This is a genomic window from Streptomyces xanthophaeus, assembly GCF_000725805.1.
In the GTDB taxonomy this organism is placed as follows: domain Bacteria; phylum Actinomycetota; class Actinomycetes; order Streptomycetales; family Streptomycetaceae; genus Streptomyces; species Streptomyces xanthophaeus.
Genome location: NZ_KL647137.1, coordinates 114,144 through 170,522 on the forward strand (window position 1 = coordinate 114,144; position 56,379 = coordinate 170,522).

At 74.1% G+C, this 56,379-nt stretch carries 50 protein-coding genes (2 of these 50 running past the window's edge); 24 read left to right on the forward strand and 26 right to left on the reverse strand.

Annotated features, from left to right (window positions below):
- Both IO30_RS0138405 and IO30_RS0138410 read left to right on the forward strand, forming a co-directional pair.
- A protein-coding gene (locus IO30_RS0138405) for a bifunctional glycosyltransferase/CDP-glycerol:glycerophosphate glycerophosphotransferase (RefSeq protein ID WP_031151104.1) crosses the window boundary here: on the forward strand, window positions 1-448 show its end. Its footprint begins 3,131 nt before the window's first position; 448 of the gene's 3,579 nt are visible here — the last part of the coding sequence; the start codon falls outside the window, past its left edge; it ends in the stop codon at window positions 446-448.
- 137 nt (window positions 449-585) lie between these two features.
- Complete coding sequence (locus IO30_RS0138410) at window positions 586-1,068, forward strand: VOC family protein (RefSeq protein WP_031151106.1); 483 nt, start codon at window positions 586-588, stop codon at window positions 1,066-1,068.
- Window positions 1,069-1,080: 12 nt separating this feature from the next.
- Here the strand turns inward: IO30_RS0138410 and IO30_RS0138415 are convergent, their stop codons facing one another.
- Complete coding sequence (locus IO30_RS0138415) at window positions 1,081-1,806, reverse strand: SIR2 family NAD-dependent protein deacylase (protein ID WP_031151108.1); 726 nt, start codon at window positions 1,804-1,806, stop codon at window positions 1,081-1,083.
- A 168-nt stretch (window positions 1,807-1,974) separates the two neighbouring features.
- On the opposite strand from IO30_RS0138415, the gene IO30_RS0138420 reads away from it, so the two are divergent.
- Together IO30_RS0138420 and IO30_RS0138425 are read left to right on the forward strand one after the other, a co-directional pair.
- A complete protein-coding gene (locus IO30_RS0138420; protein ID WP_031151110.1) occupies window positions 1,975-2,421 on the forward strand; it encodes a hypothetical protein in 447 nt (148 codons plus the stop codon).
- Between the two features lie 73 nt (window positions 2,422-2,494).
- On the forward strand, window positions 2,495-3,373 hold the full coding sequence (locus IO30_RS0138425) for a GNAT family N-acetyltransferase (RefSeq protein WP_031151112.1): 879 nt from the start codon (window positions 2,495-2,497) through the stop codon (window positions 3,371-3,373).
- A gap of 107 nt (window positions 3,374-3,480) precedes the next feature.
- On the opposite strand, the gene IO30_RS0138430 is transcribed toward IO30_RS0138425, so the two are convergent.
- The 3 genes from IO30_RS0138430 to IO30_RS0138440 all read right to left on the reverse strand — a co-directional run bounded on the left by IO30_RS0138430 (window position 3,481) and on the right by IO30_RS0138440 (window position 5,059).
- Entirely contained in the window at window positions 3,481-3,924 is a 444-nt protein-coding gene (locus IO30_RS0138430) for a subtilase-type protease inhibitor (RefSeq protein WP_031151115.1), read from the reverse strand.
- 251 nt (window positions 3,925-4,175) lie between these two features.
- Window positions 4,176-4,634, reverse strand: coding sequence for a Crp/Fnr family transcriptional regulator (locus IO30_RS0138435; RefSeq protein ID WP_031151117.1), 459 nt, complete (start codon window positions 4,632-4,634; stop codon window positions 4,176-4,178).
- Between the two features lie 140 nt (window positions 4,635-4,774).
- A complete protein-coding gene (locus tag IO30_RS0138440) occupies window positions 4,775-5,059 on the reverse strand; it encodes a hypothetical protein (protein WP_245234268.1) in 285 nt (94 codons plus the stop codon).
- 316 nt (window positions 5,060-5,375) lie between these two features.
- Here IO30_RS0138440 and IO30_RS0138445 point away from each other — a divergent pair, with 316 nt between their 5' ends.
- Window positions 5,376-7,319 (forward strand): glycoside hydrolase family 5 protein, encoded by a 1,944-nt coding sequence (locus IO30_RS0138445; protein WP_031151121.1) that lies wholly within the window; start codon window positions 5,376-5,378, stop codon window positions 7,317-7,319.
- Between the two features lie 29 nt (window positions 7,320-7,348).
- Here IO30_RS0138445 and IO30_RS0138450 read toward each other — a convergent pair whose 3' ends face one another.
- Entirely contained in the window at window positions 7,349-7,774 is a 426-nt protein-coding gene (locus tag IO30_RS0138450) for a hypothetical protein (protein ID WP_051902851.1), read from the reverse strand.
- A 240-nt stretch (window positions 7,775-8,014) separates the two neighbouring features.
- Between IO30_RS0138450 and IO30_RS0138455 the strand changes: the two genes are divergently transcribed.
- Complete coding sequence (locus IO30_RS0138455) at window positions 8,015-10,747, forward strand: DNRLRE domain-containing protein (RefSeq protein WP_202205030.1); 2,733 nt, start codon at window positions 8,015-8,017, stop codon at window positions 10,745-10,747.
- Window positions 10,748-10,842: 95 nt separating this feature from the next.
- On the opposite strand, the gene IO30_RS0138460 is transcribed toward IO30_RS0138455, so the two are convergent.
- On the reverse strand, window positions 10,843-11,271 hold the full coding sequence (locus tag IO30_RS0138460) for a DUF3224 domain-containing protein (protein ID WP_031151126.1): 429 nt from the start codon (window positions 11,269-11,271) through the stop codon (window positions 10,843-10,845).
- Window positions 11,272-11,383: 112 nt separating this feature from the next.
- Here IO30_RS0138460 and IO30_RS0138465 point away from each other — a divergent pair, with 112 nt between their 5' ends.
- Window positions 11,384-12,433, forward strand: coding sequence for a helix-turn-helix transcriptional regulator (locus tag IO30_RS0138465; protein WP_202205029.1), 1,050 nt, complete (start codon window positions 11,384-11,386; stop codon window positions 12,431-12,433).
- Here the strand turns inward: IO30_RS0138465 and IO30_RS46560 are convergent.
- A complete protein-coding gene (locus tag IO30_RS46560; RefSeq protein ID WP_051902863.1) occupies window positions 12,343-12,915 on the reverse strand; it encodes a GNAT family N-acetyltransferase in 573 nt (190 codons plus the stop codon). The genes IO30_RS0138465 and IO30_RS46560 overlap by 91 nt on opposite strands.
- 430 nt (window positions 12,916-13,345) lie before the next feature.
- Window positions 13,346-13,807, reverse strand: coding sequence for a hypothetical protein (locus IO30_RS0138475; RefSeq protein WP_031151132.1), 462 nt, complete (start codon window positions 13,805-13,807; stop codon window positions 13,346-13,348).
- A 112-nt stretch (window positions 13,808-13,919) separates the two neighbouring features.
- On the opposite strand from IO30_RS0138475, the gene IO30_RS0138480 reads away from it, so the two are divergent.
- Window positions 13,920-14,213: a hypothetical protein gene (locus IO30_RS0138480; RefSeq protein ID WP_037896395.1), complete on the forward strand. Its 294-nt coding sequence runs from the start codon at window positions 13,920-13,922 to the stop codon at window positions 14,211-14,213.
- Here the strand turns inward: IO30_RS0138480 and IO30_RS0138485 are convergent.
- The 3 genes from IO30_RS0138485 to IO30_RS0138495 form a co-directional block, all read right to left on the reverse strand.
- Window positions 14,189-14,746 (reverse strand): AAA family ATPase, encoded by a 558-nt coding sequence (locus IO30_RS0138485; RefSeq protein WP_037896397.1) that lies wholly within the window; start codon window positions 14,744-14,746, stop codon window positions 14,189-14,191. The two genes, IO30_RS0138480 and IO30_RS0138485, sit on opposite strands and share 25 nt — an antisense overlap.
- A gap of 3 nt (window positions 14,747-14,749) precedes the next feature.
- On the reverse strand, window positions 14,750-15,595 hold the full coding sequence (locus IO30_RS0138490; RefSeq protein WP_031151138.1) for a MerR family transcriptional regulator: 846 nt from the start codon (window positions 15,593-15,595) through the stop codon (window positions 14,750-14,752).
- A gap of 76 nt (window positions 15,596-15,671) precedes the next feature.
- Complete coding sequence (locus tag IO30_RS0138495) at window positions 15,672-16,136, reverse strand: hypothetical protein (protein ID WP_031151140.1); 465 nt, start codon at window positions 16,134-16,136, stop codon at window positions 15,672-15,674.
- A gap of 288 nt (window positions 16,137-16,424) precedes the next feature.
- Here IO30_RS0138495 and IO30_RS42505 point away from each other — a divergent pair, with 288 nt between their 5' ends.
- A complete protein-coding gene (locus IO30_RS42505) occupies window positions 16,425-17,258 on the forward strand; it encodes a peptidoglycan-binding domain-containing protein (protein ID WP_051858831.1) in 834 nt (277 codons plus the stop codon).
- A gap of 41 nt (window positions 17,259-17,299) precedes the next feature.
- On the opposite strand, the gene IO30_RS0138505 is transcribed toward IO30_RS42505, so the two are convergent.
- Window positions 17,300-18,043: an SDR family NAD(P)-dependent oxidoreductase gene (locus IO30_RS0138505; RefSeq protein ID WP_031151144.1), complete on the reverse strand. Its 744-nt coding sequence runs from the start codon at window positions 18,041-18,043 to the stop codon at window positions 17,300-17,302.
- A gap of 170 nt (window positions 18,044-18,213) precedes the next feature.
- Here IO30_RS0138505 and IO30_RS0138510 point away from each other — a divergent pair, with 170 nt between their 5' ends.
- From IO30_RS0138510 to IO30_RS0138525, 4 genes are all read left to right on the forward strand, one after another.
- Window positions 18,214-19,290, forward strand: a complete 1,077-nt coding sequence (locus IO30_RS0138510; protein WP_031151145.1) for an RNA ligase (ATP) — start codon at window positions 18,214-18,216, stop codon at window positions 19,288-19,290.
- A 59-nt stretch (window positions 19,291-19,349) separates the two neighbouring features.
- A complete protein-coding gene (locus tag IO30_RS0138515) occupies window positions 19,350-19,949 on the forward strand; it encodes an HD domain-containing protein (RefSeq protein WP_031151147.1) in 600 nt (199 codons plus the stop codon).
- A 141-nt stretch (window positions 19,950-20,090) separates the two neighbouring features.
- Window positions 20,091-22,640, forward strand: a complete 2,550-nt coding sequence (locus IO30_RS0138520) for a glycoside hydrolase family 3 C-terminal domain-containing protein (RefSeq protein ID WP_031151149.1) — start codon at window positions 20,091-20,093, stop codon at window positions 22,638-22,640.
- A gap of 17 nt (window positions 22,641-22,657) precedes the next feature.
- Entirely contained in the window at window positions 22,658-23,728 is a 1,071-nt protein-coding gene (locus IO30_RS0138525; protein ID WP_051902852.1) for a LacI family DNA-binding transcriptional regulator, read from the forward strand.
- Between the two features lie 434 nt (window positions 23,729-24,162).
- On the opposite strand, the gene IO30_RS0138530 is transcribed toward IO30_RS0138525, so the two are convergent.
- Complete coding sequence (locus tag IO30_RS0138530; protein ID WP_031151153.1) at window positions 24,163-25,473, reverse strand: ROK family transcriptional regulator; 1,311 nt, start codon at window positions 25,471-25,473, stop codon at window positions 24,163-24,165.
- Window positions 25,474-25,667: 194 nt separating this feature from the next.
- Here IO30_RS0138530 and IO30_RS0138535 point away from each other — a divergent pair, with 194 nt between their 5' ends.
- The 5 genes from IO30_RS0138535 (at window position 25,668) to IO30_RS0138555 (ending at window position 31,288) form a co-directional block, all read left to right on the forward strand.
- Entirely contained in the window at window positions 25,668-26,987 is a 1,320-nt protein-coding gene (locus IO30_RS0138535) for an ABC transporter substrate-binding protein (protein ID WP_031151155.1), read from the forward strand.
- Window positions 26,988-26,997: 10 nt separating this feature from the next.
- Window positions 26,998-27,999: a carbohydrate ABC transporter permease gene (locus IO30_RS0138540; RefSeq protein ID WP_031151157.1), complete on the forward strand. Its 1,002-nt coding sequence runs from the start codon at window positions 26,998-27,000 to the stop codon at window positions 27,997-27,999.
- Window positions 27,989-28,852 (forward strand): carbohydrate ABC transporter permease, encoded by an 864-nt coding sequence (locus IO30_RS0138545; RefSeq protein ID WP_031151159.1) that lies wholly within the window; start codon window positions 27,989-27,991, stop codon window positions 28,850-28,852. Before IO30_RS0138540 ends, IO30_RS0138545 begins: the two co-directional genes overlap by 11 nt.
- A 20-nt stretch (window positions 28,853-28,872) precedes the next feature.
- Window positions 28,873-30,240, forward strand: a complete 1,368-nt coding sequence (locus tag IO30_RS0138550) for a GH1 family beta-glucosidase (protein WP_031151161.1) — start codon at window positions 28,873-28,875, stop codon at window positions 30,238-30,240.
- A gap of 130 nt (window positions 30,241-30,370) precedes the next feature.
- A complete protein-coding gene (locus IO30_RS0138555) occupies window positions 30,371-31,288 on the forward strand; it encodes an NADP-dependent oxidoreductase (RefSeq protein WP_078903674.1) in 918 nt (305 codons plus the stop codon).
- An 82-nt stretch (window positions 31,289-31,370) separates the two neighbouring features.
- On the opposite strand, the gene IO30_RS0138560 is transcribed toward IO30_RS0138555, so the two are convergent.
- From IO30_RS0138560 to IO30_RS41515, 8 genes are all read right to left on the reverse strand, one after another.
- Window positions 31,371-33,089: a discoidin domain-containing protein gene (locus tag IO30_RS0138560; RefSeq protein WP_031151164.1), complete on the reverse strand. Its 1,719-nt coding sequence runs from the start codon at window positions 33,087-33,089 to the stop codon at window positions 31,371-31,373.
- A 50-nt stretch (window positions 33,090-33,139) separates the two neighbouring features.
- Window positions 33,140-34,222, reverse strand: coding sequence for a DUF1996 domain-containing protein (locus IO30_RS0138565; RefSeq protein ID WP_031151166.1), 1,083 nt, complete (start codon window positions 34,220-34,222; stop codon window positions 33,140-33,142).
- A 121-nt stretch (window positions 34,223-34,343) separates the two neighbouring features.
- Window positions 34,344-36,500, reverse strand: a complete 2,157-nt coding sequence (locus IO30_RS0138570) for a discoidin domain-containing protein (protein ID WP_031151168.1) — start codon at window positions 36,498-36,500, stop codon at window positions 34,344-34,346.
- 342 nt (window positions 36,501-36,842) lie between these two features.
- Window positions 36,843-39,764, reverse strand: a complete 2,922-nt coding sequence (locus IO30_RS0138575; RefSeq protein ID WP_031151169.1) for a poly(A) polymerase — start codon at window positions 39,762-39,764, stop codon at window positions 36,843-36,845.
- A complete protein-coding gene (locus IO30_RS0138580) occupies window positions 39,764-41,539 on the reverse strand; it encodes an RNA ligase family protein (RefSeq protein ID WP_031151171.1) in 1,776 nt (591 codons plus the stop codon). The genes IO30_RS0138575 and IO30_RS0138580 overlap by 1 nt, the downstream gene beginning before the upstream one ends.
- Before the next feature lie 126 nt (window positions 41,540-41,665).
- Window positions 41,666-42,322, reverse strand: a complete 657-nt coding sequence (locus IO30_RS0138585; protein ID WP_031151173.1) for an NAD(P)-dependent oxidoreductase — start codon at window positions 42,320-42,322, stop codon at window positions 41,666-41,668.
- A gap of 818 nt (window positions 42,323-43,140) precedes the next feature.
- Window positions 43,141-44,646 carry a hypothetical protein gene (locus IO30_RS0138590; protein WP_031151175.1) on the reverse strand — a complete coding sequence of 502 codons (1,506 nt, stop codon included), beginning with the start codon at window positions 44,644-44,646 and terminating at the stop codon, window positions 43,141-43,143.
- 58 nt (window positions 44,647-44,704) lie between these two features.
- Window positions 44,705-45,235, reverse strand: a complete 531-nt coding sequence (locus IO30_RS41515; protein WP_031151177.1) for a hypothetical protein — start codon at window positions 45,233-45,235, stop codon at window positions 44,705-44,707.
- A 273-nt stretch (window positions 45,236-45,508) separates the two neighbouring features.
- Between IO30_RS41515 and IO30_RS0138600 the strand changes: the two genes are divergently transcribed.
- Window positions 45,509-46,816, forward strand: coding sequence for a phytase (locus IO30_RS0138600; protein WP_037896399.1), 1,308 nt, complete (start codon window positions 45,509-45,511; stop codon window positions 46,814-46,816).
- Between the two features lie 4 nt (window positions 46,817-46,820).
- On the opposite strand, the gene IO30_RS0138605 is transcribed toward IO30_RS0138600, so the two are convergent.
- Both IO30_RS0138605 and IO30_RS0138610 read right to left on the reverse strand, forming a co-directional pair.
- The gene (locus IO30_RS0138605; protein WP_157853461.1) at window positions 46,821-48,089 is read right to left on the reverse strand and encodes a DUF418 domain-containing protein; all 1,269 of its coding nucleotides are present in this window, start codon (window positions 48,087-48,089) and stop codon (window positions 46,821-46,823) included.
- The gene (locus IO30_RS0138610) at window positions 48,086-49,834 is read right to left on the reverse strand and encodes a VanW family protein (protein ID WP_031152069.1); all 1,749 of its coding nucleotides are present in this window, start codon (window positions 49,832-49,834) and stop codon (window positions 48,086-48,088) included. The genes IO30_RS0138605 and IO30_RS0138610 overlap by 4 nt, the downstream gene beginning before the upstream one ends.
- 222 nt (window positions 49,835-50,056) lie before the next feature.
- On the opposite strand from IO30_RS0138610, the gene IO30_RS0138615 reads away from it, so the two are divergent.
- The 4 genes from IO30_RS0138615 (at window position 50,057) to IO30_RS0138630 (ending at window position 53,600) form a co-directional block, all read left to right on the forward strand.
- Entirely contained in the window at window positions 50,057-51,205 is a 1,149-nt protein-coding gene (locus IO30_RS0138615; protein WP_245234269.1) for an NUDIX domain-containing protein, read from the forward strand.
- A gap of 94 nt (window positions 51,206-51,299) precedes the next feature.
- A complete protein-coding gene (locus IO30_RS0138620) occupies window positions 51,300-51,806 on the forward strand; it encodes an SRPBCC family protein (protein WP_037896400.1) in 507 nt (168 codons plus the stop codon).
- A 226-nt stretch (window positions 51,807-52,032) separates the two neighbouring features.
- The gene (locus IO30_RS0138625) at window positions 52,033-52,482 is read left to right on the forward strand and encodes a hypothetical protein (protein WP_237403298.1); all 450 of its coding nucleotides are present in this window, start codon (window positions 52,033-52,035) and stop codon (window positions 52,480-52,482) included.
- Between the two features lie 179 nt (window positions 52,483-52,661).
- Complete coding sequence (locus tag IO30_RS0138630) at window positions 52,662-53,600, forward strand: class I SAM-dependent methyltransferase (protein WP_031151190.1); 939 nt, start codon at window positions 52,662-52,664, stop codon at window positions 53,598-53,600.
- A 46-nt stretch (window positions 53,601-53,646) separates the two neighbouring features.
- Here the strand turns inward: IO30_RS0138630 and IO30_RS0138635 are convergent, their stop codons facing one another.
- On the reverse strand, window positions 53,647-55,125 hold the full coding sequence (locus IO30_RS0138635) for a DEAD/DEAH box helicase (protein ID WP_078904939.1): 1,479 nt from the start codon (window positions 55,123-55,125) through the stop codon (window positions 53,647-53,649).
- Between the two features lie 261 nt (window positions 55,126-55,386).
- Between IO30_RS0138635 and IO30_RS0138640 the strand changes: the two genes are divergently transcribed.
- A complete protein-coding gene (locus IO30_RS0138640; RefSeq protein WP_031151194.1) occupies window positions 55,387-55,593 on the forward strand; it encodes a cold-shock protein in 207 nt (68 codons plus the stop codon).
- 63 nt (window positions 55,594-55,656) lie between these two features.
- Here the strand turns inward: IO30_RS0138640 and IO30_RS0138645 are convergent, their stop codons facing one another.
- The gene (locus IO30_RS0138645; RefSeq protein ID WP_031151195.1) at window positions 55,657-56,244 is read right to left on the reverse strand and encodes a TetR/AcrR family transcriptional regulator; all 588 of its coding nucleotides are present in this window, start codon (window positions 56,242-56,244) and stop codon (window positions 55,657-55,659) included.
- Window positions 56,241-56,379 carry the end of a DUF1304 domain-containing protein gene (locus IO30_RS0138650; protein WP_031151197.1) on the reverse strand. It continues 215 nt past the right edge of the window, so the window shows 139 of its 354 coding nt (coding positions 216-354); its start codon lies beyond the right edge, outside the window; its stop codon occupies window positions 56,241-56,243. The genes IO30_RS0138645 and IO30_RS0138650 overlap by 4 nt, the downstream gene beginning before the upstream one ends.

Genomic DNA, 56,379 nt, shown 5'->3' on the forward strand with positions numbered 1-56,379 from the left:
GGACCACGTCCTGCTGGTCCGCGGCCACCACAACGTGGGCGAGCAGGTCCGCGACAACGTCCGCGACGGCTTCGTCGTCGACGTCTCGCGCTGGCCCGACGCCACGGACCTGCTGCTCGTCGCCGACGTGCTGATCTCGGACTACTCCTCCGCGATCTTCGACTTCGCGCTGACCGACCGGCCGATCCTGCTCTTCACGTACGACCTCCAGCACTACCGCGGCACGCTGCGCGGCTTCAACTTCGACCTGGAGGAGAAGGCGCCCGGCCCGCTGCTCGCGGACTCGGCGAGCCTGGTCGAGGCCGTCCGCAACGCGGACGCGGTCGGGGAGCAGTACGCCGAGGCGCGGGCGGCGTTCCGCGCGGAGTTCTGCGACCTGGACGACGGCGAAGCCACGAAGCGGGTCGTCGACCGGATGCTCGGCGTGACCGGGTCCTCCGCCAAGTGACCCGTACGAGGTAATTCCAGGCTGGACACGGACCGGCCCCGGGCCCACCGATGAATTTCGGGCCCGGGGCCGGTCTGTATGTGAGGGACGGGGTCCACCACCGCGGATCCGTCCGTCGCACTCGCCTGGAGGCAGCCATGACCAGCAAGGGTTTCACCACGTGCCTGTGGTTCGACGGGGACGCGGAGGCCGCCGCGGACTACTACCTGTCGGTGTTCAAGGACGGCAGGCTGGGCCGGATCGGCCGTTACACCGAGGCGGGTCCGGGCCCGGCCGGTGAGGTCATGGTCGTCGAGTTCGAGATCAACGGGCAGCAGTTCATCGGACTCAACGGCGGCCCCCAGTTCCCCTTCACCGAGGCCGTCTCCTTCCAGATCCGCTGCGCCGACGACGCGGAGGCCGACTACTACTACGAGGCGCTCACCCGCGACGGCGGCCAGGAGTCCGCCTGCGGCTGGGTCAAGGACAAGTTCGGGGTGTCCTGGCAGGTCACCCCGGAAGAGGCCATCGAGCTGATCGCCGACCCCGACCCGGAGCGGGCCGCCCGGGCCGCCGCGGCCATGCTGAAGATGAAGAAGCTGGACGTGGCCGAGATGCGGCGCGCGGCCGACGGCCGGTAGGGCCGCCCCGCGTCACCCGGCGAGGCTGGCCAGCAGTGCGGGCAGGGCGGTCCCGATCGGCTCGCGCACGACCTCGTCGGCGAGCGCGTCGTACGGGGTCTCCTCCGCGTTCACGATGATCAGGCGGGCCCCGGCCTCCGCGGCCATCCCGGCCAGCGAGGCCGCGGGCTGCACCTGGAGCGTCGAGCCGACGGCGACGAACACCTGGCAGCCCTTGGCCACGGCCATCGCCTGTCCCAGCACGACCGGGTCGAGCCGCTCGCCGAACATCACGGTCGCCGGCTTGAGGATCCCGCCGCAGCGCAGGCAGGCGGGATCCGGCTCCCCGGCCGCGACCCGGGCCAGGGCCCCGGCCATCTCCGACCGGTCGTGGCAGGCGGTGCACACCACCGAATGGGCGGTGCCGTGCAGCTCGAAGACCTTGCGCGCGGGCATTCCGGCCATCTGGTGCAGCCCGTCCACGTTCTGCGTGATCACCCGCACCGGGGTCCCGCCGCGCTCCAGCCCGGCCACCGCCAGGTGCGCCGCGTTGGGCTGCGCCCCGAGCGCCCCGACCTCGGCCCGCATCAGCCAGGACCGGCGCCGGATCTCGGGATCGGCCATGTAGTACGCGTAGGTCACGAGCTTTTCGGCGTCCGGCTCCCGCCGCCACAGTCCTTGCGGACCCCGATAGTCCGGAATCCCGGAATCCGTGGACATTCCGGCCCCACTGAACACTGCTACGAGCGGCTTCCCCATGTCGCGAGCCTACGAAAGCGCCCCCGTCGGCCGCGACCGTATTACCCGCCGGTCACGGCACGTCCGGCGCGGCCGGAGGGGCGTTCCTGCGGTGAATCGGGCCTCCAGTGGAGTGAGATCCGCGCGGGGTCCCTCCCGTGGGCCGGGCAGGCGGGTACAAACCGGTGCATGAAGCTCATGCCGTACAGCCTCGGTGTCCTGTCGCTGGCCCTGCTCGCGCTGCTCGCTCCGCCTTCCGCGGCCGTCCCGGGAGCGGATCCCACGACCGCCGCGGCACCCGGAGCGGCCACGCGCCAGCACACGGCCTCCCAGATCGGCACCTTCCTGACCACCTTCTACGGTGATCACGGCCCCTCCGCCTTCGACCGCCGGTACCGGATCTCCTCGGTGCTCCAGGAGCGGCAGGTGCTGAGCCCGGACGGTGACGTCCTGCTGTGTGCGCAGAACCAGCCGAAGGACATCGGCATCGGGCCGGTGACGGTGGCCCAGCTGGCGGGCGTCGGCTGGGCCACCGTCACCACGCACTGGGAGGCGGGCGTCACCGACACCTTCACCGCGTACGTGCGCCTGGACTCCCGGCCCATCCGGCTCGACGACGTGATCTGCGCGGGCTGACCGGCCCCACCGTCCCCCGCCGGCCGGACAGGGCTTCCTGTGCGCCCGGTGGGCATCTGGTACAACACCGGACATGAGGGGATTCGAGATCACCGGTGCCGGCGGCGCCGACATGGAGACGATCCGCGCGTGGGCCGAGGAGGAGGGCTGGAACCCGGGGGACTCGGACCGCTTCGCCTTCGCGGTCGCCGACCCGGCGGGCTTCCTCGTCGGCCGGCTCGGCGGTGAACCGGTGGGCTGCATCTCCGCCGTGCGCTACGGGGCCGGGTTCGGTTTCATCGGTTTGTACATCACCCGTCCCGAGGTCCGCGGCCAGGGGTACGGGATCCAGCTGTGGCGCGCCGGGATGGAACGGCTCGGCGGGCGGCTGGCCGGGCTCGACGGGGTGGTCGCCCAGCAGGACAACTACCGAAAGTCCGGGTTCCGTCCGGCCTGGAACAACGTCCGCCACGAAGGCGTCCCCGAAGGCGTCCCCGAAGGCGCCGGACCCGGCGGCCGCGCCGGCGGCGGGCCGGGCGGGGTGGAGGTGGTGGACGCGGCCTCGCTGCCCTTCGGCCGGCTCGCCGCCTACGACCGGCGGTTCTTCCCCGCGGAGCGCGACGCCTTCCTCTCCGCCTGGACGGGCCTGCCCGGGCGGACGGCGCTGGCCGCGGTCCGCGACGGGGTCGTCGAGGGGCTCGGCGTGGTCCGCCCGTGCAGCGGAGCCTCCCGGATCGGTCCGCTGTACGCCTCCGGCCCCGAGATCGCGGCCGCCCTGCTGCGGGCGCTGGCGGCCCGCGCGCCCGGCGGCCTGATCGCCCTGGACGTGCCCGACGCCAACCCGCGGGCCACCGCCCTGGTCACCGGCCTGGGCCTGGAGCCGACCTTCGAGACCGCCCGGATGTACACCGGCCCGGCTCCGGCGACGGACCTGGCCGGGCTGTACGGGGTCACCAGCCTCGAACTGGGCTGACGGCAGGTCAAGGAGGAGCCGGGACAGGGGCGGAGCCGGGCGACCGGAAGGGCCGGCCGGCGGCTGCGTGCCGTCGGCCGGCCCCGGGTGAGGCAGGTGACTTCAGGTCAGAAGTCGAACAGTATGCCGGAGCTGCTGCGCAGGCCGCACGGATTGCCGAAGGTGTGGGCGTAGCTCAGCCGCCGCCCCTCCCACACCCCGTCGGCCGTCACGGTCATCGGATTCCACTCCCTGGTGCACGCGACGTCGGGGGCGGGTTCGGTGAGCACGTCCAGCCGGTCGGCGCTGGCCCGCAGCTCGGTACACGCGGCGACGGGGTCCGGGTGAGTGCCGCCGGGCGTCGGTGCGCAGACGAGGGTCACTGCGCGCAGCACCGTACCCGCCTCGGCGTCGTCCCCGGCCGTCACGGCGAGCACGAGGGCGGACGGCGCGTACAGGCTCGCCGTGCCCGAGGGTGCCGCTCCGGCCGTTCCGGGCCAGGCCAGCGCGGTGAGCGCGGTGAGCGCCATGGCGGCGGAACCGAGCCCGAGACCCCTTGCGATGGACCGCATTTCGAACACTCCCTTGGGTGGATGTTTCGGATAGCGGACAGAGTCTTGCCCACGCGGCCCGCGAACGCCCGTTCCCACCCCCATTTCACGTCACTCATCGTGTCCGCATGAGTGCAGACCGCAGCGGTGCGGGAGCGCTGACCTGTGGGGGAGCGGAGGGGCGAATCGGCCGAACACCACCCTGGAAACCGGTTTGAGACGCGCCGGAAACCCCTCAGAAACGGCAGCGAGGGGCCTCCGGGGCCTCCCCGCTAGCGAGCGGCGAGGCGCGGGGCGTACAGGTCCAGCAGCCGGGTGCGGGTCTGCTGCAGCCGCAGGGCCAGGACGCGCCCCACCCAGTGCCCCACCGCGGAACCGAAGGCCGGGTCGGCGTCCATGAGCATCCGGATGCCCGTCGCGTCGAACTCGTAGGCCCGCACCGGTGTCATCGCCTCGGCGCTCAGCTGCCACACGTACGGAGGGAACAACCAGGACCAGCCGACCAGCTCACCGGAGCCGAGGTTCTCGACGGACGCGGGCCGCCGGCCCGGCACCGGTATCTGCAGGGTCACGGTGCCGGAGCGCACGATCCAGAAGGATTCGGCTGCGGAGCCCTCGTCGAAGATCCGCGCGTTCTCCGGGAAGTTGACCTCGCGGGCCTGGGACATGAGCCGTCCACGATGCTCCGTGGACAGGACGGCGGCGATCCGGACGGGAGAAGGTGTGCTCACGACGGCCTCCGATCACGACCCCCCACGAAGCTCCTGCTCCCCCCAGTGTCGCCGACGACCGCCCGAACGAGGGCGGACGGGAGCCGCCGGTTTCCGCTTGACAACTCCGGGGGGTGCCGAGCGGATCATGACCGGGCCCGCTACTCCTCGGCGTTCGCCTCCAGACAGGCCAGCTCCATCGCGTCCAGCACCGCCTCGTGGCTGCGCCGGCTCAGCTCGGCCACGTTCTCGATCTGCGCCGTCGTCCACGAGGCCAGGGTCATGACCAGCACCCGCAGCCCGTCGGTGCCGTGCTCGGCCAGGATCGCGTCGGCCACGAGCATGGCGTCCTCCGGCACCTGCTCGGGCGGCTCCAGGCCGACCAGACCGCGCAGCATGGTGAGGGTGCGGCGGGATATCTCCGGCGTCATCCTCGCCAGTCGCATGTCCTCTTCCTCGTCCATCCGCCCCGCCCTCCGGTGCCCTCGACGATCCCCCCCAGGGCACGGTAGAGGGGCGCGGGCGCGCGCGGGGCGCTTTCGCCGGTTCGCCGGGTGCCACGCGATGTGCTCCCCACGTCGGCGCCGTGCCCGTGGGACGGGGTCCGTGCACATGCCCGTGGACGGGCCTGCGGACGGGTCCGCGGACGGGCCCGCCGACGGGCGGGAAAGTGCCCCGGCACATCGCTTCCGCCGCCACGGACCGCCCGGTAACTTGTGCGCGGCACGGCCGCCGGGCCGGCCTGAGCCCGGCAGGAGTGGGATGAAGAACCTCTTACGTACGGTCCTGGCAGCCCTGCTGTTCCTGGCAGGCGCCCTGCCCGCGCAGGCAGCAGCTCAGACGGCTCAGACAGCTCAGGCCGTCCCGGCGGCCCCTGCGGACGCCGTCGCTGCCACCGGGCAGGAGCAGTGGACCCCGCCGCTGTCCACCCGCGGCCGGTACATCGTGGACGCCCGGGGCAACCGCTTCCGCCTGCGCTCGGGGAACTGGGACGGCGCCCAGGGCTCCTGGAACGGCTCCGGCGACCGCAACGACCCCGCCGCCCACCACAGCGGCCAGAACTCCCACGGCATCCCCATCGGCCTGGACCGGGTGCCCCTGCCCGCCCTGCTCGCCGACTTCCGGGCCCTCGGCCTCAACAGCATCCGGCTGCCCTTCTCCAACGAGATGCTCCGCACCACCACCCCGGTCCCGGACGCAGCCGTGGCCGCCAACCCGGCCCTGCGCGGCCGCACCCCGATCCAGGTCTACGACGCCGTGGTCACCGCCCTCACCGAAGGCGGCTTCGCCGTCATCCTCAACAACCACACGGTCACCACCCGGTGGTGCTGCGGCCTCGACGGCAACGAACGCTGGAACAGCTCCGGCCGCTCCACCGCACAGTGGGCCGACGACTGGGTCTTCCTCGCCCGCCGCTACCGGGACAACCCGCGCGTCGTGGGCGCCGACCTCTACAACGAGGTCCGCCGCGACGTCCTCGACGACCCCAACTGGGGCCTCGGCGACCAGCACGACTGGCACGCGGCCGCCCAGGAGGCGGGCGACCGCATCCTCACCGAGGCCAATCCGAACCTGCTCATCGTGATCGAGGGCATCAACTGGACCGGCCTGCCCGTGGACGGCTTCCCGCACGGCCGCCCCACCCTCACCCCGGTACGCGCCCTCTCCCACACCCTCACCGTCTCCGGCAAGCTCGTCTACTCCGCCCACTTCTACGGCTACACCGGCCCGCGCCACAGCGGAGCCACCGGCATCGGCGAGACCAGCGACCTGCGTTACCAGGACATGCCCCGGACCCAGCTCGAACAGACCCTGTACGACCAGGCCTTCTTCGTCTCCGCCGAAACCGGCGCGCACTTCACCGCCCCCGTCTGGATCAGCGAGTTCGGCATCGGCGCCGACGAGAACGGCACCCTGCCACGGGCCTGGTTCGGCAACCTCACCGGCCATCTGACCGCCGCCGACGCGGACTTCGCGTACTGGCCGCTGGTCGGCTGGAGCACCACCGCTCAGGGCGCGCCCGGCGGCGACAGCTGGGCCCTGCTGCGTTACGGCGCCACCGGGCTGCGCTCGGGCGTACTCGATCCGGGCGACTGGCGCACCGGGCCCTGGACCGGGCTCGCCGCCACCCCCGGCCGCACCGGACCCGTACCCGCCGCCCCCGCCTGGCACCAGCTGACCACGGACCACCGCGACCACAACGCCTCGCTGCTCACCCGGGCCGCCGGTGACTGGGACAGCGGGGCCCGCAAGGCCGTCTGCCCCGACGGCTCCGGCCTGGCCGGACTCAGCCACACCGGGGGCCGCGGCCTGTGCGCCACCTCCGGCCTGCGCGCCGCCACGGGCGGGAACACCGTCGTGCGCGACGAGGCGTACGTGCCGCCCGGCGGGGACTGGGCGGGCGGCTACACGAAGTTCCAGTGCCCGGCGGGCCAGTTCCTGACCGGCTACAGCCTGCGGGGGCAGCGGGTCTCGGCCGCGCTGTGCGCACCGGCCCGCAGCGCCCTCCCGGCGGGCGGGCGCACCGTCTGGTTCGACCGCGGGGACAACCGCCCGCCGGGAGGCCCGGGCGCGGACTTCGCCTCCGGGCACTACAAGGGCCAGTGCCTGCCCACCGAGTACGCGGCGGGCATCGCCTTCACCACCCGCGCCGCTGCCCGGCCCTCCCCGGCGGCCCTGCTCTGCCGGCCCCTCCCGGGGGCGTGACGGGAGCGGTGCCCCCGCCGTCCGCGGCGCTACGCCGGGAGTTCGCCCCAGGCTCCCGGCGGGCTCGGCCGGGCGTCCGGGAACCAGCGGCGGACCTCGTCCAGGACCCACGGGTCGACGCTCCTTACGTCCCAGCTCGTGCCGTCGAACTCCTGGAGTTCCAGCACGAGCCGGCCGTCCGCGTCGTAGCCGTCGTAGTTGCCGTCGACGAACTGCACCTCGGGCGTGACCAGGGCCAGCAGCCGCAGGGTCCCGATGCCGTGGCGGGCCGTCGCCCATTCGTGCGACGGGATCCAGCCGTGGGGCGCGTCCGGGAGGTCGACCTTCCAGGTGAGCCCCAGCCCGAAGGAGCCCAGGCGGACGAGGAGCTCCGCCAGGGGCACGTACCGCGGGGGCGGTCCGGGACGCCAGGCGGCGAAGGTCAGGGACGGGACGGGGGACGGGGCGGCCGTCACCGGGGTACGGCCGGTGCGCCGTGCGGGTACTTCATGCTTCCCATGCCCCCCGGGATCTGCGTACGGACCGGATCAATTTGGTATCCGATACGTCAAGTGTGATGAACGCAACGAAGAACCACTCTAAGGTGCGCCCGTATGCATGGATGCAGACGATTGTCCGTCTGATTTCAGCCATGCCCGACAGCGGTCGCGAACCAGCAGGCGACACGGCCGCCCGCACACCGAACTGGGGGGTTCATGCGTAGATCCAGAGGGCTGGCGACCGCTCTCGCCCTGTCCCTGGCCGGAACCGGCACCGTCATCGGCGTCGGCCTCGTCCCGCAGGCCGCGGCCGTCACCCCGCCCGTCGCCTTCACCGCCGACCCGCTCCCGACCTGGCAGCCCAACGGCGTCGTCTGGGCCCTCGCGGAAGCCGGCGGCCAGGTCTTCGCCGGCGGCACCTTCTCCGCGGTACGGCCCCCCGCGGGCGGCGGCGGCAGCGAGCAGCCGGCCGTGAACTTCGTGGCGCTCGACGCCGCGACCGGTGCGCCGACCTCCTGCAAGCTGTCCTTCACCGTCGGCAGCGGCACCGCGACGGTCCGCGCGCTCACCCTCTCCCCGGACAAGGAGACCCTCTACGCGGGCGGCTACTTCGGCGCCGTGAACGGCACCCCCGTCTCCAGCCTCGCCGCCGTGGACGTGGCCACCTGCACGGTGAAGACCGGATTCCGGCCCGCCTTCGCCGCCACCGTCCGCGCCCTCGCCGTCACCGGCGACACCGTCTACGCCGGCGGTGACTTCCTCACCGTCGCGGGCCAGCAGCGCGAGCGCTTCGCCGCGGTGGACGCCACCGACGGGACGCTGAAGCCCTTCACCGCGAACGCCGACGAACCCGGCCGCGCCGTCGAGGTCACCCCGGACGGCAGCAAGGTGGTGCTCGGCGGAGACTTCTTCACCGTCAACGGCACGAACACGCACGCCCTGGCCGTCGTCGACGCCACGAGCGGCTCCCTCACCAGGTCCTACGCCGGCTTCATCGAGACCAACTCGGTCGTCAAGGACATCGCCACCGACGCCACCGGCTTCTACACCGCCAACGAGGGCACGGGCGGCGGCGTCTTCGACGGCCGGATCGCCCTGAACCTCAGCGACTTCGGCCAGCGCTGGCGCGACACCTGCCTCGGTGCCACCCAGGCCGTCCTGCCGTACCAGAGCGTCCTCTACAGCGCCTCGCACGCGCACGACTGCTCCAGCGTCGGCGAGTTCCCCGACGGCCAGCGCCACCACCTGCTCGCCCAGCCGACCACCGGAACCGGCAAGCTGGGATGGGCCCCCGACACCAACGACGGCATCGGTGAGGGCATCGGCCCGCGCGTGATGAGCATCGGCTCCAAGGCCGGCGTCCAGTACCTGTGGGTGGGCGGAGAGTTCACCACCGTCAACGGCGCGGCCCAGCAGAGCCTGACCCGCTTCGCCTCCACCGGGGACACGGGCGCACCCACCGTGCCCGTCGCGAGCGCGGTCAGCTTCAAGCCTGGAGAGGTCCAGGTGCGCTGGCGCACCAGCCTCGACCTGGACGACAGCGCGCTGACGTACAAGATCTACCGCAACGGCGCGGCCACACCGATCGGCACGGTCACGGCCGACTCCCTGTTCTTCCGGCGCCCGCAGGCCTCCTGGACCGACACCACCGTCGCACCGGGCCAGTCGTACACCTACCGGGTCACCGCGACCGACGCCGCGGGCAACGTCAGCGCCCAGTCGGGGACGGCGAGCGTGACCGTCCCGACCTCGGTGGACGCCTACCCGAACGCGGTCCGCACCGACGGCGCCCAGCAGTACTGGCGCTACGACGAGTCCGCACTGCCCTTCGTCGCCGACTCCTCCACGGGCGGCACCTCCAGCGGTGTCCACCACAACGCCCCCGCCCTGCGCCAGACGCCCGGCGCCGTCACCGGAGCGAGCACCGCGATCGGCCTCAACGGCACGGACACCCAGGTGTACGGGGACCGCCGCCAGACGGTGGGCAGCAGCTACAGCGTCGAGACCTGGTTCAAGACCAACACCACCCGCGGCGGGAAGCTCATCGGCTTCGGGAACAACCAGGCGCGCGGCAGCAGCAACTACGACAAGCACGTCTACATGACCAACAACGGCAGGCTGGTCTTCGGCGTCTACACCGGAGCCACCCGCACCATCACCACCGCCGCCGCCTACAACGACAACCAGTGGCACCACGTCGTCGCGACCCAGGGCCCCGGAGGGATGACCCTCTACGTGGACGGCGTCCAGCGCGGCACGCTCAACGTCACCACCCACGAGAACTTCGCGGGCTACTGGCACGTGGGCGGCGACAGCCTCGGCGGCTGGCCGGCCCGCCCGACCAGCGAGTACTGGGCGGGCCAGCTCGACGAGAGCGCCGTCTACCCGACCGTCCTGGGCGCCGCCCAGGTGCAGAACCACTACGCCCTCGCCTCCGCCCCGGCCGACTCGGTCGTCCAGGTCACCGCGGCCGAGGACACCTACGCCAACGCCGGTGCTCCCGGCACCAACTACGGCACCTCCGGCTCCCTCGCCGTACGGGGCACCTCGTTCTACGCGAGCTACCTCCGCTTCGACCTGCCCGCCGCACCCGCGGGCACCGTGCTGAAGTCGGCGACGCTCGGGGTCAAGACGAGCACCATGGCCGGCGCCGGAACCGCGGACACCGTCTCCGTGGTCCCCGTCACCGGACCGTGGACGGAGGGCACCACCACCTACGCCAACCGTCCCGGCCTCGGCTCCCCGGCACTCGGCACCTTCGCCGGCATCCCGGACGGCTCGGCCGTGCACACCACCGGGCTGACCACAGCGACCGTCGCCGCGGCCCTCGGCGGCAGCTACGCGCTCGCCCTGAGCAGCACCGGTACGGACGCCCTGTGGCTGTGGTCCTCGGAGGCCCAGGCGGCCGAAGGGACCCCGCAGCTGACGCTGACCTTCGGCGCGCCGTGACCTGCGGCTGAGGCCGGTACGGCAGGAGGGGCGCGGGCCTTCGGGCTCCGCGCCCCTTCGCGTCTGCGCGTGCGCCGCCGCGCCCCTGGGGCCCGTCAGCTCACCGCGTACGTGAATTCGTACGCGACCGAAGGGTCGCCGTGACGGCTGGTGAACCCTCCGGTGCCCGTCAGGCCCGCCAGTTCGCCGGTGGCGGAGCCGGGCACCACCTCGAACCGGCAGCGCGTACCGGTCCCGTCGAAGCTGCCGCGCTCCTCCAGCAGGAAGCTGCCGTGACGCCCGTCGACGCTCCCGGACACCAGCTCCATGCCGGCGAAGCTGCCGGTGCTCTCCCCGGTGTAGGCGACCGTGTACGCGCAGAGCGTGCCGGAGGCCTCGATCCCGCCGGTGAAGGCGTTGGTGACGCGGGCGTGCGCGAGCCGGGGAGCGGCCCCGGACGGCCCGATCGGCTTCTCCTCCCAGTCGGCGAAGGTGAAACGGCCCCCGGTGCGTACGGATCCGGGTGCTGGAGTGGATGTGGGCACGGTTGTCCTCCCGGCAGGCCGGACGGTCGCGTCCGGCGGTTCATCAGGCTGTGCCCCCAGGCTGGCAGCCGTACCTGACACCTGCTGTCAGGTACGCGGGATCATGGGTGCCATGCGCGCCGACCGGCTCCTCTCCCTGCTCCTGCTGCTCCAGAACCGTGGCCGGATGACCGCGCCCGAACTGGCCGAGGCCCTGGAGGTGTCCGTGCGCACCGTCTACCGGGACGTCGAAGCCCTGGGCGCCGCCGGGGTCCCCGTCCACGCCGACCGCGGCCCGGCCGGCGGGTACCGGCTCCCCGACGGCTACCGCACCCGCCTCACGGGCCTCACCGACGACCAGGCGGCCTCCCTCTTCCTCACCGGGGTGCCGGGTCCCGCACAGGACCTCGGCCTCGGTGCGGACCTGGTCGCCGCCCAGCTGAAGTTGCAGGCCGCGCTCCCCGCGGCGCTGGCCGGACGGGCCCGCCGGATCCAGGACCGCTTCCACCTGGACGCACCCGCCTGGTTCCGGGACGCGGACCCGGTCCCGTACCTCGGGCAGATCGCCCGGGCGGTCTGGGACCAGCGCGTCCTGCGCACCTGCTACGGGCGCCCGCGCGGCGAGGTGCACCGCGAACTGCATCCCCTCGGCCTGGTCCTCAAGGGCGGCATCTGGTACCTCGTGGCCCGGTCCGGGGACGCCGTGCGCACCTACCGGGTCGGCCGCTTCCTGACGGTGGACACCACGGAGGAGGGCTTCGAGCGGCCCGCGGACTTCGCCCTCGCCGCCCACTGGCAGGGATCGGTCGGCCGCCTGGACGTGGCGCGCCGTCAGCAGAGCGCCGAACTGAGCCTCTCGCCGCGGGGACAGCGGCTGCTGCCGATGCAGTTCGGCGCCGCGGGCGTACGGGCCCTGGCCGAGGCGGACCCCGACGGCGCGGATCCCGGGGGCTGGGTGCGGGTCCGGCTGGACGTCGAGTCCACGGCCCTCGCCGTCGGGGACCTGCTCCGGCTCGGCACCGAGGCGGAGGTGCTGGGCCCGCCCGAACTGCGCAGTGCGGTCGCCGCTACGGCGGCAGCCCTCGCCGCCCGCTACGGATGCGGGGCGGACCCGTCCGCGGATCCGCCCACGGAATCGTTCGCGGATCCGCCCACGGACTCCCAGCGGACCTCGCCGTCCTGACGGTGCGGGGTCGGCCGGAGCCCGCAGGCCTCGGCCACGGCCGCCGAAGCAACGTGCCCGGGGTGGACGTGCGCGAGGATCCGGCCGACCGGGAGCTCCCGCAGCCAGCCCGTCAGCGCCCCCGCCGCCTCGGCGGCGAAGCCCCGGCCCTGCCACGCGGTCCCGACGACCCAGGCCACCTCGGCGTGTTCGAGGTCCGCGGCGACGGTGGCCTGGACGGTACCCACCAGCTGCCCGCCGTCGCGCAGCCGCAGCACCCAGTTGCACCAGACGGTCGCCGGGTCCGGCGAACCCGCGGCCAGCCGTGCGTACCGGACGCGCAGCGCCCCGGCGGTCGGCGGGGCGCCGCCGATGAAGGTGTGGAGGCCGGGGTCGGCCAGGACGACGGCCATCTCGTCGGCGTGCTCCACGCCCAGCGGGAGCAGGTCGAGCCGGTGCGAGGTGAGGGGGACGGGCCGCACCGCGGAGGCCGCCCCCGACAGCGGCGGGCGGACCTTGGCGGCCGCGCCCGCGCGGGGCACGCCGTCCACGCCCAGGCAGATGCCGAACACCCGGTCGTTGCCGGTCCAGCCGTTGACGCCGCCCCGGTTGTTGCCGATCTGCACGCGCCGCCGTGCGGCGTCCACCGCCAGCACCAGGTGCAGGTACACGGTGCCGTGGACGCGGGCCAGGACGATGTCACCGGCCTCGATCCGGCGAGGGTCGGCCGGACCGACCCGCACCCGCTGCCCGGACCGGATCAGCGGCACCATGGAACCGCCGGTCGGACGGAACTCCACCGTCTCCCCCCGGCCGGTACGTTCCGCCATCGCGTCGAGCATGCCCATGCGCCGAGTCTGCCGCCGCCAGGCGCCCGTGGCCAGCGAATATGTCGGGGCGGTGCGGTCCCGGGGCCGGCTGTCCGCCCCCGGCTCAGCGGCGGGGTTCCACCTCCAGGAAGCGGCGGTGGCGTGGGCCCCGGTAGAGCAGGCAGTCCCAGCCCAGGGGCTCCAGTACCGCCGCGCAGGCCGTCAGCCGTTCCTGTTCCTCCTCGGCCGCGCCGCTGCCAGGCGCACCGAGCCAGGTGACCTCCGTCCGGCCCGGCCCGCCCCCGGCGGCCGCGGCCACCCGGTATCCCGTCCGGGTGCGCCGCCCCTGCGCGTCCACCGCCGACGCCGGGATCCCCGAGGCCTCCAGCGCCAGCGCCACCGCTCGCTCCGGCTGCCGTACCTCCCACGCCGCGGGAACCCCCGCGCCCCCGGCGCCGTTCACCAGACGGCGGATCTGCAGCAGCCCCTCGTACGCCGTCCGCAGCACGGCCTCGCGCCCGAGCCCCGGCGGTACGGCAGGGCCGTCGCCGGTCGCCGGTTCGAAGCCCTGACCGGGCACCGTCATCCCCTCACCATCCCCTCACCCCGCACGTCCGGGCCCGTCTGAGTACCTCATGCCCAACGGCCTGAGTATCCGCCCCGATTCCCCGCCGCGCCGCCGCTGGTCGAATGGGGGCATGACGTACGAAGCCCCGCGCAGCGAGCCCCGCCCGCGCATGCAGCACGTGACCACCGCCGGTACCGCCCTGGCCGTGGCCCTGGTCCCGCTCGTGGTCGGGGTGCTGCTGGCGAAGGGGCTCGCGGCCGACCCGATGACCCCGGTCAACGCCCTGATCACCGGCGGCGGTCAGCGGGCCGGTCTGCCGCGGGCGGAGTGGCGCCGCCGCGGCCAGGCCACCGTCCGCCGCCTGCGCACCGCCCGGCGCGGCACGGCCCGCCGGTGTGCTCAGGCCTGCGGCCGCCGCCCCTGAGCCCCGGGAGGGCCCCCCTGCGCACGCAGCCACGCCTCGGCCTGCCGCGGCGTCCGCAGGTGCACCACGCGCAGCGGTGCGAACCGCGGGTCCCGGGCGCGCCGGGCGATCTCCTCGCGCCGCGGCCCGTACTGCGCCCATGCCCACCAGGCGGGATGGTCGGCGCGCAGCCACTCCCGCCACGCCTCGCGGTTCCCGCCGAACAGCCGCTCCCGCAGCAGGCTCCGGCGCAGCGAGCGCAGCAGCACCCGGCGCATCACAACGTGCCGCGGGTGGTCCAGCCACACCACGGTGTCGGCCCGCTCCCACAGCAGGTCGCGGACCTCCGGGTAGCCGAGCGAGTCGAACACCCACCGCTCGGTCCCGGCGAGGCGGGCCGTCTCCCGGACGAAGTCCGGGTCGACGGCCCACCCCGGACCGGAGAACCGCAGCGCGTCCAGCTCGTGGAAGGGCAGCCCGAGCCGCCGCTCCAGGGCGCGGGCCGCCGTGGACTTGCCGGCCCCGCTGATCCCGACGACCAGGACGCGCCGCACCCGTTACGCCCGCGGTCCGTCGGCGAGGGGCTCCTGGAACTCGACGACCCACTGCTCGGGGTCGTCCGGGCAGGCCAGGCTCAGCTCACGGGCGTACCCGGCCGAGTGCTCCCCGCTCGTGTCGATCCACCGGGCCAGCGCCTGGACCGTCGGCAGGATGGCGTCCATCGCGCCCCGGTGCACCACGGTCGCGGCCCGCTCGACCGCGGGCAGCGTGACGATCCGCACCCCGCCGCCGAGGTCCTCGGCCCGGACCGAGGCCGCCACCGGAAGCCCGGCGTGCACCCGGACCGCCCCGGCGCCCGCCTCCGGCGCGTCCTCGTAGCAGGAGGTGGCGGGGCCGCTCGCGGCCACCCCGGCGGTCTCGAACCGGCGGCACAGCTCCTCGTAGAGCGGACCGATGACCGGCCCGATGTGCTGCGGCTCGAAGCTGGCCGCGATCTCCGTCAACTCGGCGATCCGGACGGCCGGGAGGCTCTTGACGACGATGTCTTCAGCAGGCATGGAACCCTCACTTTCGATGGTCCGGAGCCTCGCCTCGACCTGCCGCAGCCCCGCTCGCGCGGCGGCCATGGCGCTCTCCAGCTCGGCCTGCCGCAGTCGCAGCATGCCGCGCAGCTCCTCCGGGCCCACGCGCTCGTCGAGGATGGTTCCGACCTGGTCCAGGCTGAAGCCGAGTTCCTTGAGCGCGATGACACGGTTGAGGCGGGCGAGTTGCCCTGCCTCGTAGAAGCGGTAGCCGGTGAAGGGGTCGACACGTGCCGGGCGCAGCAGACCGAGCGCGTCGTAGTGACGCAGCATGCGGACCGACACCCGGCCGTGCTTGGCGAAGTCTCCGATGGTGAACATGACGTCTTCCAGTGCAGGGTCTGACACAGGGGGAGGGTCAAGACTCGCACTCGTACGTGTTCACCCGGCGGCGGGGTCAACGGCCGTACTGCCTCAGGCACAGGTCGACGATCGACGGCGGTACGGCGTCCCCCGCGGCCGCGCACAGCTCGTCCATCCGGGCGGGCAGGGCCGGGTGGCGGTGCGGGTGGGCGGCCGTGGGCTTCGGCGGGCGCACCCGCCGGGGCGGCACCTTCGGCTTCGCCTGACGTCCGGTGGGCGGCCGGGCGGCCTTGCCGGGGGAGCGTGCCGGACCCGGGGTGCTGCCGTCGGCACCGGAGTGCACTCCTCGTTCCGGATCGGCTTCCGGATCGGGTCCGGGCGCGGGCAGCTGCCCCAGCGGCAGCGGTGAGGAGGCGGGGACGGGCGGCGGCGCATCGGGCACGCCGACGGGCGGTACGGGACCCCGTACCGGCACCGGAGCCTCCGGCCCCACGGACACGCAGCCGGCGCTCGCGAGGAGCGCGAGGAGGGAGAGGGGCACGGCCCGGCGTAACTGCATCGGGCCAGCTTGCCGCACCCTCCGGCCGGCCCGGTCCTCCACCTCACGCGTCCGGGTGACGCGGGTCCGCCACGGCCGCACGGATTGCGGACCGATAAGGGCAGTTCGGACATCAGGCTTGACCGGGCATGTGCAAAGGGGACAGAGTGCGCCCGATCGAGAACCACCGCATGAGCCGCACTCGGAGACCCCAAGATGTCCATATCGGTCCGCTCTTCGCTCGCCCCGGCCCCGGCCGGTGGTTCTCCCGAGTCCTGCCTCATCCGCTTCGCGGCCTGACCGGTCGCCGTGTCCCACCACTCCGAAGAGGACGGCGTCGTCCCCGACGACCTGCTCGTGCGCCCGTACGTCGTACCCGTGGACCGGGCGTCCCCGCCGACCGTCACGCCCTGGCCGCAGTCCGGACCCGTTCCCGTGTCCTTCCGCGTCCCCGAACGGGCTCCGGCGTACCCGGCCCCGGAGCCGGACCGGGATCCCGACCGGGGCCCGGGCCGTGGCTCCGGAGCGGAACCGGGCCCGGCGCCCCTCAGGACGACCGGCTCCCGCGCACACCGAAGGACCGACGCCCGGGAAGGCGGCCGCCGGTCCCCGGTCGCCGCCCTTGCCCTGCTCGGCCTCGGCGCGGCCGGTGTCCTGGCGTATCTGTTCAGCACCCCCGGGGCGGCGGACCCCTCGCCCTCCGATCCCTCGCCAGGGCTCACGCTGGCCGTGCCCGCGCTCCCCGACGGCAGCGCCGACGGGGGCGCCCCCTCGCCCGAAGGCTCCGCCTCCGGCGCCCCCTCGGCGTCGTCCGCCTCTGCTTCCGCTTCGCCTTCCGCTTCTGCTTCGGCCGCAGCCTCCCCTTCGGCTCCGTCCGCGTCCGCTTCGCCCAAGGCCGGCGCCGCCGCGAGCGCGTCGGCCGGACAGTCCGCCTCCGGGACGCTGCGGATGGGGGACAGCGGCGAGGCGGTGCGTGACCTCCAGGAGCGGCTCTACGGGCAGGGGTTCACCTACGTGTCCACGACCGGCGTCTTCGACAGCCAGACCAAGCGCGGGGTCGCCCAGCTCCAGCGCGACCGGGGGATCAAGGGCGATCAGCCCGGGGTCTACGGCCCGGCCACCCAGGCGGCCTTCGGCGGCTGACCCGCGCCGGGCCGGCCCCCGGCCGGGTCCCCGTCCGCGCGTCAGCGGCCGCCGGACACCCGGAGCACGGCCCCCGTCGTGTAGGAGGCGTCCGCGGAGAGCAGCCAGGCGATGGCCCCGGAGACCTCCTCCGGCCGGCCGGGCCGCCGCAGCGGGATCCCGGCGGCCGCCCGGGCCGGACGGTCGGGGTCGCCCATCGCCGTGTGCATGTCCGTCTCGATGATGCCGGGAGCCACCGCGTTGACCCGGATCCCGTCCGGGCCGAGTTCCTTGGCGAGCCCCACGGTCAGGGCGTCGGTGGCCGCCTTGGTCGCCGCGTAGTGCACGTAGTCCCCGGGGCTGCCGAGCGTGGCGGCGGCGGAGGAGACGTTCACGACGGCCCCGCCGCCCGCCTCCGCCATGTCCCGTGCGGCCCGGCGGCAGCACAGCAGGTACCCGAGGAGGTTCACCTCCACCACCCGCCGCAGGTCCTCGGTGCGCGCGTCGGCGAGCCGCCCCAGCGGGCCGGTCACCCCGGCGTTGTTGACGAGCCCGGTCACCGTGCCCAGTTCGCCGCCGGCGACGTCGAACAGCCGCTCCACATCGGACTCCTGCGCGGTGTCGGCGCGCACCGTGACGCAGCGGGCACCGGCGGCCCGTACCCGCGCGGCCACGGCCTCGGCGGCCGAGGCGTCGCGGAGGTAGCCGAGCGCCAGATCGTGGCCGTCGGCGGCCAGCCTGAGACAGGTCGCCGCACCGATGCCCCTGCTGCCGCCGGTGACGACGGTGACGGGCCGAGCCGGCATACGAGCCTCCTCAAGTGTGGTGAGCCGCGGCAGGCTAACACCGCGATAAGCGGTGGACCAGCGCAAATGCCGGGGCCGAGACTGGGCTTCACCGGTGCGGGCGACCACCGCACCCGGTGAGAACGCCCTGCCCGGACGCCGCCCGGCCACGAAACTCCAGGAGCCCAGCCATGTCGACCTTGCGGGTCACCGCCGAAGAACTGACCGTCCACGAGCACCCGAACGCCGACGCCCTGGAACTGGCCCAGGTGGGCCTCTACCGCGCCGTCATCGCCAAGGGGGCCTACCGGACCGGCGAGTTCGCCCTCTACATACCCGAACAGGCCGTCCTGCCTGCCGATCTGATCGAGGAGCTCGGCCTGACCGGCCGGCTCGCCGGAGGCTCCTCGGACCGGGTCAAGGCGGTCCGGCTGCGCGGCGAACTCTCCCAGGGCCTGGTGTGCAGGCCGCGCGCCCTGGCCGACGTCGACCTCGCGCAGGCCGCCGCGGAGGGCACGGACTTCGCCGGACTGCTCGGCATCACCAAATGGGCGCCACCGGTCCCCACGACCATGAACGGCGACGTGGAGTCCGCCCCCGACCTGCTGCCGTGGGTCGACATCGAGAACCTCCAGCGCTACCCGAAGATCTTCGAGCCCGGCGAGCAGGTCGTCCTCACGGAGAAACTGCACGGCACCGCCTGCCTGTTCACGTACGTCGTCCAGGACGAGCGGGTCCAGGTCACGTCCAAGGGGTTCGGTTCGAAGGGACTGGCCCTCAAGGAGGACGAGCGCAACCTGTACTGGCGGGCCGTACGGGGCCACGGCGTCGAGGCCGTCGCCGCGGAACTGGCCGCCCGGCTCGGGGCGACCCGCGTCGGGATCTTCGGCGAGGTCTACGGGAAGGGCGTCCAGGACCTGGCGTACGGCACCGAACCGTCCACCGCCGACGTGCCGCCCGCCTACGCCGTCTTCGACGTCTCCGCCGAGATCGACGGGCAGGTGCAGTGGCTGGACCCGGCCGCCGTGCTGAAGGACGGCGAACTGCCGCTGGTGCCGCACCTGTACGAGGGCCCGTACGACCTGGACGTGGTGCTGGAGCTGGCCAGCGGCCGGGAGACCGTGTCCGGGCGGGGCCTGCACCTGCGGGAAGGCGTCGTCATCCGGCCGCGTACCGAGCGCTACAGCCCGGTGGTCGGCGGGCGCGCCATCGCGAAGGCGGTCAGCCCGGCCTACCTGACCCGCAAGGGCGGCACGGAGTACGAGTGACCGGCCCTGGCGGCGGCGTGCTCGGGGGAGTGGTCGGCGGCCGGTTCTAGGATGATCCGATGACTGTCGCCGATTCCCTGGAGCGGGCGCTCGGCGCCCCGGGCGGGCCCGCGCTGCGGCCGTTGCCGCCCGTCGTGGCCACCCTGCTGCGGACCCTCGCCGCGCCGCCGCGGCTCGCCGCGCACCTGCGGCTCGTGCACGACGTCGCGCACGAGCTGACGGACTGGACCGCCGGGTACGCCCCGGGACTGGCCGTGGACCGGGAGGCCGTGCTCTTCGGGGCCGCCACGCACGACATCGGCAAGGCGGTGCACCCCGAGGAGCTCGCCGGGCCCGGCTCCGCGCACGAGCCGGCCGGGCGGGAACTCCTGCTCGCGCACGGGTTCACCGAGCGCGAGGCCCGGTTCGCCGCCACGCACGCCACGTGGGCCGCGCCCGGCGTGAGCACCGAGGAACTGCTCGTCAGCACCGCCGACAAGGTGTGGAAGGGCAAGCGGGTCCAGGACCTGGAGGACCTGCTGGCCGGCCGGCTCGCCGCCGCGGCCGGCGCCGAGGCCTGGGAGGCCTACCTCGCGCTGGACGAGGTGCTCGAACGGATCGCCGAGGGCGCGCACGGACGGCTGGGCTTCCAGGCCGAGTTCGGTGTGCACGGAGGCTGAGACGCCTTCGGTGCAAGGGCGTTGACAGGCTGAGGGGCGGCCGGGGATCATCCGGGAGAGCGCTCTCCCGGTTCCGTCCCTCAGCTCCGTCCCTCAGCTCCGTCTCCCGTCTCCCGCCTCCGGGCGAAAGGGGCCATCGGCATGCACGTCGACCCGGACCGGCTCGCGGACAAGCTCGACCTGCACGCGGGCGTACGGCTGCTGACCGGCGCCGATACCTGGCGCACCCACCCCGAACCGAACGTCGGGCTGGCCGAGATGGTCTTCTCCGACGGCCCGGCGGGGGTGCGCGGACCCGGCTGGGACGAGCGCTCCACCTCGGCCCTGCTGCCCTGCGCCGGGGCGCTGGGCGCGCTCTGGGACGAGGAACGGGTGCTGCGCCTCGGCGCGCTCCTGGGCGACGAGGCCCGCCGCAAGGGGGTGCACGTGCTGCTCGCCCCCACCCTGAACCTGCACCGCAGTCCGCTCGCCGGACGCCACTTCGAGTGCTACGCCGAGGACCCCCTGCTCGCGGGCCGCACCGGGGCGGCGCTCGTACGGGGCATCCAGTCCCGGGGCGTGGCGGCGACGGCCAAGCACTACGTCGGCAACGACTCCGAGACGCAGCGGCTCACCCTCGACGCACGGATCGCGGAACGGGTGCTGCGCGAGCTGTACCTGGCGCCCTTCGAGGCCGCCGTGCGTGCCGGTGTCTGGGTGGTGATGTCCGCCTACAACGGGGTCAACGGGGCGACCATGACCGAGAGTTCCCTGCTCCAGGAGCCGCTCAAGGGGGAGTGGGGCTTCGACGGTGTGGTGGTCTCCGACTGGGGCGCGGTCCGGTCCACGGTCGCCTCGGCCCTCGCGGCACAGGACCTCCTGATGCCGGGCCCGGACGGGTCGTGGGGCGAGGCCCTGGTGAAGGCGGTGGGACACGGCCGCGTACCGGCCGCGGCCATCCACGACAAGACGACCCGCCTCCTGCGCCTCGCCGTCCGAGTGGGCGCCCTCACGACCCCCGAAGCCGCCACGCCGCCGGGCGCCGCCACTGGCCCCCACGCGCCTGCGCGGCCCGCCGCCGGCGCCGCCACAGCGGCCGGGGCTGCCACCAGCGCTGAGCCCGGCACCGGCACCCGCGCTGAGGCGGCTCCCGGTTCCGGTGGGGTGCGGGGGCTGCTGCGGGAGAGTGCTGCCGCGAGTTTCGTCCTGTTGGAGAACCGGGGCGCGCTGCCCCTGGATCCCGGTGCGCTGACCAGCCTCGCCGTCATCGGGACGCACGCTGCCCACCCCCGCGTCCAGGGCGGCGGCAGCTCCGAGGTGTTCCCGCACGCCGTGGTCACTCCGCTGGCCGGGCTGCGTGCCGCGCTGCCGCCGCAGATACGGCTGCGCCACGCGCCCGGGCCGCCGCCCCTTGGTCCCGAGGCAGCGGTGGGCCCGGCTGCGCTCGGTGCACCGTACGCCCGCGACCCCGCGACGGGTGCCCCCGGCGTAGGGCTGCGGGTGCTGGACGCCGCCGGAGCCGTGCTGTACCGCGCGCACCAGCCCTCCGGCCGGGTCCTGGAGCCCGAACTCCCCCCGGGCGCCCACACCGTCGAGCTGCTGGCGGAACTCGACCCCGACGTGAGCGGGACCTGGACCCTCGGCCTCGGCGGGTTCGGTGCGCTCGGCCTCGACGTGGACGGGACGACCGTACTGGCGGGGGAGTTCCCGCCCGAGAGTGACGATCCGGCCGTGGTCCACATCCACCCGCCCCAGCGGACCGTCCGCGTCCGGCTCACGGCCGGCCGGCGGGTCCAGGTCCGCGCGCACCGCCGGCTGGACCCCGGCACCGGGCGGGCCACCGTCCTGACGGCCGCCCCGCCCGCCCCCGACCCGGCGCGGGCGCTCGCCGAGGCCGTGGCAACCGCCAGGGGCGCCGACGCGGCCGTGGTCTTCGTCGGCACCACCGAGGGCGGTGAGTCCGAGGGCCGCGACCGCACCTCGCTGCACCTGCCCGCCCCGGCCGACCTGCTGGTCCGGGAGGTCACCCGCGCCAACCCCCGTACCGTCGTGGTCGTGAATTCCGGCGGGCCCGTCGAACTCCCCTGGCGCGCGGACGCCGCCGCCGTCCTCCTCACCTGGTTCCCCGGCCAGGAGGCCGGGCACGCCCTCGCCGACGTCCTCCTCGGCCACGCCGAACCGGGCGGACGGCTCCCCACCACCTGGCCCGCCACCCTCGCCGACGCCCCCGTCCGCACCACCCGGCCCACCCGCGGGGTGCTCCCGTACGAGGAGGGGCTGCACATCGGCTACCGCGCCTGGCTACGGGCCGGCACGGTCCCCGCGTACTGGCTCGGCCACGGACTCGGCTACACCAGCTGGGAGTACGAACGGCTCGGCGCGCCCCGGCGGCTGCCGGACGGCGGCCACGAGATCACCGTCGAGCTGCGCAACGCCGGTGCCAGGCGCGGCCGCGAGGTGGTCCAGCTCCACCTGGCGCGCCCCGGCTCCGCGGTCGAACGCCCGGTGCGCTGGCTCGCCGGGTGGGCGGCGGTGGAGGCGGGGCCCGGGGAGCGGGTGGCGGCGTCGGTACGGGTCCCTCCGCGGGCCCTGCAGCACTGGTCCGCGGACCGCGGCGGCTGGGTGACGGAGCCGGGCCGGTTCACGGTCCTGGCGGGCCCCAACGCGGGGAACCTGCCGCTCCGGACAGACCTGGAGTGCGCGGGTCCGTAGGCCGCTACAGTGCGGCCATGGACACGGGGCGGGGCAGGGAAAAGGGTGCGGCGCCGGGTACCGGAACGCCGCCGACCCTGGAGGACGTGGCCCGGGCAGCCGGGGTGTCCCGGGCCACGGTGTCGCGGGTGGTGAACGGGGTCCGCAATGTGGATCCGGCCATCCAGCAGGCCGTCCAGCGGGCCGTCTCGGCCACCGGGTACGTGCCGAACCGGGCGGCCCGTTCGCTGGTGACCCGGCGCTCCGGGGCCGTGGCGCTGGTGGTGTCCGGCGCGGGCTCGGAAACCACGGGGGAGCGCGACGCGTTCGCCTCCCGGGTCTTCCAGGACCCCTTCTTCGGCCGGGCCGTCAGTGGGGTGGTGCGGGCGCTGCGGCCGCGCGGGGTGCACCCGGTGCTCATGCTGGCCGACACCTATGTGGACCGTGCCGAGGTGCTGGCCTACCTCGGGCAGGGCAGTGCGGACGGGGCCCTGCTGGTGACCACGCACCCGCGGGACCCGCTGCCGGGGATGCTGGCGGTGGCCGGACTGCCGGCCGTGCTGTTCGCCCGCCCGGCAGCCGGGGTGCTGCTCGACCACGTGGACCTGCGGCACGGCGAGGGCGGTGCGCTGGCCGCCCGGCACCTGCTGGCGCGGGGGTGCGGCCGGCTCGGGGTGATAGCGGGCCCGGCGGACGTCCCGGCGAGCCGGGAACGGGTGGCGGGCTTCCAGGCGGCGGCGGCCCGCCGGGTGCCGGTCGCCGAGGGCGACTTCACGCTCGAAGGCGGCGAGCAGGCGATGCGCGGCCTGCTGGCCCAGCGGCCGGACCTGGACGGGGTGTTCGCCGCCAACGACCTGATGGCGCAGGGGGCGGCGCTGGTGCTGCGCGAGCACGGCCGCCGGATACCCGAGGACGTGGCGGTCGTCGGCTTCGACGACTCGAGCGCCGCCACGGCGTGCCGGCCGAGGCTGACGACGGTGCGGCAGCCGGTGGAGGACATGGCGGCGGAGATGGTGCGGTTGCTGTTGGACCGGGTCGGGGGTGCCGCGGGGGCCGAGCCGCGGGGCGTGCTGTTCACCCCGGAACTGGTGGTCCGAGCCTCGTCCTGACCCTGTCCCGCCCCTGACGGGGCCCGGGCTGCGCCGAGCCTTTCTGGGGCTCCGCCCCAGACCCCGCTCCTCAATCGCCGGAGGGGCTGATTTTTGCCTCGTTGCAGCGGGGGCTGTCCGGTACGGGTCGGGGAGCGGTGCCCCTCCGGGGTATCTCCTCGGCTCGCGCACTGAGCCCCGTCGGACACGTTCGGCCCTGGTTGCGCGCTCGTCCTGCGGGGACACCCCCGGCCAGCACATCCAACGCCCCGCCTGGGCAAAAATCAGCCCTGCCGGCGCTTGAGGCGCGGGGTCCGGGGCAGAGCCCCGTAGCAGCGGCGCCGCAGGCGGGACACCACCCCACGGCCGAGCCCCGCACGGGACACCGCGGAGCCCCGTAGCAGCGGCGCCGCAGCCAGGCCACGACCCCACCGCCGAGCCCCGCAGGGACAGGGTCAGACCCCGCGGCCCGCCGCCCCGCTCCGGACCTCCAAAGACTTCCGCCAGCCCGGCTGTTCCACGGCCGGCTCCGCCGGCACACGGCGGCCGCCCGTGGCGAAGAACGCCGACAGGGGGAGCGTGGCCGCGCCGACCGTGACCGCGTCCGGGCCCAGGGAGCCCATGCCGATGCTGACCCGCCCGGCGGGATGGCGCAGGGAGTAGCGCGTCGCGTGTTCCCGTACGGCGTCCAGGATGTGCGGGCCCAGCATCAGTCCGGCCCAGCCGCCGATCAGGATCCGCTCCGGCTGGAAGAGGTTGATCAGGTCCGACAGTCCCGCGCCCAGGTACTCCGCCGTCTCCTCCAGCACCTCCACGGCCACCGGATCCCGCGTACCCGCCGCCGCCAGCAGGGCGGCCAGCGCCTCCTCCTCGTCCGCCAGGTCCCCGGGGCCGCCGCCGCGTTCCGCCCACCGCGCCAGCAGGGATTCCGCGCCCGTGTAGGCCTCCAGGCAGCCCAGGGCTCCGCAGCGGCAGCGCCGGCCCCGCACCGAGACCGTCAGGTGGCCCCACTCCAGCGGGGTCCCCTCCGTCGTGCCGCCGTCCGGCGAGCCGTCGGTGATCAGGCTCGCGCCGACGCCCGAGCCGAAGAGGACCACGACCGCCTCGCGGGCCCCGCGCCCGGCGCCGAACCACATCTCGGCCTGGCCGAGGGTGCGGGCGCCGTTGTCGATGATGTACGGGACCTCGTCCGGGAGCGCCCGGGTGGCGCGCAGCAGGGCCTCCAGCGGGACGGCGTCCCAGCCGATGGTCTGGCCGTGCACGACGGCGCCGCCGGGTGCGTCGCGGTCCACTATGCCGGGCACTCCGACGCCGACGCCCAGCAGCCGCTGCGTACCGGCCCCGGCCTCGGCGAGCACGGCGGCGATGCCGGCCTGGATGTGGTCGACGATCGGGCCCACGTCGTAGCAGCCGCGCGGCGTCAACGGCATCTCGGCTCGCGCCAGTTCGGTGAGGGCGAGGTCGAACAGCTCGACGCGCACCCGGGTTTCGCCGACGTCGACGCCGATCATGTGGGCGCTGCCGGGTGTCACACGCAGCAGGGTGCGGGGCCTGCCGCCGTCGGAGTCGACGACGCCCGCTTCCTCCAGCAGGCCGTCGGCGACGAGTTCGCCGACGACGTTGCTGACGGAGCCGGAGCTCAACCCGGTGGCGGGTCCGAGTTCCTGACGGCTCATCGGTCCGCCGAAATACAGCCGCTGGAGTACCGCGCTGCGGTTGCCACGCCGCAGGTCCCGCACCGTTCGTCCGCTACGACCCGTCGTCATGTGGCTCCTTCCGCCCCGGCATCGCTCGCAACATACCCTTGCGCGACCCCTTGACGCGACCCTTTCGCGAGGCTTAACTCACGTCCTAAATTAAGGCCTGGACAAAAACAGTCGCAGCAGAGGTCCCGCGCAGACGACGCACGGTACTTCCTCGCCGGCCTTTCCCCGACCTCGCCGAAAGGGGCCGATCCGTCATGCGCAGAACCCGAGCCGCAGCCGCCGTCGCCGTCACCGCCTCCCTCCTCGCCGCCGCCACCGCCTGCGGAGGCGGGTCCACGGACAACGCGGGCGGCTCCAACACCGCCCCGAAGGAGCTCACCTACTGGGCCTCCAACCAGGGCCCCGACATCACGGCGGACCAGGCGACCCTCGGCCCGGAGCTGAAGAAGTTCGAGGAGCAGACCGGCATCAAGGTCAAGCTCGAGGTCGTCCCCTGGTCCGACCTGCTGAACCGGATCCTCGCCGCCACCGCCTCCGGTCAGGGTCCCGACGTGCTCAACATCGGCAACACCTGGTCCTCCTCGCTCCAGGCCACCGGAGCGCTGCTGCCCTGGAACGCCGAGCACTTCACCGCCATCGGCGGCCGGGACCGCTTCGTCGAGTCCGCCCTCGGCTCGGCGGGCGCCACGGGCAAGGACCCGGCCGCCGTCCCGCTGTACTCGATGTCCTACGCCCTCTACTACAACAAGAAGATGTTCCAGGAGGCGGGCATCGACAAGCCCCCGGCCACCTGGGACGAGATGGTCACCACCGGCCAGAAGCTGTCCAGGGACGGCAAGTGGGCCCTGGGCGCCGAGGGGTCGAACCTCTCCAACAACATCCACCAGGCCTTCGTCCTGTCCAAGCAGCACGGCGCGGAGTTCTTCGACGCCTCCGGGAAGCCCACCTTCGACACCCCGGGCAACGTCGAGGCCGTCAAGCAGTACGTCGACCTGATGGCCAAGGACAAGATCATCGCACCCGGCAACGCCGAGTACGACAAGAACCAGTCCCTCCAGGACTTCGCCAACGGCAAGACCGCCATGGTCCTGTGGCAGAGCGCGGCCAGCAGCTTCAAGGCGCACGGCATGAAGGAGGGCGACTGGGGCGTGGCCCCCGTGCCCGTTCCCGCCGGAGGCGCCCCCGGCGCGGGCAGGAACACCAACTCCATGGTCGCCGGCATCAACCTGGCCGTCTTCAACAACACCGACAACATCGACGGCGCCCTGAAGTTCGTGAAGTTCATGACCAGCGACGAGGAGCAGAAGATCCTCAACAAGACCTACGGCTCCATCCCGCCGGTCAAGGCCGCCCAGTCGGACCCCGCGTTCGGCAACGAGGACCTCACCGTGCTGCGCAACACCCTGTCCACCAGCGCCGCGCCCCTCCCGCAGGTTCCCGAGGAGTCGCAGTTCGAGACCGCCGTCGGCACCGCCGTCAAGGAGCTCTTCGCCGACGCGGCGGCCGGCCGCCCGGTGACCACCGAATCGGTCAAGGCCAAGCTCACCAAGGCCCAGCAGCAGATGGCGAACTGAGCACCCGGCGATGACCTCCGCACCCACCACACTGCCACCCCCCGTGAAGGCGGGGCCGCCGCATGGGCCCGCGGCCCCCGCGCGGCGCCGCACCGGACGCCTGCGGCGCACCGCCCTGCCCTACCTCCTCCTGCTGCCCGCCCTCCTCCTCGAACTGCTCATCCACCTGGTCCCGATGGTGATGGGCATCCTGATGAGCTTCCGCGAGCTGACCCAGTTCTTCATCCGGGACTGGTCCCGCGCCCCCTGGACGGGCTTCGACAACTACGCCCTCGCCGTCGACATCAACCGCCCCGTCGGCGAGGCCCTCCTCGGATCCTTCCTCACCACATGCCTGTTCACCCTGCTCTCCGTCGGCCTGTGCTGGCTGCTCGGGACCGCGGCCGCCGTGTTCATGCAGGAGAACTTCCGCGGCCGCGGCATCCTGCGGGCGCTCTTCCTGGTCCCCTACGCACTGCCCGTCTACGCGGCCGTCATCACCTGGGCCTTCATGTTCCAGCGCGACAACGGCCTGGTGAACCACGTCATCCACGACCAGCTGGGCCTCGGCGGCTCCGAGCACACCTTCTGGCTGCTCGGCGACAACAGCTTCTGGGCGCTGCTGATCGTCTCCGTCTGGAAGGGCTGGCCCTTCGCCTTCCTCATCGTCATGGCGGCCCTGCAGAACATCCCCCGGGACCTCTACGAGGCCGCAGCGCTGGACGGCGCAGGCATCTGGCAGCAGATCCGCCGGATCACCCTGCCCTCGGTCGGCGCGGTCAACCAGGTGCTGGTCCTGGTCCTGTTCCTGTGGACCTTCAACGACTTCAACACCCCCTTCGTCCTGTTCGGCAAGTCCGCACCGGAGGCCGCCGACCTCATCTCCATCCACATCTACCAGTCCAGCTTCGTGACCTGGAACTTCGGCACCGGATCGGCGATGTCCGTCCTGCTGCTGCTCTTCCTGCTGCTGGTCACCGCCGTCTACCTGCTGGTCACCACGCGCGGCCGGAGGGACGACGATGCCCGCTAGAGAACGCAGCCCGCTCGATCCGCCCGCGTCCTTCCGGGCGGTCCGGGCCGTCTTCCTGACCCTGCTGTCCGGCTTCGTGCTGCTGCCCGTCTACGTGATGGTCACCAGCTCCCTCAAACCCCTCAAGGACGTCGCGGGCCAGTTCCGGTGGATCCCCACCGGGCTCACCGTCCGCCCCTACATCGACATCTGGCACACGGTCCCGCTCGCGAAGTACTTCGTGAACTCCCTGATCGTGGCGGGCACCGCGACCGTCTGCTCCGTGGTCATCGCCGTCTTCGCGGCCTACGCCGTCAGCCGCTACCGCTTCCGCGGCCGCCGGCTGTTCACCGTCACCGTGCTCTCCACCCAGATGTTCCCCGGGATCCTCTTCCTCCTCCCGCTGTTCCTGATCTTCGTGAACATCGGGAACAGCACCGGGGTCGCCCTCTACGGATCCCGCGGCGGGCTGATCCTCACCTACCTCACCTTCTCCCTCCCCTTCTCCATCTGGATGCTCATCGGGTACTTCGACTCGGTGCCCCGCGACCTCGACGAAGCGGCCACCGTCGACGGCTGCGGCCCCCTCGGCGCACTCTTCCGCGTCGTGATCCCGGCGGCCGTGCCCGGCATCGTCGCCGTCGCCGTGTACGCCTTCATGACCGCCTGGGGCGAGGTGCTCTTCGCCTCCGTCATGACGAACGACGCCACCCGCACCCTCGCCGTCGGCCTGCAGGGCTACTCCACGCAGAACGACGTCTACTGGAACCAGATCATGGCCGCCTCGCTCGTCGTCAGCATCCCCGTCGTCGCCGGATTCCTGCTGTTGCAGAGGTACTTGGTGGCAGGACTCACGGCAGGAGCCGTCAAGTGACCCTTTCCGAAAGCCTTCCCATGACCGAGCCTGCCGCGGACCACGCGGGCATCGACCTCGCCGCGTTCCCCCACGACTTCGCCTGGGGCACCGCGACCTCCGCCTACCAGATCGAGGGAGCCGTCGACGAGGACGGCCGCGCCCCCTCCATCTGGGACACCTTCACCCGCGTCCCCGGTGCCATCGACGGCGGCCACACCGGGGACACCGCCTGCGACCACTACCACCGCTGGCCCGAGGACATCGCCCTGATGCGGCAGCTCGGCACCAACGCCTACCGGCTCTCCGTCGCCTGGCCGCGCGTGCTCCCCGGCGGCGACGGACCCGCCAACGCCAAGGGTCTCGACTTCTACGACCGGCTCGTCGACGGCCTGCTCGCCGCCGGGATCGAGCCCTCCGTCACCCTCTACCACTGGGACCTCCCCCAGACCCTCCAGGACCGCGGCGGCTGGCCCGAACGCGCCACCGCCGAGCACTTCGCCGCGTACGCCGCCCTGGTCGCCCGGCGCCTCGGCGACCGCGTCACCCAGTGGGCCACCCTGAACGAGCCGCTCTGCTCGGCCTGGATCGGCCACCTGGAGGGCAAGATGGCACCCGGCCGGACCGACCTCACCGCGGCGGTCCGCACCTCCTACCACCTGCTCCTGGGCCACGGCCTGGCCACCCAGGCCATCCGCGCCGCCGCCCCCGGAGCCCGGATCGGCATCGTCAACAACCTCTCCACCGTCGAGCCCGCCACCGACAGCGACGCCGACCGCGCCGCCGCCCGGCGCATGGACGGACACGTCAACCGCTGGTGGCTCGACCCCGTCCACGGCCGCGGTTTCCCCGCGGACATGCGCGAGGTCTACGCGGTGGACCTCCCCGAGCGCCCCGGCGACCTCGCCGCCATCGCCGCGCCCCTCGACTGGACCGGCCTCAACTACTACTTCCCGCAGGTCGTCACCGCGGACCCGGCCGGCCCGGCCCCCTTCGCCCGCCAGATCGAGCGCCCCGGGGTCCCGCGCACCGGCATGGACTGGGAGGTCGACGCCGACGGGCTGGAGACGCTGATCATGCGGCTCACCGAGGAGTACGGGGCCCGGCGCATCCACATCACAGAGAACGGCTCCTCCTACCCCGACACCGTCGCACCCGACGGCAGCGTCCACGACCCCGAGCGCACCGCGTACCTCACCGCCCATCTGGCCGCATGCGCCCGCGCCGCCCGCCGCGGAGCCCCCGTGGCCGGCTACTACGCCTGGTCGCTGCTGGACAACTTCGAATGGGCCTACGGGTACGACAAGCGCTTCGGCCTGGTCCACGTCGACTACGCCACCCAGCGCCGCACCGTGAAGTCCAGCGGCCGCCGCTACGCCGGGATCATCGCCGCGCACCGCTCCGGCTGACCCCGCCGCCGCTTCGCCCCCGCCGCGCCCGCCCCGCTTCTCGGGGCGGGCGCGGCCCGCGTGGTGGGATGGTCCGGGGGCGGTTCCAGCAGCTCACGGAGAGGTCGGGTACATGCCGCAGGAGAACACCATGCGCGCGGTTGTCTACGAGACGTACGGCGGGACGGAGGTGCTCACCGAGACCCGGCTGCCGCTGCCGAAGCTGGGACCGGGCGAGGTCCTCGTCCGCGTGAAGTACGCCTCCGTCAACCCGGTGGACTGGAAGATCATGGCGGGCGGACTCGACCCGCTGATGGACGTCGTGTTCCCCGTCGTGCCCTGCTGGGACGTGTCCGGCACCGTGGAGCGGGTCGGCATCGACACCCCCGAGTACGCCGAGGGCGACGAGGTCATGGCCTACGTCCGCAAGGACTACGTGCACGGCGGGACCTGCGCCGAGTTCGTCACCGTGCCCGTCCGGGCCCTGGCCCGCAAGCCGGCCTCCCTCGGCTGGGCCGAAGCCGCCGCCCTGCCCCTCGCCGGACTCACCGCCTACCAGGTCCTCACCCGCCTCGGCACCGGCAAGGACGACACCGTCCTCATCCACGGCGCCGCCGGCGGAGTCGGCTCCTTCGGCGTGCAGATCGCCCGCGCCCTGGGCGCCCGGGTCATCGGCACCGCCTCCCCGCGCAACCACGACCGGGTGCGCGAGCTCGGCGCCGAACCCGTCGCCTACGGGGACGGCCTCGCCGACCGGGTGCGCGCCCTGGCCCCCGACGGCGTCACCGTCGTCGCCGACTTCGTGGGCGGGGTCCTCGACGTCACCCGCGAGGTCCTCCACGACGACGGCCGGCACGCCTCCATCGCCGACCCCACCGTGACCGGCTCGGGCGGCGAGTGGATGTGGGTGCGCCCGGTCGGCAGCGACCTGACGGAACTGGCCCGGCTCGCCGACAGCGGAGCTCTGGACGTCACCGTCGCCGAGACCTTCCCGCTGGCCTCCCTCGGGGCGGCCTTCGAGCTGAGCCAGGCGGGCCACACCGCGGGCAAGATCGTCATCGAGGTCTGAGCGGCGCGCCACGCCGCGGACACACGTGACCGCGCGCCGCCCGGCGGGGAGAAGGGCGACGCGCGGGGTTCACGGGGTCCGCTCAGGCATAGACCCCGAAGTGGAACAGGGAGTAGCCGTAGCCGGTGCCGCGCTGGGTCAGCTCCAGCCGCACGTACCGGCCCGACGCCAGGACGTCGAAGTCGTCGATCCCGCCGTCACCGGAGGAGGTGGCGTACGCCGTCCGCCAGTTCTGGCCGTCGTCCGACACCTTGATCGTGTACGCCTTCCCGTACGCGGACTCCCACACCAGCTGGGCGTGCCGCAGCTGCCTCACCGACCCCAGGTCCACCTGGAGCCACTGAGGATCGGACCACGAGCTGGCCCAGCGGGTGTCGCTGCGCCCGTCCGTGGCCAGCTGCGGGGTGCACGGGCAGCCGCCCCAGCCGTCGTTCTGGAAGCTGGAGGCGGTCGTGGGACGGTTCAGGGCCACGTCGGTGCCCGCCACCGGGGGCGGCACCACCCGCACCGAGCGCTGCTCGACACCCACGTTGCCCCGCCCGTCCTTGACCTTGACGTACAGCTTCCACACGCCGGTCCTCGCCGGGACGGTCACCTTCAGGGCGCCGCCTCCGAGGTGTGTCGACGGTACGGACACCAGGCCGCCCCCGCCGTCCACGTACTTGCTGCCCCACAGGACCTCGTACGCGAGCTGGTCGCCCTCGGGGTCGGTCGCCGGGGCCCGGACCGTGATCTCCTTGCCGGCCGGGACGGCGCCCGGATCGTCCACGGAGGGCACGGACACGGTCGGCGGCAGGTTGTCCCCGGCGGTGTTCCCGCCGTAGGCCCGCTTGACCGCGTAGTACATCTTGCGGCGCTCCCCGGCGGGGGTCAGGTTGAACCAGTGGCCGCCGAAGTCGTACTCGGTGCCGTAGTGGAACACCGTCGCGCCGAGCGCCACGCCCCGGTGGCCGGTGACGCAGTTCCAGGCGCTGGTGTACCCGTCGGCCTTGGCCTGGTCGCCGGGCTCCAGCGGCACCCCGTTCGCGTCGTCCGGCACCTCCCACTCACCGGCCGGGCCGGTCTCGGTGATCAGGTAGGGCTTCGTGTGGCCGCCCTGCTCCCAGGCCTGCCGGACCCCGCAGACCTCCTTGTAGGAGTTGACGGAGTACAGGTCCAGGTCGGGGGAGTTGCGCTGGTAGTAGCTCCAGGCGCCGGCCCAGGCGTCGGTGGAGGTCACTGGGTGGTTCGCGTCGATGCGGTGGATCGCCTTGGCCACGTCGTTGACGAAGGCGGTGTAGGCGTTGCGCTGGTTCTCCAGCGCGGCGCCGCTGTAGCAGTTCTGCAGGCCCAGCACCGATTCGTTGCCGACGTTCCACATCAGCACGGCCGGGTGGTCGCGGTAGGCCTCCACCCAGCGGGAGAACTCGGCGAGCATGTTGTTCTTGTAGGCGGTGTCGGTGAGGTAGTCGGTGCAGCCGCCGCTGCCCGGGCCGCCGCCCGGCTGGAGCCAGAATCCGGCGACGACCTTGATGCCGTTCGCCGATGCGGCGTCGAACAGCTGGCGGCTGCTCGCATCGGTGCCCCAGGTACGGATCGTGTTGGCGCCGAGCGATGTCACGTCGGGCAGCAGCCGTCCGGCGTCCGCCGGGGAGGGACCCCAGGTGACGCCCTTGACGAGGTACGGCGAACCGTCCACCGTCAGCTGCCAGTTGCCCTGCGATCCGGTCACCTTCACCACGCTGCCGGCGGCGTGCGCCGGGGCGGTGGGCCATGCGGTCACGGCGCCCGCGAGGAGCGCGGCCGTGACGAGGGAACGCATGCGGGAGTGCACGCGGAGACCTCCTTCGGGTGGGGGGAGGGGGTACGGGCTCAAGGGAGCCGGTGGTCGGGGCCGAGCGCGGCGCCCGCCTCGGGGTGGGTCTCGTCGTAGCCGCGGGAGTTGCACTGCAGGCCGCCGCGGATGCAGTGGTCGACGAGGGCCGCCAGGGTGCGGTCGTCCCAGGCGTTGAAGAAGTCGTAGTGGAAGGAGTGCCCGCTGCCGCTGGACAGCCGGACCTGCGACATGTCCCCGCTGACGGGGAAGGCCATCTTGAACTCGACCATGGGCAGCGCGACCGGGTGGCTCGCCGGGCACACGTTGTCGTTGTTGCCGGGCTTCACCACCGGGTAGGCCATGTGCGCCTTGTGGTCGGGGGTGTCGAGGTACTTGCCGTCCCAGCAACTGGGTGCCTGCATACGGATGTTGAGCTGGGTGCCGGCCGGGCAGTTCGCCGGGAACCCGGTGTTCTTGAAGCTGTCGCCGCACTCCCAGCCCTCGACCCAGCCCCGGTGGCCCCGGAACTCGGCGGCTGTCTGGGTCGGACTGCCGACGAGGAACCGCAGGCCCTTGGGGAAGGGGCGCACGCTCTTGTAGTCGGTGACGCCCGTCTTGTAGTAGATCACCTGCGGACCGGTCGGCAGGACCGGCTGGTTGCCGTTGTACAGCGTCGGCATCCAGTAGCCGGAGAGGTCGCCGGGGGCCGTGCAGGCGGTGCCGCCCGCGCTGAGCGAGGCGGTCGTGCTGAAGGCGTCGGTCGTGGTGTTGCCCAGGAAGGTGTGGTTGTGGGAGGCGCCGGCACGGCCCGGGTAGACGATCGGGTCGTCCGAAGCGGTGCGGGTGACGGCGCAGTTGGCCTGGAACTCGTGGAAGTACCGGTCGGGCGGGTTCTCCCAGGACGGGGTGACCCCGGTGACCTGGGGGACGGCCGGGATGTAGCCGTCCCCGTCCGGGTCGTCGCCGGTGGCGACCGGGGCCACGGCGGAGTGGTCCATGTTCGCGTGCACGGCCGTACCGGTGTCGGTGTCGGGGGAGGCCTGCGCGGTGAGCGCGAGGCCGCCGAGACCGGCGGTGGCGGTCAGGGCGAAGGCCGCCGAGACCAGTAAGGCGTTCAGGGTCCGCGGTCGGAGTGCCACTTCTGCTCCTCGGGTGGGTGGACGCCGCGCTCCCCGGTTGGGAGAGCGCTCTCTCGACAGGCCCGGAAAACGCGGGGCGGCCGCCGGGCCGCCCCGCGTCCTCGCGGGGGTCAGGGGTGGATCAGGGGAAGGAGACGACGGTCGACGGGACGGTCGAGGTGCCCGAGGTGGGGGCCCCGATGCCGTTGATGACGTGCTCGTACTGGCCGTTGCCGCCGAGCGAGACGACGAGCAGGTCGTGGAACTTCACGCCCGGCTTCACCGGGGCCTGGAAGCCGTGCTCCTGACGGATCGTCGGGTCCACGTTGTAGTAGCAGTAGCTGCCCAGGCCCCAGCCCTCGTGGGTGTTCACCGACTCGGCCACCTTGTAGGCCGCGTAGCCCTTGGTGGCGCCGTTCTGGATCGCGGCCTGGTTCGGCGCGTCGTAGGCCTTCTCGTTCTGGAAGAAGATCGTGCGGCCGCGCTCGCCGTTCCACTCGACGTCGTACTTGTTGAAGTGCTCGACGAACAGTCCGGTGGCCAGGACGTCGTCGCCGTTCACCCGGAACCCGTAGTCGGAGCGGTTGGTCTCCCAGCCCACCCCGTCACCGTGGTCGGCCCGCCAGATCCAGGTGTGGTCGACGATCGTGTCGTGGTTGTTGATCACCATGCCGAGGGTGGCCTTGCCCGCGCCAGCGCCGCCGACCCGGACGAACACGTCCTGGACGCTCGTCGGGTTCGCGGCGTGGTCCGTGGCCGCGCCGGCCGGACCGACCTCCAGCAGCGTCGGCGAGTTGACGGTGCCCGCGTCGATCAGGAAGCCGGCGAGCTTCACGCCGTCCACGTCGGCGACCTTCATCGCGGTGACCCCGTTGTCCGGGACGATCGTGGCGAGACCGAGGCCCAGCACGACCGTGTCCGGGCGGTTCACCTGGATGGTGCGGTCCACGTGGTAGACCCCGGGAGTGAAGAGCAGGTGCAGCCCCTGGGTCAGCGCGGTGTTGATCGTGGCCGCGCTAGCGCCCGGCTTGACCACGTAGAACTGGCTCAGCGGGATCGAGGAACCCTGCGGCGCGCCGTTGCCCCAGGAGGTGCCGCGGGCGTTGGTGCGCTTGGCGGGGACGAACACCTTGTAGTCGGCGCCGTCCAGGTAGAGGAAGGGCTTCTCGCGGGAGACGGGCGTGGTGTCCAGGGTGGTGTACGGCGGGTTCGGGTACGACTGCGCCGGAGCGCCCTGGGTCCCGGAGAACACCTGGTTCCACACCGCGTTGGACCAGCCGCCGATCGAACTGTCGCGGGTGTACCACTGCTGCTGCGAGTAGTTGCCGACCTGGCCGTCGATCTTGGAGTCGGCGATGTAGCCGCCGGAGGCCCAGCCGTAGCCGTCGGGTGCCAGGTTCAGCCCGCCCTTGACGTGCATGCGGCGGAACGGTGCGGCCTGGGAGACCGCCCAGCGGTTGGTCCCGTTCACCGGGTTCAGGGCGAGGTTCTCCGCCGAACGCCAGAAGTTCTGGGTGGCGTTGCCGCCGAACCATCCGGCGTCGACGGTCACGTCACCGTTGATGGTGGTGTCGTCGGGGTTCAGGCCGAGGCCGGAGATCGAGGTGTAGAAGCCGATCTGCGCGTTCAGCCCGTTGTACGTGCCGGGCTTGAAGAGGAACTGGTAGCGGCCGGAGCCGAACTGTGCGGACTCCTGCTGGGCGAAGACCTCGTCCAGCTTGCCCTGGATGTTCGGCGTCGACGGGTCGAAGACGATCACGTTCGGGCCGAGGTCGCCCCCGCCCGGGATCACAGGTCCCGTGCCCGTCGTGCCGTACACCTGGAACTCCCAGAGCGAGTAGCCGTAGCCCGTGGCCCGCTGGGTGCCGTACACGCGGACGTAGCGGGCGGTGCCGGTGATGTCATGGGTCTGGACGCCGCCGGTGCTCGCGGTCGTCGAGTACCCGGTGGACCAGTTGCTGCCGTCGGTGGACAGCTCGACCCGGTACGCCTTCGCGTACGCGGCCTCCCAGCGCAGGACGACCTGGCTCAGCTGGGCCGGTGCGCCGAGGTCGACCTGTATCCACTGGGGGTCGGCGAACTGGCTGGACCAGCGGGTGCCGTTGTCGCCGTCGACGGCCGCGCCGGCCGGGGTGCCGGCGCCCTCCAGGCTGGAGGCGGTGACGGACTTGCCCTGGGAGAGGAGGACGGGAGCCGCCTGGGCCGCGGTACTCGGCAGGAGTACCAGGAGGGCCGCCACCAGCGCGGCGGCGAGCGCCGCGACGGTGAGGCGCGGCGGGCGGTCGGAGAGGAGGGGCATGCGGGGTGCTCCTGACGTCGTGGATCCGGGGGGATCGAAGCGTGAGTGAACTGCCCGCCGGGGTGGCCGTCAAGGGTTTGCGCGTTCATGAACTGAAGGCCGAACGACATGTCATATCCCTTGCAGGCCCGTGAACTTGGAGTTTCTTCAATCCTTGTGAAAAGTATTGACGAAAAAACCTGGTCGGGCTCTACTGAGGCTCCTGACCGCTCCGTCCCGCCGCGCCCGCTGGGCGGGACGGAGCTCGGGCCGGGTTCGAGAAGTGTTCTCTTGCCCGGCCCGGATGCTGTCCTGTGTTCGCTAATCGTCAGTACGACGGGGCCGAGGAGGCCGGCACCGTGATCAGTACAGGTCCGGTACGTCCGCCCCCGCGGCCCAGGCCACCTCGACCCCCGCCAGCCCCGAGGACCAGGGCGAGGCCAGCGCGGCCAGGCGCGCCGAGTCCGGCGGCGCGGCGCCCAGCCCGATGGCGAACCGGGCCACCCCGGGACCCGTCCCGAACGGGCGCGGCCACGCATGGGCCTCGGTGACGCCCGCCTCGGCCAGCGCGCCGAGCAGGGCCCGTAGCCGGCCGCGCGCCCGGCCCAGGGACTCCTCGAACTCCCGCTCCGTGGCCGCCCGTACGGTCACCACCGCCCAGGCCGCATGCCTGCGGTGCAGCGCAGGCGCCGCCAGGACCTCGCGGACGGCCCCGGGATCCGACTCCAGCAGCTCCCAGGCCCGGTACAGCTCCCGCACCAGCAGGTCGCGCAGACCCGGCCCCACCTGAGCGGTGCAGCTGCGCACCGGCGCCGAGGGGGTCAGCACGGTCACCGGGTCGGGCCCGTCGGCCGTCGCCCCCGCGGCCTGAGGGTGCAGCGTGACCGGCTCCCGCCAGTCCCAGGCCGCCCACATGCCGAAGAACTCCCGCAGCAGGGGCCGGGGTTCGAGCGGCCCGGCAGTGCGCACGGTGCGCGCCGCGAGCACCGCCCAGGCCAGCCCCGGCAACCCGCCGAAAGGGGCCGAGTCCAGGCCCCGTGAGCGGGCCCACGCCTTCACCTCCCGCGCCAGCCCCGCCCAGGCGACGGCCTCCGGGCCGGCGGGCCCGGCGCCCGCGGTGACCGGGCCTGAAGGTTCTGCGTCCACGAAGGCGCGTACGGCGTCCGCGTCGCTCACCGCGCTCAGGGCCACGGCCGCGGCCTCGCCCAGGTCCGCCCGCCGGGCCACCGCCGTGGCCGGGTCCGCCGCGCCGGCCGCGACCACCACCAGGTCGACGTCCAGCACGCCGACGCGCAGCCGCAGCCCCGGCACCCGCGCGCCGGTCACCTCCCGCATCCGCTCGGCCTCGGGGAGCGCCGCCGCCACCCGTGCCCGTACCTCCGCGAGGGCGGGCGCACCGGGCAGGACGGCCACCAGGTCGAGGTCCGCCCCGGGGAGGGCGCAGCCCATGCGCCGGGATCCGGCGAGGTGCACGACCCCCTCGGGCAGGGCCGCCGCGACCCGCGCCGCGACCAGGTCCGGGTCCGGCCCGGCGGTGTCGGCCGGGTCCGCCCGCCGGGCCGGGTCCGGCGCCGGGGGTGCCTCGTCCGTGTGTTCCGGGAGCCAGCGCACCTCGCCCGTGCCCAGGGCCACCGTGGCCCGGACCCGCATCGGCCCGTCCCCGCGCCGCGAGAGCAGCGCCAGCTCCCCGACCCGCACCGGCCGGCCCCCGCCGAGCCGGGCCGCAGCCTCGGCCACCGCCCGCTGCGGGTCCCGGCTGCGGCCCAGCGTGAGGTGCGGGGCGTACCCGCCCGCCCGTCCCCGGCAGCCCGGGAACCGCTCCACCAGGGCCGCCCGGAGCTCCTGCCACGGCGCATCCCCCGCGGCCGCCGGATCCAGCCAGAGCGTGGCGTCCTCCCGCTGCCCGAAGCTGTGCACGCCCTCCAGACGGGCGGTGAACGGCGTGCTCCCGGCGGCCGCTTCGGCCAGCAGTGGCGCCGCCTCCTCGAAGGCGGACTCGGGCACGAAGCCGAAGAGCAGGTTGACGTGCGCAGGCCAGCGCCCCACCTGAGGATCGTGCTCCCCGCGCAGTTCCTCCACCACCGGGTCGTGCGGCGGCAGCCAGGCCACCGCGGTGCGTGCGCTCGCCGGTACCTCCAGGCTCCCCGTCCCCGCACGCGGCCCGAACTCCACCGTCGCCTCCACCCCGAAGTGGTCCGAGGCGAACAGCCCTCCGGGACCGGGGGAGTCGCCGCGCAGCGCCGCCCGGGTCACCCGCGCTCCCGCGGGACCCAGCAGGATGCGGTCGAGCCGCCCGGCCCGCCCCGTCAACGAGCCCACCGCGGCCAGCGGATTGACCGTCGGGTCGAAGGTGGGCGTGGCATCGGCCGCCCCGTGCACCTCGTTCCAGGCGTCGCGCAGCCCCAGCGCGGCCGCGGGTCCGGCCTCCCCCGAGCGGCCGTCGTTGAAGTCGCCCAGCAGTGCCACATCGGCTTCGAGCCCGCCCAGCCCCTCGGCGACCAGGGCCAGTTCGGTCCTCCTGCGGTCCGCGCCGTCCTGCGCGTGGTCACTGGTCAGATGCACGGCCGCGACGACCAGCGCCCCGGCCGCGGTGTCCACCGTCACCGCGGCGACCGCCTTGTGCGGACCGAGCCGGTGCACCCCCGCCTCCCGCACCGGCAGCCGGCTCAGCACCAGCAGCCCGTACGCGGTGACGTCCCGGCCGCCCGGGTCCGCCCCCACGGTGTACCCGGCCCGCACCCACGGCTCGGCCAACAGCATGCCGAGCAGCGCGGGTTCGACCTCCTGGAGCGCGATGACGTCGGCGTCCGCGGCCGCCAGCTCGGCCAGCAGCACCGGCCTGCGCCGGTCGGTGGCGATGCGCGGGGCGTCGTACCGGTCCCAGAGCGTGTTCCAGGTCAGCAGCCGCACCCGGTCCGGAGCCCCGGCCCCTGCACCGTCCGCGGGCACGTCCTCGACGGGACGCCAGGCGCCGCCGTCCGCCGGGTCCCAGGCGCACGGGGTACGCGCCGTGAAGAACGGCGCCCGCAGCAGCCGCGGACGGCGGACCCGCCCCGCCTCGGTCACGTCGATCCGGTCCACGCCCGTGGCCCGGTCCCACACCAGCTCCCCGTCCGCCTCGACGAACAGCACCCGGTGCCAGGGGATGTCGCCTCCGGGCACGAAGGACGGCAGCGGGACCCGCTTCGGCCCGGCCCCGCGCTGGAGCAGCCCGAGCACGAACCGCGCCGGGTCGAACCGGGCGTCCCAGCGCACCCGGTGGTAGAGCTCCTCGCTCGTGCGCATCAGCACTCCCCGCCGTCGGTCGTGTCCAGGCTGCCCGCCACGTCCTGGACCCCGCCCCGCGCGCCGACGTACCAGGTGCGGTGTGCCTGGCCCGGATAGGGCGGGTCGAACCGGCGCAGCTGCGAGGCCAGTACCTGCGGGGGAACCGGATGGGCCCGCACGGCATTGCGGCGCTGCAGCTCCGCCTCGTCGGTCAGCACCACGGCGTGGGTCACCAGCGCGTCGCGGCGCCGCGCGACCGAGCCCGCCAGGCCGCGCTGCTGGTCGGTGAGCGAGGTCGCGTCCCACACCACGGTTCCGCCGCGGGCCAGTGCCGCGTCCAGCCGGTCGAGGCCCTCGCGCAGCACCTGCGCATTGGCCCCCTGGTCGGCGCGCGAACCGCGGGCCGTACGCAGGTCGTCGAGGCTGATGTACGTGTCCACGCCGGGCAGCGCGCGGCCGAAGGTGCTCTTGCCGCTGCCCGAGGGCCCGCACAGCTGGACCAGTCGGGGGAAGTCCCCCGCGCGCCAACGCCAGGTGGCCGCCACCGCCTCCTCGGCGGTGGTGATCCTGCCCAGCGAGTACAGGTGGCGGGCCTCGGCCCAGCAGCGGTCGGCGGCCTCGGGGGAGAGCCCGGCCAGCGCCTCGCGGACACCGGTGCGCAAGGGGCCCAGCGGATCGGGTCCGAGCAGCCCCGCCTCCTCGGCGCACAGCGCGGACCACTCGACGCACTCCCGCGCCGCCCCGTCCCCGGCCAGCGCCCCGGCGAGGGCGTGCAGCAGCCCGAGATCCGCCGCGGCCGTCATCCTGATCAGCCCGGTCCGCCGCTCGGCGTCCGGGAACGGCCGCTGGAGCAGCCCGTACAGACCGACGAGGTCGGCCACCCGCCGCGCGAGCCCCGTACCGACCGGCCCGGCCGCCGGTCCCGGAGCGGCGAGCGCCGCGATCCGGGCGCGCGGTACGCGGTGCAGCAGCGCGGCCAGCACTCCGGCCAGCCTGGCCTCCCCGGTACGCCCCGACGCGTCGATCCGGGCGGCGGCCTCGGCCACCGCGGCTGCGAGGGACCCGTCCGGCGCGGCCGCGTCCGCCCCGGCCCCGTCCGCCGTCCCGATGCCGACGGCCGCCGACAGCTCCGCCGCATCGGGCTCGGCCCCGGAGCGCACCGCCCACAACGGGGCGGCGGGCCCCAACCCGTTCGGCACGACCTGCGCGAACATCCAGTGCGTACCCGTCTGTACGTGACCGGGGCGCACCCACTTCGCCACGCACCGCCCGAAGTCCGCACGGGTGAAGCCCGCCACGGTCCGTACGACGTAGCCCTCCTGGCGCGCGGTGTCGAGCTTCAGCCTGCGCAGCACCCGCTCGTCGAAGGTGCCGCGCCACAGGACGGGCGGGGTGGGTATGCCCAGACCGCGCAGGAACCGTACGCCCTGGTCCCAGTCCAGGCAGTGCTCCCCGTCCCACACCGAGAACCCGTAGAACCAGCTGTCGAGTTCCCCGTACGGCAGCGAGTGCCGGGCGTACAGGTTCTCCCCGCACACCCGCCGGCCCTCCGGGATCCCCGGGCCTATCCTGCTCTGGAGGCCCTTGACCCAGGCCCGCGAAGGATGGTGGGCGGAGTCGAGGGAGCGGGCGTGCAGCCCGTCCCGGTAGAGCGTGGTGTTCTCCCCGTCGAGCTTCTCGGTCACCACCACCTCGCGCCCGGCCAGGCCCGCGAAACCGTCGGCCCGCACGTCGTCCGAGGCCGCTCCCGGGGACCAGGGCAGGTGGGGAGTGCGGGGGTAGTGGGTACGCATGGTCCGCTCCAGGCCGACGACGGGGTGTGCCGTCACTCTAGGTAGGCGGAGCAGGCCGATCCACTCAATAACCCCCGAACCGGGCCGGGCCGGCCGGAGCCGACCGCGGCCGGTGACGTCCGTCCGTCAGTAGCCGACGGTGAACCGCTTGCCCGCGTGCGCGTCGCGTTCGATCTCGTCGACCAGGGCCACGGCGTAGTCCTCCGTCGAGATCCGGCTCCGCCCGTCCTCGCCGGTGACCAGGTCGTCCAGGCCCAGCCGGTACGTTCCCGTGCGCTCGCCCGGCTCGATCTGCGCGGCCGGGCTGAGGGTGGTCCAGCGCACCTCTTCCACGGGCACGGTGCGCAGGAAGTCCAGTGCGTCCCCGTGGGCGTGCATGACGGCGAGCACCGGCTCCGGGACCCCCGCCGCGTCCCATACCAGCGGGCCGCCCGGGGTCCGCAGCGACCCGGCGCCGCCCACGACGACCACGCGCGGCCGCGGCGCGTCCGGACCGAGCGACTGCACCCCGCCGATCAGGGACTTGGCGGCGGCCACGATCGCGCCGGGATCCCCCGAACCGGGGCCGAACGCGCTGACCACCACGTCCTGCCCGGCCGCCGACGCGGCCACCGACGCCGGGTCCAGGACGTCCCCGGCCACCACCTCACCGTGCTCCCCGAGACCCCCGAGCTGCGCGGGATCACGTACGACGGCCGTCACTTGGTGACCGCGCGCGAGTGCTTCGTGCAGCACCCGGGTTCCGATGCTGCCGGTCGCTCCGAAGAGCGCGATCTTCGCCATGGCGACTCCGTGGGGATGGAGGGCGGTACGGGGCTCCGGTCGGACCCCGCCCTGCCCATCCAACCCAACCGGCCGCCCCGGCCCGGCAGACCGGGCCGCGGCCACTCGGATGACGGTGGCTGCGCCGTGTTCCCTGCGGGGCTCGGCGGTGTCCCGTGCGGGGCTTGGCCGTGGGGTGGTGCCCCGTCTGCGGCTTCGTTGCACGGGGCTCCGCCCCGGACCCCGCGCCTCAAACGCCGGCGGGGCTGTTTTTTGGCCTCGTTGCAGCGGCGGCTTGTGCGTGGGGGGTCGGGGAGCGGTGCCCCTCCGGGGTACCTCCTCGGCTCGCGCACTGAGCCCCGTAGAAAGCGGCGGCCCGGGTTGCGCGCTCGTCCTGCGGGGGCACCCCGCAGTGTCCCCACTCCCCTCGACCAGGGCTTCGCTTCCAACGCCGGGGCGTGTGGGGTGGGGGCGCGCAGGAGGGTCCCCGCAGGACGAGCGCGCAACCTAGGCCGGACATGCGAAGCCGGGGCTCAGTGCGCGAGCCGAGGAGACACTCCGGAGGGACCCCGCCCCACACCCCCGACCAAGGCAAGCACCATCCCGGCCAGCACATCCAACGCCCAGCCTGGGCAAAATCAGCCCCGCCCGGGGGTCCCCCCGGACGGAGTCTGGGGGAGCTTGAGGCGCGGGGTCCGGGGCGGAGCCCCGTAGCAGCGGCGCCGCAGGCGGGGCGCCACCCCACCGCTGAGCCCCGCACGGGACACCGCCGAGCCCCGCAGGGAACACGGCGGGCGGGGCCGAGCCGAGGAAACCGTGCAGCGGCGCAGCCCAGTGGCTCAGGGTGAGGTGGGGACCGCCGCCGCCAGCCGGCCACCCTCCGCGAAGTGCAGGTGGTCCAGCCGGGCCCCGTACGGCCAGTCCCGTGCCCGGTAGAAGCACAGGTCGCTCGGGATCGGGACCTCGCGCAGGTCGGCCGCGTGGGTCCCCGGCGGCAGTGCGGTGGCCGCCGCGAGCAGCGGATCGGACGTGCCGCGCCACTCGGCGACCGGGGTGGGACGGGGCCAGGGCCGGCCGGTGTTGGGGAAGAGCCACCCGCCGGCGTCGGGCACCCGGCCCGCGAAGTCCGGCCGCTGCGTCGCCCGCCGGGCCCGCCGGGCGAAGGAGAGCAGCAGGTCCGCCAGCGACTCGGCCAGCAGCGTCACCTCGGGGTGCTCCCGCAGTCCCTTCGGGTCGGTGGGCACCGAGACGGCGTACCCCCACCGGCCGGACGCCGGGTCGATGCGGACCTGCGCCAGCGCGCTGCTGCGGCCGTACTCGACGCGGGCCAGCGGCCAGTACGTCCCGTCCCCGCCGAGCATCCGGTGCGTCTCGGGGTCCACGGCGTGCTCGGGCGCCCCGGGCAGCAGCCGCAGCGCGGGCAGTCCCGGTACCGTCACGCCGCCGATCTCCCGCAGCACCCCGCGGACCTCCTCGGGCACCGGAAGCCCCCAGCCGTCCATCACGGAATCGGCGCAGCCCGCCTGGAGCGCGAGGTATCCGGGGAACTCGACTGCCAGGTCCCGCAGTTCGGCCACCGCGCGCTGTCCGGCGTCGGCGGGCACCCGGTGCCGGCGCACCGGCCGGCCGAGGAAGTCCCCGATGACCATGGAGTGCAGCAGCAGGGCCCGGCCCTCGCCCACGATCTCGAACTGGACCTCGCTGCTTCCGGTGTCGGCGGTGTTGTGGGAGGTGGAGAAGTACGGAGCCCAGTCCACCGTGCACGGATAGCCGGGCAGCGCGTGCAGGTCGACGAGGTCGGTGAGGGGGTTGCCGCGGCCGACGAGCGCGGCCAGTGCGGCGTCGGTCCCCTCGGCCACCTCGACGCTCGGCGTGGCCGCCGCCATCGCCTTCGCCACCCCGCCGGACCCGGCCGGGGGCAGGTCCGTGCCGCCGTCGGCCAGGCGTGCGGCGAACCCGGCCAGCCATCCGACGAACTCCGGTGCCTGCACGGTGACTTCGGGGTCCCCGCCCCACGGGCTGACGGCCACGACCGGGCCCCAGCCCGCGGCTGCGACGCCGACGATCAGCGAGCCTTCGCCGAAGTCCACCTCGCCCAGGGTCCAGTGGCCGTCGTCGAAGCGCTCGCGGCCGCGCGGCCCGAAGGAGTACGCGTGGTCATCGCTCTCCACCCCGCCGATCTCGCGCAGGACGATCCGTACCTCCTCCGGTACCGCGACCGTCCAGCCGTCCATCTCGGCCTCGGTGAAGCCTTCGAGGAGTTCGACCTCGCCGGGGCGTTCCTGCGCCAGTTCCTTCAGGTGCCAGAGGGTGGCCGAGGCCACCTCCGCTGCCGCGCCGCCCATGTCCCGCTCCCCGTGCCGTCCTGCGTACGGCCCCGAGCCTAACCGCGGGCAGGGGTCGCTACCGGCACAGGGCCACGATGGCGGGCGACACCGTGCCCTTGGCGGCCTCGCACAGGGGCGCCATGTCGTACGTACGCTGCGGCGCGGGCCTCGGCTTCGCCGCAGCGGGCGGCCGCTGGCGGGGTGTGGCCGCCGGGACGGAGGCCCGCACGCGGCGGGGCTGCGCCGCGGGCCGGGCGGGTCGCTCCCGGCCGGCGGAGGCCTCGCGGCGCGGGGGGCGGGGCCGGGCGGGGGCCGGCCGGGCCGCCTCGACCACTGCCCGAGCCGTTTCCGGGGCCCCGGCAGCCCCGTCAGCCCCCTCGGCCCCGGCCGCCGGTACCGGCGCCGGTACCGCGGGGAGGGTGCCCAACGGCCAGGCGGGGGGCTGCGGCTGGGGCCGTGCGTGCGGGGGAGCCGTACGGGTCGCCGCGGGCACGGGACCCGGCGCGCTCGGCGGAGCCGCGGGCCGCACGGTGACGCACCCGGTGGCCAGGACGAACACGGCGAGGGACAGCTTCAGGGGCAGCGTCAGGGCCCGGCGCGACTGCATCCGCCCACCCTGCCGTACCGGGGGCGCCGGAGCCCCGTCCGTCACGCGGACGAGTGAGCCTTGCGCCCGCACGCGCTGACCGTCCCCTTTCCGTGCGCCGGGGCGTTCCTGTGACGGCATGCCGGACCGACGGCGAAGCTCGTACATGTGGTGTTCATGCCACATCCATACCGTCAGGGCCGTGTGCTGGGGCGACGGTCACGCAGCGGTCCGATGCTGACCCCGACCAGCACCCCACCCGTACGCCCCCTATCCCACCCGAGGAGCCCCTTCGTGCCGCTCTCCCGCATCCGGCGGTCCGCAGCGACCGCCGCCGGCCTGACGGCCCTCGCGCTGCTCGCCGCCACGGCGCCCGCGCAGGCCCACCCGTCCCGGGGCGCCGCGCTGCCCGGCGTGACCGCCCGGGCCGAGACCGCCGCCCTGTACGACGACGAGGCGGGCGGCAACGCGGACGCCGACGACCCGGCGATCTGGCGCAACACCGCCGACCCCGGCCGCAGTCTGGTCGTGGCCACGGCGAAGGAGGGCGGCCTGCGGGTCTACGACCTCGACGCCCGGCAGGTCCAGTCCGTCCCCGCCCCGGCCGGCCCGGCTCCCGGCGACGCCCCCGGCCGCTTCAACAACGTGGACCTCGTGCACGGGATGCGGCTCGGCAAGGGCCGTGCCGACCTGGCCGTGACCAGCGACCGGGGCAACGACCGGCTGCGCTTCTACCGCATCGACCGCGACCGGCCCGGCGGCCCGCTCACCGACGTCACCGACCCGGCGGCCCGGCCCGTCTTCTCCACGGGCCAGGACGAGATCAACGGCCAGCGGACCGCGTACGGCCTCGCCACCTGGACCGACCGCACCACGGGCCGCTCGTACGCCCTCGTCAGCCGGCGCGAGACCACGACCATCGCCCTGCTGGAGCTCCTGCCCACCGTCTCCGGCACGGTCGGCTACCGCACGGTCCGCACCCTGGACCTGCCGTCCGCCTTCCGGCTGCCGAACGGCGCCGGCTGGTCGCCGTGCGCCGAGCCGGGCCAGCTGCCCCAGGTCGAGGGCATGGTCGTGGACCCGGCCGACGGCACCCTGTACGCGGGCCAGGAGGACATCGGCATCTGGCGGCTGCGGGCCGACCTCACCGGGACCCCGGAACTGGTCGACAAGGTGCGCGAGTTCGGCACGCCCGGCACCTACGACGAGGCGACCGAGGAGTGCGTGCCGGGGCCCGATGCCGGATTCGGCGGCCGGCGCCTGTCCGCCGACGTCGAAGGCCTGACGCTTCTCACCCGGTCCGGCGGCGAGGGGTACCTGCTCGCGTCGAGCCAGGGCGACGACACCTTCGCGGCCTACGACCGTGAGGCGGACGAAGGCAACGCGTACGAGGGCGGCTTCCGGATCACCGGGTCGGCCACCGTCGACGGCTCCGAGGAGTGCGACGGGGCGGCCGCCCTGAACGCCCCCCTGGGCAAGAAGTACCCGAGGGGCCTGCTCGTGGTGCAGGACGGCCACGAGACCCCGCAGAGCGGGGAACGCGCCGCCACCGGCTTCAAGTTCGTGGACCTCGGCAAGGTGCTGGACGCCCTGGAGGACTGACCGTTCAGCCCGCCCGCGGCCGTCCGTACGTGGCCAGCCGCAGGGCGTGTTCCACCGGCCCCCGGCGCAGCGGGCTGTGCGCCCAGGCCCGCTGCCAGGCCCAGGTCAGCCCCAGGGCCGCGGCGCTGAAGAGGATCCAGGCCGACCAGGAGGCGGCGCCGTGGGCCGGACCGGCCAGCACCAGCGCGTGGACCACGTACGCACTCAGCGCCATCGCCCCGAGCAGGGTGAACGGGCGCAGCAGCCGGGCACCGGCGCGGCTGCGGGCCAGGAGGGCGCACAGGCCGATGAGGGCGCAGCCCACGCCCGCGTTGCCGAGCGTCTCCAGGGGCGTCTGGCTGTAGGGGTCGGCCACCAGCAGCCAGTCCCAGGAGGTGCTGGGCACGGCGCCGTACTGCCCGCCCAGCACCGCGCGCACGGGATCGGCTGCGGTCATGGCCTCGGGGTGGTGGACGGCGATCGCCGCCAGCAGCCGTTCCCGCGTGCCGAACAGGTGGGCGGCGACCCAGGCGGAGCCGTACCCGGCGACCGCGGCCGCCGTGCCCCAGGCCGCCATCCGCAGGGCCACCGGCCTCCGTTGCACTGCGCAGAGCCGGGCCAGGGCCATCCCGGCCAGGACGTAGGGGAAGTAGGTGGCCAGCGGGTACGCGCCGGTGAGCAGGAGTGCGCACAGGGCGTCGCCCAGCCCGGCCCAGCTCGTCAGGCCGCTCATCTCCGGGACGAGCCCGCGGCCACCGGCCGCGTACCCGAAGACCGGGCCCAGCAGGAAGGACAGCAGCGGGCCCGCCACCACCGAGACGGCCGCGACGGCGGTCAGCACGGGCGTGGAGAGGCGGGTCAAGGGCTCGGCGGCGAGGAAGTACACGGCGAAGAACGCCAGGATGACCAGGATCCCGGGCCACAGCGAGGCCAGCCACAGGCCGAGCGCGGCCAGGAAGGCGCACCGGGCGAGCAGCGGACGGTACCGCAGGGCCCAGCCGTCGGGCAGCGCGGCCCGGTCGCGGCCGCGCTGGGCCAGGACGAGGGAGAAGCCCGCGAGGAGGGTGAACAGGGCGGGGGCGCGCCCGTCGGCCGCCACCATCAGGTACCCGGCGCCCTGGGGATCGGCGCCCGGCCCGACGTGCACGGCGAACATGCCGAGGACGGCGAGGCCGCGCACCGCATCGACCCCGGCCAGCCGGGCGGTGCCCCCCGTGCTGCCGGCGTTTCCCGAGCCCCCCATGTTCCCCGTGCCGTTCTTGCGGTCCTCGCCGCCCGGGCCGTCCGTTCTCACGCGCCGCACTTCACGCTGTCGCGCGGCGTGTAGCGGGTCTTCATCGTCTCCCGCTTGATCTCCGTGCCGCCCTGGACGAAGACCCGGTCGACGGCCACGTCGAAGCCCTCCAGCGGGGACTGCGGTTCGCACTTCGGGCCGCTGCCCGTGCGGGTGGCCGGCTGCTTGACGTTGGTCCGCGGGCCCTGGGTGGCGCGTATCTCCTCGTACTTCTTCGTCCCGAGGAAGGTGATCGTGACGGCGGTGTCACTGGCCTCGGCCTGGATGTAGAGGGCCTTGCCCGAGTCGTTGGCGAAGCGCAGGTCCAGGCTGCCCCAGGCGACGGTGGCCTCGCGGCCCTCCGGGTAGCGCTCGATGTAGAAGGAGTGGGCGCCGTACTCGACGGGTTTGACGCCCGCGAAGAACATCGCGTTGAAGACGGTGGTCGCGACGGCCGACACCCCGCCGCCGGAGGCCTTCTCGTACTGCCCGTTGTTGATGATCAGGCCGTCGACGAAGCCGTTCTCCTTCGTGCGCTCGCCGACCGTGCTGTTGAAGCTCCACGTCTGGTCGGGCAGCACCAGGGAGCCGTTGATCAGCTCCGCGGCCCGGCCGATGTTGGTGGTGCGGTAGGCGGCCGGTTCGTACCTGACGGTGAAGGAGGACACCTTCTCCTTGATGCCGAGCTGCTGGACCGTGTCCCGGGTGAGCCGGGGCTGTACGGCCTCGGTGGCGACCTCGCCGGTACGCGCGGCCGCGCCGGACCCGGTCAGCAGCGGCAGGACGGCGTCGCCCAGGGTGCGTTCGGTGACCTGGCGGCCGGCCCGGCCCTCCTCGGCGACGGTGACCGCGCCCGCGGCGTCGACCGCGAGCCGCGCCTCGGCCGGGCCGGGCACCGCCTGGCGCAGCGGTCCGGCGAGGGCGGGGTCGGCGAGCAGGGCCTTGGCGTCGAGCGCAGGGACCAGGCGGCCCCCGCCGTCGTCCTTCACGGCCAGGTGCCGGGAGAGGACGGCGGGGGCGACGGATATCCGTTTGCCCGCGGCGGTCAGGGTCACCGGGGCCGAGACGGCGGGCTCGGCGAACTCCTTCAGGGCGCGGTCCGTCTCCTGCTGCCCGATCTTCGGCTCGGTCCGCCGAACGGGCAGGCCGAGGGGCTCACCGGCCGGCTGCGGGTAGGCCGCGCGCAGGGCCCCCAGGGAAGCGTCGACGTCGAGGGCGACCCCGGTGACCGGGGGGACCGCCTTGGCCTTGCCCTTCTCGAAGGCGACGCCCCCTTCGCGGGCCTCCTGCCCGGTCTTGTCCGCCACGGTGTCCAGTGCGGAGCGGGCCGCCTTCTCGTCGAGGCGGACCACCGGAGCCAGGTCGGGGTCACCGGAGCCGAAGAGCCGGCCGATGACGGTGAGGGGGCCGGAGCCCGCACGCGCGGCGCGCTCGGCGGTCCCGGCGGTGTCCAGGGACAGGCCGAGGGTGGCTGCGGGGACCTGCTCGGTGCGGTCGCCGACGCGCAGCGGGACCGGGGCCGCTGCGGCCGGGCCGAGCTCGCGGTCCAGGACCCGGCGGGCCTCCGCCCGGCTCAGCCCGCCTATGTCGACGCCGCGCACCTTGGTTCCCGGGGCGACGTCCTCCCCGGTCAGGAGCAGTCCGGCGGCGTACAGCCCGCCGAAGCCGAGGATCGCGGCCCCGCCGGCCAGACCCGCCAGACCCGGGACGGTCCACCGCTTTCCTCCGGTGGCCGCACGGGTGCCCGTACGGGAAGCGCGTCGCATGGCGGGGGTCTCTCCTCGGTCCGGTGACGTGGTCGGACCGGCGGCTTTTCCGGCCGCCAGCCCGCATGCGGAACGTATCAAGGAATACATAACCAGGTAATAAGGAGGTATAGGGGCGGCAAAGAAGGGTCGGCGGGCGCGGGCGGCGGGGGCGCCGTAACCAGGGGGCCGCCCCCGCTGTTGCACAGGCGGCGGGTCCACCCACGGTGAACGGAGTTCCGAATGCCGCAGCTGACCGACGAGACCGCGACCGACGAGGCCGTGGCCGAAGTCTCCGTGGCCGAAGGGCCCGCGGGGGCGGTGCCCGCAGGGGAGCCGCCCGCGCCGGAGGGGTCCGCCGGGCAGCGGCCGGCCGGGACGTGGATGACCCCGCAGGCTTACGGGGCCTCGCGTGCCGGGTTCTGGGCCGCCTCCGTCGTCCTGGTCACCGATGCCGACGGCCGCGTGCTGGTCCAGAGCGTCGACTACCGCACCGACCGGCTGCTGCCCGGCGGGGCGATGGACCGGGGAGAGGCCCCCAGCTCCGCGGCGGCCCGCGAGGTGCGCGAGGAACTGGGCATCGACGGCCACTACCCGCGCGGCCTCGCCGTGGACTGGATCGCCGCCGACACCCCCGGCTTCCCGCCCGAGATGCGCTTCCCCGGCGAGATCCTGCACGTCTACGACGGCGGCACCTGGAGCCCCGAGCGGATCGCCGCCGTCCGGCTCCCGGCCCAGGAGATCACCGGCATCGACTTCGCCGAGCCCGCTGACCTGCCCGCCCTGATGGACGCGGGCGACGCCCGCCGCACCCTGTCGGCGCTGCGCGCGCGCATCAACGGCGCGGGCCCCGCCCTCCTGGAGGGCGGCCGCCCCACCGCGCCCACCGCCCTGGACCGGCTCGGCGTGCTGCGCCCCCGCCGCACCGCACAGCGCGGCGCCTGGCACCCCGGCCCGGTCCCGGCCCGGCTGCCGGTCGGGGAACGCTCGGGCTGGCTGTTCGCCCCCGACGGCCGCGTCCTGGTGCTGGTCGCCCGGGCCACGGGCGCCGTCCACCTGCCCTCCCCGGCGGCGGGCCCGGTCTCGGGGGCGTTCCCGCTCGGCTACCGCTGCGCCGACCGGGCCGCCCGTGCCGGTACCGAGGCGGACCACGCCCGTACCGATGCCGTCCACGCCCGTACCGCGGCCCGCCTGACCTCGGTGCCCGCGGCCGCGGACCCGGCGTACGCGCGGCTGCTGGCCACGCCGGAGCAGGTCCGCGAGCTCAGCGACTGGGGCCCGGCCGGTCACCACGAGCTCGCGGCCGTGCACGCGGCCCGCGGGCACCTGTCGCTGCCCGCCCCCGTCCGTACGCCGCCCACCGAGCTGCCCGCGGAGGGCACCCGCTGGTGAGGGGCGCGGCAGGGGGCTACGGCCCTCTGCCGGTGATCACGGCGTGCGGGGCGAAATCCGGCATACGCGGCATGCGGTCCCGCAGCATGGGGCCATGAGCGACAGCGCGATCACCTACACCCTGTACATCCAGGCCGACCCCGCCCGGGTCTGGCAGGCCCTCACCGAGCCCGCCCTCACCCGGCGGTACTGGGGTCTGAGCTTCGAGACCGACTGGGCGGTGGGCTCGACGATGGACTGGGTCGAGCGCGGGGCCCGCACCAGCGATCCCGCGCAGGTGGTCCTCGACTGCGTTCCGGACCGCCGGCTCTCCTACACGTGGCACACCTTCTCCCCGGAGTGGGCGGCCTCCGTCGGGGTCGGCGAGGAGCTGCGGGCCGCGCTGGCGGGGGAGCGGCGCACCAAGGTCACCTACGAGATCGAGCCGGTCGGCGACACCCTCGCACGGCTGACCATCCTCCACGAGGACTTCGAACCCGGCGGCACGCTGATCGGCATGTGCGGGCGGGCCTGGCCGATGCTCGCCTCCAGCCTCAAGACGCTCCTGGAGACGGGGGCCCCGCTGCCCGAGCCCGGGCACGGGACGGGGCAGGAGCTTTGACGCGACCCTGACCACCACCCTGACCGCCACCCGTTCACGGACATCGTGTGGAATGGGTGTCATGGGGAGCGGGAACGACAGACAGCGGCCGTCCGCCGCCGGCCGGGAGGCCGGGCCGGCGGCCCGGCCCGGAGGGCTGCCGGGAAGGCGGGGCCCGGCGGCGCCCGGGAGTGCGGCGCCCTCCGAGCACTGGCGATACGCCCGCCACCTGGAGTCCCTGGCCGCGGTGGCGGGCCGAACGGGAAAGGGCGGGGACAGCGGGGAGGCCGAGGTGGTCGCCGCCGTCCTGCGCGACCCCGACCCGGTGATGGCGGAGAGCGCCGTGGTCACCCACCTCGACCGCCGGGCCGCACGGCTGCTCGCCGACGAGGGGTTCCCCGCCTGGGCCCGGGCCATGACCCCCGTCCTGGCCGGGCGGGCGTTCCCGGAGCGCAGGCTGCGCGAGTGGAAGCTGCTCAAGGCCATCACCCGGGGCGAGCCCTGGTCCGCGGCCGCGCTCACCGCCGCCTCCGACTGGTGCCAGCGCACCGCCGCCCAGTCGCTGACCTCGTACGAGGCCCTGAGCCTGCTGGCGGAAGCCGCCCGCACCCGCCGCGTGCGCAACGCCGCCGCCGAACGGCTGCGCCGGCGGGCCGCAGGGAACGGCCCAGCGCCGGGTCCCGTACGCCCGTACTGACGTGAGGCGGGCATCCCGGACGTAAGGTGGTAAAACGGCTGGAACGGGAAAGGGCGGGTGCTGATTCCACGCATACCGCGCCGGAGTCTCGTCACAGGGCCGTACGGGCCTTAGGGTGCCGTTTACCCGGCCGGGTGTCCGTGTTGAGCCGCTCCCGTTCCGCTGGAGGATGACGCTCCGTGTCACATGTTTCACAGGCTCCCGTCACCACCCCCGAGGGTGAGCCGACCCCGTCCGTCCCCGCCGCGTACAGCGCGGTCGAAGGCTGGTTCTCCGCATCCGACCAGGTGCTCTTCGACTGGTTCCTCACGCATCAGGACACCGGCGACCCGCTGGCGGGCGATCTCCTGGAACTCGGTGCGTTCATGGGGAAGAGCGCCATCTTCCTCGGCGGCCACCTGCGGCCGGGGGAGGAGTTCACCGTCTGCGACCTCTTCGGCTCGCCCGTGACGGACGAATCGAACCTCGCCGAGACGCAGGGTTCGTACCCCACGCTCACGCGCCGCGGCTTCGAGACGAACTACCTCGCCTTCCACCCGGCCCTGCCGACCCTCATCCAGGCCCCCACCTCCGTGGTCGCCGACCGGGTCCGCCCCAAGAGCTGCCGCTTCGTCCACATCGACGCCTCCCACCTGTACGAGCACGTGGTGACGGACATCGAGACCTCGCGGACCGTGACGGCCCCCGGAGGGGTCGTGGCCTTCGACGACTACCGGTCCGAGCACTGCCCCGGGGTCGCGGCCGCCGTCTGGGCCGCCGTGGTGGGCGGTGATCTGCACCCGATCTGCGTGTCGGCCTCCAAGCTCTACGCCACCTGGGACGACCCCGCGCCCTACCAGAAGGCGCTCCAGGCCTGGCTGGAGGGCCGCAGCGACCTCTGGCACGGCACCGACACCGTCGCGGGACGTCCCCTGGTCCGCATCGGCGACCAAGGTGCCGTGGTGCCCGCGCCGCCGCCGCTGCTGCACCCCGCGCCCGCGGCGCCGCCCGCGCGGCCGGCCCCGGTCCCCGTGCGCAGGCCCGCCGCCAGGTGGCGCAGGCTCGCCAAGGACCTGCTGCCCCCCGTCGTCACCCGTGCGATCGTCGCCCGGAACAAGCGGCGGCGCGCCCGCGGCTGACCGGCGTACCCGCAGGCCCCCGCATCGGGGGGCCTGCGTCCGCGCGTCAGATGCCCCGGCGCACGCGGGCGGCGCGGCGGGCCTCGGCAGTCTGCCGGGCCTCCGCCGTCTTGCGGGACTCCTTGCCCCGGCCCGTCCGCCCGGGGCGGGTGCCCATGCCCCGGAAGCCGAGCTCCGTACCGGAGGGCTTGCCCTTGGCATCGGTGGGCGCCGAGCCCGCCAGAGGCACCCCGGAGGGGGCCTTCGCGCCGGTGATCCGGCTCAGCGCCGCCTCTCCGGAGCGCACCTGGGTGATCGTCGGCCGGATCCGGGCGTCGGCCATCAGCCGCACCATGTCCCGGCGCTGGTTCGGGGTGACCAGGGTGACGACCCGGCCGGACTCGCCGGCCCGCGCGGTGCGGCCGCCACGGTGCAGGTAGTCCTTGCTGTCGGCCGGCGGGTCCACGTTGACCACGAGGTCGAGGTCGTCGATGTGGATGCCGCGGGCCGCGACGTTGGTGGCGACCAGTACGCCCACCGCGCCGGTCTTGAACTGCGCGAGCGTCCGCGTGCGCTGCGGCTGCGACTTGCCGCTGTGCAGCCCCTCCGCCCGGACGCCCATGGCCCGCAGGTGCTTCACGAACTGGTCGACCCCGTGCTTGGTGTCCAGGAACATCAGCACCCGGCCCTCGCGGGCCGCGATCTCGGTGGCCGCGGAGATCTTGTCGGCCGCGTGGATGTGCAGCACGTGGTGGTCCATCGTGGTCACCGCGCCCGCCTGCGGGTCGACGGAGTGCGCCACCGGGTCGCTCAGGTAGGTGCGGACCAGCTGGTCCACGTTGCGGTCCAGGGTGGCCGAGAACAGCATCCGCTGGCCCGCGTGGTGCACCTGGTCGAGGATCTCGGTGACCTGCGGCATGAAGCCCATGTCGCACATCTGGTCGGCCTCGTCGAGGACCGCGATCCGCACCCGCTCCAGGTGCACGTCACGCCGTCCGATCAGGTCGCTGAGGCGGCCCGGGGTGGCCACCACGACCTCGGCGCCGGTGCGCAGCGCGCTGACCTGCCGGCCGATGGACAGCCCGCCGACCACCGTGGCCATCCGCAGCTCCAGGGCCTCGGCGTACGGGGTCAGTGCCTCGGTCACCTGCTGAGCCAGCTCGCGCGTCGGTACGAGGACCAGCGCCAGCGGACGCTTGGGGTCGGCCTTCTGTCCCGCCGTGCGGGCCAGCATGGCCAGGCCGAAGGCGAGGGTCTTGCCGGAGCCGGTCTGCGCGCGGCCGAGGACGTCCCGGCCGGCCAGCGCGTTGGGCAGCGTGGCCGCCTGGATGGGGAAGGGGGTCTCCACGGCCAGCTCGGCCAACTTCGACACCAGCTCCTGGGGCAGGTCGAGCTCGGAGAACGAAGCCACCGGCGGCAGGGCCGGGTTCTTCGGCTCGTGCATCGTGAACTCACCCTGCGGTCCGATGCTGCGGGGGGTCTTGCCGCCGTGCTTGGCGCCCCCCGTCTTCACACCGAAGCGCCCATGAGCTGACGGGTTCTTCATGCAGAACCTTTCGAAGCGATAACAAGATGGTCAACCGCCCATGGTACCAGCGGGGGCCCTGCCCGCGCCGATCCCGTCACGCCTGCCCGGAGGGGCCGCCGCGGGCGCTGCTCCCCCGAATCGCGGACGGCGCGGTCAGAAGTTCGAATGTCCGGTACACCCCGGTTGGCCGCGTTGAGGGTGTGGTGCGCGGGACGGTCGGGCAGGATCGAGACGGCCGCGTGTGCGGCCCGCAGTGGAACGTTGAGAAGGATCAGCCAGATGGCAACAGGCATCGTGAAGTGGTTCAACTCGGAGAAGGGCTTCGGCTTCATCCAGCAGGACGACGGCGGCCCCGACGTGTTCGTGCACTTCTCCGCCATCGAGACGACCGGCTTCAAGTCGCTCGAGGAGAACGCGAAGGTCGAGTACAACGTCACCCAAGGCCCCAAGGGTCCCCAGGCCGAGCGGGTGGTACCCCTCTCGTAGCACCACTTCACGAGCCGTGCCCGTGATGTGAGCCCCGCCGGGTCCGCCCGGCGGGGCTTTCGCCTACACGGCCCGGTGCAGGGCGATCAGGAGTCGCCAGAGGTGGCCGGCCAGGGTGTCCGGATCCGCCGGGACCCGGTCGTGGAGCCAGTCGGCGAGGACGCCGGTGAAGGCGGCGGCGACGGCCGAGGCGACGAGGTCGGGGTACGGGGCCCCCGCCGCCTCGCGTTCGGCGCGGGCGCGTTCGCGCAGCTCCCGGCCCAGGCGGTCGCCGAGGGGGCCGGAGCCGCCCGGCAGCAGCAGGGTGCGGTACAGGGGAGCCCGGTCGGCCGCTCCGGCGAGGAACAGGGCCAGGGCCGCCGGGGGCCGGGCCGGAGGCGGCGCCCCGGGCTCCGTCTGCCAGGCGTGCAGGGCGTCCACGGCCGCGTGCACCACATCGGCGCAGGCGTCCACGGCCAGCGCGGTCAGGTCCTCGTAGTGCAGGTAGAAGGTGGCGCGCCCGACCCCGGCCCGGCGGACCACCGCAGAGACGCCCACCTCGGCGAGCGGACGGCCCGCGCACTCGGCGAGCAGGCTCTCGCGGAGCCGGGCCTTGGTGCGCGCGGTCCGCGGGTCTTCCGGGCGCGTGCCCCGCGGGTCCTGCGGACTCATGCGGCCAGCAGCGCCGCGCCGAGGGCCAGGGCGCCGGGCAGGGCCTGGGCGAAGAGGATCCGGCGGTTGGCGGTCGCGGCCCCGTACACCCCGGCGACGATCACGCAGACGAGGAAGAAGACCTGCGTGGCGAGC

Coding starts and splice junctions, on each gene's coding strand:
- IO30_RS0138410 (WP_031151106.1), top strand. CDS start 586: ATGACCAGCAAGGGTTTCACCACGTGCCTGTGGTTCGACGGGGACGCG.
- IO30_RS0138415 (WP_031151108.1), bottom strand. CDS start 1,806: ATGGGGAAGCCGCTCGTAGCAGTGTTCAGTGGGGCCGGAATGTCCACG.
- IO30_RS0138420 (WP_031151110.1), top strand. CDS start 1,975: ATGAAGCTCATGCCGTACAGCCTCGGTGTCCTGTCGCTGGCCCTGCTC.
- IO30_RS0138425 (WP_031151112.1), top strand. CDS start 2,495: ATGAGGGGATTCGAGATCACCGGTGCCGGCGGCGCCGACATGGAGACG.
- IO30_RS0138430 (WP_031151115.1), bottom strand. CDS start 3,924: ATGCGGTCCATCGCAAGGGGTCTCGGGCTCGGTTCCGCCGCCATGGCG.
- IO30_RS0138440 (WP_245234268.1), bottom strand. CDS start 5,059: ATGCGACTGGCGAGGATGACGCCGGAGATATCCCGCCGCACCCTCACC.
- IO30_RS0138445 (WP_031151121.1), top strand. CDS start 5,376: ATGAAGAACCTCTTACGTACGGTCCTGGCAGCCCTGCTGTTCCTGGCA.
- IO30_RS0138455 (WP_202205030.1), top strand. CDS start 8,015: ATGCGTAGATCCAGAGGGCTGGCGACCGCTCTCGCCCTGTCCCTGGCC.
- IO30_RS0138465 (WP_202205029.1), top strand. CDS start 11,384: ATGCGCGCCGACCGGCTCCTCTCCCTGCTCCTGCTGCTCCAGAACCGT.
- IO30_RS0138475 (WP_031151132.1), bottom strand. CDS start 13,807: ATGACGGTGCCCGGTCAGGGCTTCGAACCGGCGACCGGCGACGGCCCT.
- IO30_RS0138480 (WP_037896395.1), top strand. CDS start 13,920: ATGACGTACGAAGCCCCGCGCAGCGAGCCCCGCCCGCGCATGCAGCAC.
- IO30_RS0138490 (WP_031151138.1), bottom strand. CDS start 15,595: ATGTTCACCATCGGAGACTTCGCCAAGCACGGCCGGGTGTCGGTCCGC.
- IO30_RS0138495 (WP_031151140.1), bottom strand. CDS start 16,136: ATGCAGTTACGCCGGGCCGTGCCCCTCTCCCTCCTCGCGCTCCTCGCG.
- IO30_RS0138505 (WP_031151144.1), bottom strand. CDS start 18,043: ATGCCGGCTCGGCCCGTCACCGTCGTCACCGGCGGCAGCAGGGGCATC.
- IO30_RS0138510 (WP_031151145.1), top strand. CDS start 18,214: ATGTCGACCTTGCGGGTCACCGCCGAAGAACTGACCGTCCACGAGCAC.
- IO30_RS0138515 (WP_031151147.1), top strand. CDS start 19,350: ATGACTGTCGCCGATTCCCTGGAGCGGGCGCTCGGCGCCCCGGGCGGG.
- IO30_RS0138520 (WP_031151149.1), top strand. CDS start 20,091: ATGCACGTCGACCCGGACCGGCTCGCGGACAAGCTCGACCTGCACGCG.
- IO30_RS0138525 (WP_051902852.1), top strand. CDS start 22,658: ATGGACACGGGGCGGGGCAGGGAAAAGGGTGCGGCGCCGGGTACCGGA.
- IO30_RS0138530 (WP_031151153.1), bottom strand. CDS start 25,473: ATGACGACGGGTCGTAGCGGACGAACGGTGCGGGACCTGCGGCGTGGC.
- IO30_RS0138535 (WP_031151155.1), top strand. CDS start 25,668: ATGCGCAGAACCCGAGCCGCAGCCGCCGTCGCCGTCACCGCCTCCCTC.
- IO30_RS0138540 (WP_031151157.1), top strand. CDS start 26,998: ATGACCTCCGCACCCACCACACTGCCACCCCCCGTGAAGGCGGGGCCG.
- IO30_RS0138545 (WP_031151159.1), top strand. CDS start 27,989: ATGCCCGCTAGAGAACGCAGCCCGCTCGATCCGCCCGCGTCCTTCCGG.
- IO30_RS0138550 (WP_031151161.1), top strand. CDS start 28,873: ATGACCGAGCCTGCCGCGGACCACGCGGGCATCGACCTCGCCGCGTTC.
- IO30_RS0138555 (WP_078903674.1), top strand. CDS start 30,371: ATGCGCGCGGTTGTCTACGAGACGTACGGCGGGACGGAGGTGCTCACC.
- IO30_RS0138560 (WP_031151164.1), bottom strand. CDS start 33,089: ATGCGTTCCCTCGTCACGGCCGCGCTCCTCGCGGGCGCCGTGACCGCA.
- IO30_RS0138570 (WP_031151168.1), bottom strand. CDS start 36,500: ATGCCCCTCCTCTCCGACCGCCCGCCGCGCCTCACCGTCGCGGCGCTC.
- IO30_RS0138575 (WP_031151169.1), bottom strand. CDS start 39,764: ATGCGCACGAGCGAGGAGCTCTACCACCGGGTGCGCTGGGACGCCCGG.
- IO30_RS0138580 (WP_031151171.1), bottom strand. CDS start 41,539: ATGCGTACCCACTACCCCCGCACTCCCCACCTGCCCTGGTCCCCGGGA.
- IO30_RS0138585 (WP_031151173.1), bottom strand. CDS start 42,322: ATGGCGAAGATCGCGCTCTTCGGAGCGACCGGCAGCATCGGAACCCGG.
- IO30_RS0138590 (WP_031151175.1), bottom strand. CDS start 44,646: ATGGGCGGCGCGGCAGCGGAGGTGGCCTCGGCCACCCTCTGGCACCTG.
- IO30_RS41515 (WP_031151177.1), bottom strand. CDS start 45,235: ATGCAGTCGCGCCGGGCCCTGACGCTGCCCCTGAAGCTGTCCCTCGCC.
- IO30_RS0138610 (WP_031152069.1), bottom strand. CDS start 49,834: ATGCGACGCGCTTCCCGTACGGGCACCCGTGCGGCCACCGGAGGAAAG.
- IO30_RS0138615 (WP_245234269.1), top strand. CDS start 50,057: ATGCCGCAGCTGACCGACGAGACCGCGACCGACGAGGCCGTGGCCGAA.
- IO30_RS0138620 (WP_037896400.1), top strand. CDS start 51,300: ATGAGCGACAGCGCGATCACCTACACCCTGTACATCCAGGCCGACCCC.
- IO30_RS0138635 (WP_078904939.1), bottom strand. CDS start 55,125: ATGAAGAACCCGTCAGCTCATGGGCGCTTCGGTGTGAAGACGGGGGGC.
- IO30_RS0138640 (WP_031151194.1), top strand. CDS start 55,387: ATGGCAACAGGCATCGTGAAGTGGTTCAACTCGGAGAAGGGCTTCGGC.
- IO30_RS0138645 (WP_031151195.1), bottom strand. CDS start 56,244: ATGAGTCCGCAGGACCCGCGGGGCACGCGCCCGGAAGACCCGCGGACC.